The organism is Pseudoalteromonas sp. A601, from assembly GCF_002165575.1.
Taxonomy (GTDB): Bacteria; Pseudomonadota; Gammaproteobacteria; order Enterobacterales; family Alteromonadaceae; genus Pseudoalteromonas.
In genome coordinates, this window is sequence record NZ_MXQF01000026.1 from 1 (window position 1) to 57,671 (window position 57,671).

The following is a 57,671-nucleotide window of genomic DNA, read 5'->3' on the forward strand; positions in this document are numbered from 1 at the left end:
GCATTATAGGGAGAACAGATTTTTACGCAAGTGTTTTTTAAAGAAAACTTAAAATAAAGTGCTGTTCGCTTGATTTACGACCGAAACACCTTAAAACCGCTAGTTTAGTAGTCAATTCACTTCCTCTCTGGCCATTTTATAAGCTCTACTGCTATCATCAACTTTAATTGCTTTCATTTTATTAGGTGTTCTATGACTATCCGTTCTTATAAAGGAGTTACTCCTACTTTTAACCAATCTGTCTATATAGATGAATCAGCAGTATTGGTCGGTGATATCACATTGGGTGACCACAGCAGTGTTTGGCCATTGGTCGCGGCTCGGGGAGATGTAAACTATATCCGCATTGGTGAGCGTACCAATATACAAGATGGCAGCGTGTTGCATTTAACTCGCTCAGGTAAAAGCAACCCAAATGGTTACCCTCTCCTTATTGGCGACGATGTTACGGTTGGCCATAAAGTAATGTTACACGGGTGTCGTTTAGGCAATCGTATCTTAGTTGGTATGGGTGCTATTGTTATGGATAATGCTATTGTCGAAGATGATGTAATTATAGGTGGTGGCTCCCTAGTGCCGCCTAATAAACGTTTAGAATCAGGCTACCTTTATGTTGGTAGCCCTGTTAAACAAGCTCGCCCTTTAACAGAGCAAGAACTTAGCTTTTTAAAAATCTCTGCAAATAACTATGTTGAGCTAAAAGACGAATACCTAGCAGAAGATTAAATTAACGCCTTTATTTCAATTTGTCCCGCTGAGTTATACTCTTCATCTTCGATGAGTTGCTCAGCAAGTTCTTCATAATCAAAACGCAGTGATTCAAAATGTTGTTTAGCCGCTGTCATATCTGAGATTAATAAGCTTTGCGTATTCACAATGCACTCAACCATGAGTCCACTAACTTGCGCATAAAAGGTTAATAGCTGAGTTTGCTCATCAAATTCGGCTCTATCTATAAATTGAATAGCTTGATTCATTTAAACTCCCCTGCTTTTAATGCACTAACTACGGGTAATATCTCTGGCATTTTATTGCGCCATACATAAAACGCTTGTGCGGCTTGGCCAACTAACATACCACTGCCATCTAAAACTGAAATATCGGGTTTATTATCTTGCGCCCACTGCATGAATAAAGTGTTTTTAAGCGAATAGAACATATCATAAGCGCAATTACAGCCACTAAGGTGCTTTTTATCAAGCGCAGGTAGCTCACCCAGCATGCTGCTAGATGTTGAGTTTACAATTAGCGAGTAATCACTTACTGGTAAATCATCAAAACCATAACCTTTTATTTCGCCATATTGTGCAAATAATTCAGCAAGCGCTTTTGCTTTTTCGCTAGTGCGATTAACGATAATAATTTCACTAGGCTGTTGAGCTAAAAGCGGTAACACCACGCCACGGGCAGCACCACCAGCACCAACTAACAGTATTCGCTTATCCTTCATAGCAACTTTGTTTGCTAGTAAGTCATTTACAAATCCTACACCATCGGTGTTGTCACCGAGTAAGCGACCATCATCAAGTAATTTAATGGTATTTACTGCACCAACGATTTTTGCAAGTTCTGTACGCTCATCGACCAGCTCATAGGCTTGTTCTTTAAATGGCATAGTGACATTAGCTCCGAGCCCACCTTGAGCAAAAAAGTCTCTCACTGATTTTTTAAAGCCGTCAATCGGTGCTAATATTGCGCGGTAGTCAATTTGCTCGCCTAATGAGGTTGCAAATTGCGTATGTATAGCGGGTGATTTTGAGTGTTCGATTGGGTTTCCAAAAACCGCATATTTGTCCATATTCAAGCAACCTCTTTGCACAGTAAATACTGTTAATTAACGATGATAAAATTATGATTAAACGACTTTTCTCAAAATCGAAACAAGCAGAGCCACAACAAGCTCCCTCGCCAGAAAAAACACCTTACCAGATGATGGGCGGTGAAAAAGGAGCACGTGCTCTGTCTGATAGATTCTACGACATAATGGCGAGCGATGAATACGCCAAACCGTTATATGATATGCATCCTCAACCATTAGACCGTATACGCCAAGTTTTTTTTGAATTTTTGTCCGGTTGGTTAGGCGGCCCAGACTTGTTTGCAGAAAAGTACGGCCACCCAATGCTACGAAAACGCCATATGCCGTTCCCTATTGATCAGGACTTACGCGATCAATGGATGCATTGCATGAACAAAGCGTTAAATGCAGAAATTGATAATCCATTACTGCGTGAAGGGCTACGGAAATCTCTAGCACAACTTGCAAGCCATATGATTAATCAACACTAAAATAAATTATAGCAACTTTAACCTTTTAAGTTTGCGCTACATCAAAGCCCATTGCTTTTAAATAAAGATAATAATGTAATCTTGTTTAACAGAGCATATCGCGCGTGAAATCCATTCAACATAAAATTTATGCACTACTTGCGCTCACTGGGGCGCTTGTTTTGTCTGCTAGTCTTTTTAGTAGTTCCAATCAGCAACATTCTCTCGCGCAAGATACTATTGAAAGTAATATAAAATTGCTTGCTGATAATTATTTTGACTCTATCAATACCATGATGCTCACTGGCACAATGGCTAATCGTGATATTTTAGGAAGTAAATTGCGTAGCCACCCTAATATTGAAGATGCGCATATAATTCGCAGCCCTATTGTGACAAAAGCATTCGGGCCTGGGAGTCAAAATCAGGCTCCAGTCACCTCTGCGGAACATTCAGCATTAACAGGCAAAGAAGCTCTATTTATTGAGCAACACAAAGGCACTCGTTTCATGACTTACTTAAAGCCAATGTTTGCACGCAGCGACTACAAAGGCACCAATTGCTTAGGATGTCATCAAGCAAAAGAAGGTGATGTGTTAGGCGTTGTTAAAATTAGCTATTCACTAGATGATATTGATGAAAAGGTCACTCGAAACACTCTAATTAACACGCTGTTACTCTCCACCTTGTTTTTAATTGCATTCGTATTATTAGGTTTGTTATTTAGAAAGATATTCATTAAAAGACTTAAAAAAATGAATCATGTTATTCATTTAGCCACCAGCAATAATGATTTGAGTTTAACTATTGATGACAACAATAATGATGAACTTAGCTCTTTAGCCGGTAGCTTTAATCAGATGATAGGGGCATTTAAAGAAAATATTGCTCAAGTATCTCACTCATCGAAAGTACTAATTCATTGTGCAGAATCAATTTATGCATCTGCAGATGCAACAGAACACGCAATTTTAAATCAAAAACAAGGGACTGATTCGGTCGCGGCTGCGATAAATGAACTTGAAAGCTCATCAAATGAGGTAAAAAATACAACACATTTCGCCTCTGAAAAATCACAAAGCAGTAACTCACTCGCACAAGAGAGTTTACAAGTAGCAACATATACCGAGCAGAGTATTAATCAACTTGCCGAAGATGTACGCAGTGCGGCTGCGCAAGTAAGTCAATTACAAGCACAAACCATAGAAGTAGGAAATGTACTAGAGGTGATCAGTAGCATTGCTGAGCAAACTAACTTACTGGCACTTAATGCAGCAATCGAAGCTGCACGTGCAGGCGATACTGGTAGAGGGTTTGCTGTAGTGGCAGATGAGGTACGTACTTTAGCAACTCGTACACACGCTTCAACAGATGAAATTCGCCAAACAATTAATAAGCTGCAAGCTGAAGCGGCAAATACAGTCACAATGATGAGCAGTTCTTGTGAGGAAGCTGATGAACGGGCATTGCAGGTTAAAAATGTCGCCCAAGCTCTACAGGAAATATCTTCGCAGATGAACGAAATCAATCAGCTGAATGTTCAAATCGCCAATGCCACCGAGCAACAAAACTTGGCTGCCGAAGAAATTAATCAAAGCGTAGTGGCGATTAGCGATAATGCTGAATGTTCGTTAGTTGATGCTAAAGATAATCAAAAAGTCAGCGAAGAGTTATTATCACTCGCTCGATCTTTAGACGAGAAAGTACGTTCCTTCAAACTGACTAAGTAAACCTTCATAAAAATGGCGCTAATGTATTAGCGCCTTATGCCTAAATCGCTTTTAACTCCAACGACGCTCACATATTGAAGTGGCTTGGGTATAATTTGGCTCTACAGTTGCCAGTCTCGAGCAACTAACTGATCGTGTTGCGTATCTAACCAGTTTTGTGGACGCAAGTAATATTGATATAAATTCGCTTCAGCGCTATCCGGCTCGGGGCTATAATTATATTCCCAACGGGCTAAAGGTGGCATCGACATTAAAATAGATTCAGTCCTGCCTCCTGTTTGCAAGCCAAACAAGGTTCCTCTGTCCCAAACAAGGTTAAACTCAACATAACGACCTCGACGATACAATTGAAAATCACGCTGTTGTTGGGTGTATTCGTCATTTTTACGACGTTCAATAATCGGTAAATAAGCATTGAGAAAACCATTACCGACGGCTTGCATAAACTCAAAGCTCTTTTCAAACCCTTGCTCGTTCAGATCATCAAAGAATAAACCGCCCACACCCCGAGTTTCATTGCGATGCTTAATATAAAAATACTCATCACACCATTTTTTATAGTTCGGATAAACCTCATCACCAAACGGCGCACAGAGATCACTGGCAACTTGATGCCAATGCTTAACATCGTCAAACACAGGATAAAATGGAGTTAAGTCAAACCCACCACCAAACCACCAAATAGGTTGTTCGCCTTCTTTTTCTGCGATGAAAAAGCGTACATTGGCGTGGCTCGTAGGAATATGTGGGTTTTTAGGATGAATAACTAATGACACACCACAAGCGTGAAAACTGCGACCAGCAAGCTCAGGGCGATGCGCTGTCGCAGATGCTGGCATAGAAGCGCCAAAAACATGCGAGTAGTTAACACCGCCTTGTTCAATAACGTGACCATCACGAATAACACGAGTGCGGCCACCGCCGCCTTCAGCTCGCTGCCAGCTATCTTCAACAAACTTGGCGCTACCATCAGCTTGTTCTAAGCCTTGGCAAATGCTGTCTTGCAATGCCATTAAATAGGTTTTTACTTGTTCGAGTAGGTTACTGTGCATTGCTTATCCTCTAAATACTTTGCCTGTCATTACATCTTTAATGGTACTAGGTTGTGTGTTGCCGCCCAGTGGTTCATCGACATAAAATGCAACCTGCTCAGCAAACTCACTTTTAGCCATAACTATACTGGTGACCGTGTCTTGTCCAGATAAGTTAGCACTGGTTGAAACTAAAGGCTTACCTAGCTCTTGGCACAAGCGTTTTACTGTTGGGTGATTGGTTACACGTACAGCAATAGTGTCGAACTGACCCGTTAACCATTTAGGTGTATTTTTAGCTGCTGGCATAACCCAGGTAATCGCACCGGGCCAGCTAGAGAAAATATCAGCACGTTTATCCATTGGAATTTTTACATCATCAACATATTTTAATAATTGACCATAATTATCAGCAATTAAAATAAGCCCTTTTTCGACTGGACGATGTTTAATTGCTAATAAGCTTGCTACGGCTTGTTGGTTATCTGGGTCGCAACCTAAACCAAATACAGCTTCAGTTGGATAAACAATTACACCACCTTGCTTTAATGCATCAACAGCAGTTAAAGGTGAAGGGATTGGATCTGTCACACAAATCTCCAAATACAATAAAAGTTAAGCGTCTACTCGCTGACAGTGATTTTATGCGAGCAACTTTTCTGTGGGCATTGTAACACAACGCTGTTAGTCATTTGCTTTTGCATCATCACTGGCCACTGACACTCGGGGCAAGTATGTTCAATAGGTTTAAAATTAAGGGTATATTTACAGCTTGGGTAGCTATCGCAGGAATAAAATGTTTTGCCAAATTTATTACTGCGCGCAACTAACTGCCCTTTATTGCATTTAGGGCAAGTGGGTAACATTTCTTCATCTGGCTCTTTTTCATCGTGCACAATATAATGGCACTGAGGGTAACCAGTACAGCCAATAAACATGCCATAACGCCCATTCTTAACCACCAGCGGATTTCCACATTCAGGACACGGGCTGTCATCAAGTACTTTAATTTGTTGAGTATCGTGCTGTGCTAAGGGCCGAATAAAATCACACTTGGGGTAACTTGCACAACCGAGAAAAGGTCCACTTTTACTGTTACGGATCACTAGCTCAGAACCGCATTGAGGGCAAATTTCGTATTCTTTTTCGAGGGCATGCTGGTTAGCAGAGAAAAGCGAATGATCTATTTTACTCATGTGATTCCAAAGCGATTGGCTAATTTTCGCCTAATATACCCAAACTAATTAAAGATACAAGTTAATGTAATACCTCTGCTGGCTCGTCAAAAATAAGATCTTCCATTTGCGAATAAGCAAGCTCAGAGCCTGGCACATTAAAGAGCACCATCAACACAACCCATTTTAAGTCATCAAGACCAATATAAGATTTGTCTAGCGCGGATAATCGATCCATTACCATTTCTCGAGTTACATTATTGATAACCCCAATTTGCTCTACGAACATTAAAAAGCCTCGACACTCGGTACTAAGCATCTGACATTCACTATCGGTAAAAATTCGTACGGCATGATGCGGGTAGGCATTTAAATAGGGCACTTCGTCACTATGTTGCAAGTCAGCCAATTGCTCAAGCCAATCAAGGGCTTTGAATATTTCGGGTTTATTAAAGCCTGCACGCAATAACTCGTCAGTAAGCTCATTTTGCTCAACAAAAATTTCAGCTTCGCTGTGGATATAATTTTCAAACAAATACATAAGAATATCGAACATATTATGTTGCTCCTAACTTGATATAGCCGTCTAAGACTCGCTCCACTTTATCGTCTAATTCAAGATCGAGTAAACGGGTCTGTACTTTGTCAATCGGCAACTCACAGCGCCGAGCAATTACATCTACAGGTGTTACTTCAAAACCTACACTTTTGAGCACTGCACATTCGGGCTCATTTTCAATCGGCTCTTCTATATTATATAGACTGTTTTGACCAAAAAAGCTCACCTCCTCTAAAATATCACTGACATTTTCGACTAATTTAGCCCCCTGCTTTATTAAAAAATGACTCGCTTGTGATAATGGATTTTTAATAGAGCCAGGTACAGCAAACACCTCTTTATTTTGCTCAAGTGCATAGCGCACGGTAATTAATGAGCCACTTTTAATCTCGGCTTCAACAATCAGCACGCCTAACGATAGCCCCGAAATAATTCTATTTCGCCTTGGAAAGTTATTAGAGTTAGCCGCCGTCCCTGGTAAAAACTCACTAACTAGCACACCATTTTTTAATACTTGATCAGTTAATAGTTTATGGCGTTTTGGGTAATAAATATCAACCCCGGTGCCAAGTACTGCAATTGTTTTACCTGTACTTGATAATGCCCCTTTATGAGCAGCACCATCTATGCCCAATGCCAAGCCGGAGGTAACTGTTAAACCGGCTTCACATAACTGGTGGGCAAATTGCGCAGCTATCTCAAGGCCTATAGGGGTTGCATTTCGACTGCCCACAATGGCTATTTGCGGACTCAACAGTAAATCACAATTACCACGACAAAACAGTAATAGTGGGGCGCTGGCAATTTCTTTTAATAATGGCGGGTAACGTGAATCAAAATAGCTTATAGCTTGGATGTCGGCTTGATTAATTAGGGTTTCGTAGTGCTTAACTTGCGTCCAATTGGTAGCCACTATATTAGTGGCAACTTGCTGATTCAAACCTAATGCAAGTAATTGCTCATGTGATAACGTAAATAAATCTGCTAAGGGTAACTTTTGGACCAATGCCAATAAGGTTTTAACCCCCAACCCTTTGCATAAATAAAAGGCAAGCCAATGTGTTAACTTACCATATGACTGTTCCATGCTCTCTCCTTAGAGCACTCAAACCTGTATTAATTTATAACTGCAAAATCACCGACGCGGATTGGGTGCTGATTTTTTACGATTAAGGCATAGCTAACGTTGTCATATACTTTAAACACCATTAACTCACCTACTTTTTCTTTTGGCATATGCCAAACTGTAGCATCTTCATCTGCTTCTACACCAAAAAACTCACTAGTTTTTGTGATCAGCTTTTCCAAACTATTTGAGTCTTCTTTATATCTTGGTCCGTTACGACCGTCAAATACGGTTGGAGATTGACGCTCTATATCTAATATATGGCCAGCTTTAATTTGCTGCTCAGTACCTAAGTTTAGCACTACAATATCCATAGTGCTAAATTCTCGCAATTCATTTACTGCGGCAATAATGTTACCTGTAACAGGCTGCTCAGGACGCTGCATCGTAAAAAATGCAGGCAGTGCTTGCCCTTCCATTGCTGGTAATAAAAAATCCGTTGGTCTGATTTCTTGCTTTACACTTTCAATTCTAACCGATGCCGGTACAGCATTTTCTACATCACCACCACGAAATGCCCTACCAATCCCTACCAATACTGATTTATAAGCCAATACTTCATCACTATCTATGTCAGTATAAGCCTCTCCTTTTCGGTAAATGGCATAGCTTTCGTGTTGTTTTAAGTTCCCTTTAACATACACAATATGCCCTTTTGTATTCATTTTAGTATTTTCGTTCGCACCTAAAATGTATGGCTTATCTGCAATATTATCACCACTAATTGCTCGTTCATAAGTTAAATACGGTCTTAATAATTCTAATGGTAGCGTCGGTATTGCGTTTTTACCTTTAGGGGTTATACGGCCCTGCGGAGAAAGCTTTTTATAGCCACTATTAATAACCAATCGCGGATTTCCGTGCTCATCATATATTAAAGAAAGTGCATCACCGGGATAAATGAGGTGTGGGTTATTAATTTGTGGGTTCATTTGCCAAAGCTCTGGCCATAGCCAAGGTTCGCTCAAATAAATAGCAGAAATATCCCACAAAGTGTCACCCTTTTTTACAACATATTGTTTAGGCGCATCTTTTTTTATAGATAGAACGTCCGCATAAGACGAAAAAGCAGTGCTTAATGTAAGCAATGCAGCTAAAAATGGGTATTTCATTTGGCTTCCTTGTGGTGTTTTTTCATTATTATTAACCAAAACCTGTTAAAGGTGAACGCGAATGGCTAAAATAAGAGCATACAATACCCTATATTATGCACAAGTGAAAAGGTTACTATGGCTAGGTTAGAAGTTTTAAGATTTCCAGATGAGCGTTTACGTACAATAGCAAAAGACGTTGCACAAGTTGACGACCAAGTTCGCCAAATTGTCAAAGACATGCTGGAAACGATGTATGACGAAAACGGCATCGGACTAGCAGCAACACAAGTTGATATTCATCAACGTATTGTGGTGATCGATGTATCAGAAGAGCGCAACGAACCATTGGTTTTAATTAACCCTGTTATTACCAAGCAAGATGGTGCAACAGAGAGTGAAGAAGGTTGTTTATCTGTACCACACTCTTACGCAAAAGTAGATCGCGCAGAGACCGTAACAGTTAACGCACTCAATGAGCACGGTGAAGAATTTAGCTTGGATGCTGACGAGCTGTTAGCTATATGTATTCAGCATGAGCTTGATCACCTTAAAGGCAAATTGTTTATTGATTACTTATCACCATTAAAGCGCCAACGTATTCGTAAAAAGCTTGAAAAAGAAGCTAAATTTGCAGCACAGTAATAAGCACCTTAGGAAAACTCAGTGACAAAACCACTACGCATTATTTTTGCTGGTACGCCGGACTTTGCTGCGCGCCATTTACAAGCTCTTATTGATTCTGAACATCAAATTGTTGGTGTCTATAGTCAACCAGATCGTCCTGCCGGACGCGGTAAAAAACTCAAAGCCAGTGAAGTAAAAGAGCTTGCTTTAGCCAATGACTTACCTGTATTTCAGCCTGCATCATTAAAAAGTGATGATGCATTAAGTGAATTAAGCAGCTTAAATGCAGATATCATGATCGTCGTTGCTTACGGACTATTACTACCAAAAGCAATTTTAGCGGCGCCACGCCTTGGCTGTTTAAATGTGCATGGTTCAATTTTACCACGCTGGCGTGGTGCAGCGCCGATCCAGCGCGCTATTTGGGCAGGCGACGATGAAACTGGCGTCACCATAATGCAAATGGACGAAGGCTTAGATACCGGTGATATGCTGCACATTAGCCGTTGCCCTATTGATGCTGCTGAAACCAGTGCCAGTTTATATACTAAACTGGCTGAGTTAGGGCCAACCGCACTTATCGAGACGATAGCAAAGTTAGCTAATGACGAAATAACCCCACAAGTACAAGATGACGAACTAGCAAATTACGCTAAAAAACTATCAAAAGACGAAGCTAATATTGATTGGACAATGGACGCTGCACAAATTGAGCGTAATATTCGTGCCTTCAACCCTTGGCCAGTGTGTTTTACTAAAATGGGCGAGAACACAGTAAAGATTTATCAAGCCGATGTGGTTGAGCAACAAGGTACGCCGGGCACTATTTTAAACAGTGACAAACACGGTATTGTAGTCGCTTGTGGCACACACGCGCTAAAAATAACCCAATTACAGCCACAAGGTAAAAAACCAATGGCTGTTACAGACTTTTTAAACGGTCGCAGTGACTGGGTTACTCCAGGCAGCGTCTTAGGCGAAAATAATGAGTAATGTTCCAAACGTACGTGCGCTTGCCGCAGAAACTTTATATAACGTTGTAGATAAGGGCGCATCTCTAAACCAAGAGCTCCCTTTTGCAAGCCAAGGCTTATCGCCTAAAGATAAAGCCTTATTGCAACAAATTTGCTATGGCGTGTTACGTTATCTGCCGAGTTTAGAGAATTATTGCCAGCATTTAGTGGAGCAACCGCTAAAAGGTAAGCGCCGTATATTCCAGTTTTTGTTGTATGTGGGCATTTACCAACTACAACATATGCGGGTTCCACCACATGCCGCAATTAGCGAAACAGTGAATGCTTTAGCACAACTTCGAGCTCTTGGTTTAAAAGGCCTGATCAACGCTATTTTACGTAGTTTTCAACGCCAACAGAGTGAGCTTGAAGAAAAAGCCAAGCAAATTCCGGTGTGTTTATACAACCACCCAAACTGGTTTATCAAGCAAGTAAAAGAAGCCTACCCTGAACAATGGGAACAAATTTTAGAGGCCAACCAGCTGCAAGCTCCTATGTGGTTGCGTGTTAATCAAGCGCAGTACAGTACCACTCAATACAGTGAGATGCTCAGCGCAAATGATATTGAGCACACAGTAAACCCAGATTTTGTAGATGGAATTAAACTTGATAAGCCGCGCGATGTATTCTCACTGCCTGAATTTGATACTGGTGCCTGTTCAGTACAAGATGCGGCAGCTCAATTAGCTGCACGTTTATTAGATCCAAAAGATGATGAACATATACTTGATGCCTGTGCAGCGCCTGGCGGTAAAACCTGCCATATTTTAGAGCTCGCCGACGCCGATGTACTAGCCCTTGATAGCGATGCAACACGCCTTGAACGCGTAAAGCAAAACTTAACCCGTATCGGTTTAGGTGCAGACTTACAATGTGCGGACGCATCACAGCCACATACATGGTGGGATGAGCAACAATTTGACCGTATTTTATTAGATGTACCCTGCTCTGCGACCGGCGTTATCCGTCGTCATCCAGATATAAAATGGCTACGTCGTGCGTCAGATATTAACGACTTGGCTTCGCTACAAGGTGATATTTTAGATAGTATCTGGCCATTATTAAAACCAGGTGGCACATTAATTTACGCAACCTGCTCAGTATTACCACTAGAGAATCAACAGCAAGTTGCTAAGTTTTTAGCAAATAACACAGATGTTGAGCATATACCTTTGCATGATAACGACACCGCCACAAACCCTGGATTACAATTACTACCAGGCGAAAGTGATGGGTTTTATTATGCCAAGCTTGTAAAAAAACAGTCATAAGATAAATAATGAAAATAATCATACTCGGCGCCGGGCAAGTAGGCGGCACACTCGCTGAAAACTTAGTCGGTGAACAAAACGAAATAACGGTTGTTGATATAGATGGCAACCGCTTACGTGAGTTACAAGACAAGTACGACCTACAAGGTGTTACTGGCCACAGCGCACATCCCGATGTATTACGCAGGGCTGGCGCCGAAGACGCCGATATGATCATTGCAGTAACCAGCTCAGACGAAGTAAATATGGTTGCCTGCCAAGTGGCTTACAGTATTTTTAATACGCCCACTAAAATTGCCCGCATTCGTTCTGAGCAATACCTTAAGTACCGTGAAAAGCTATTCCAAAACGACGATTTACCCGTTGATCACTATATTGCGCCGGAGCAATTGGTGACTAAATATATTCGCCGTTTAATCGATTACCCCGGCGCATTACAGGTATTACAGTTTGGCGATGGCATGCTGTCATTAGTAGCTGTAAAGGCGTATTATGGCGGTTTACTCGTTGGTTATGCACTTTCAGCTCTCAAAGAACACATTCCCAACGTTGAGACACGCGTAGCGGCTATTTACCGCCAAGGTAAAGCCATAAAGCCATTAGGCACCACAGTGATTGAAGCTGACGATGAGGTATTCTTCCTTGCCGCAACTAAACACATCCGTGCAGTAATGAACGAACTGCAAAAGCTTGAGCGCTCATACAAAAAAATTATGATCGCAGGTGGTGGTAACATTGGTGCAGGACTTGCCCGCTCGCTGGAAAAAAACCACAGTGTAAAACTGCTTGAACGCAGTAAAGAACGCGCCGAGCAGTTATCTGAACTACTCGACAACACCGTGGTATTTTGTGGTGACGCTTCAGATCAAGAGCTCCTCTCTGAAGAGCACATTGAACAGGTTGATGTATTTATCGCTGTAACAAACGATGATGAAGCAAACATAATGTCTGCCATGTTAGCAAAGCGCATGGGGGCACAAAAAACCATGGTGCTAATACAGCGTGGCGCTTACGTTGATTTAGTACAAGGTGGCGAAATAGACATTGCGATATCGCCGCAGCAAGCCACAATTTCAGCATTGCTTACCCATGTACGCCGTGGTGACATTGTTAATGTTTATTCACTGCGTAAAGGTGCAGCTGAGGCTATTGAAGCGGTAGCCCATGGCGACGAACACACGTCAAAAGTTGTTGGTCGTGCAATTGCAGACATAAAACTCCCCGCAGGTACCACCATTGGCGCCATTGTACGAAACGACGATGTACTCATCGCCCACGACGATACCATCATCCATTCTGGCGACCACGTCATTATGTTCTTAATCGACAAGAAACATATCACTGTCGTTGAAAAGCTATTCCAAGTTAGCGCCATTTTCTTATAAACATTCTTTGCCTTTTGTGCATCGGCCAAAAGGCAAATAAAAATCAATCTCAAACTCATTTACTTAATCAGCTAAATCTATTACCCTTCTTGTGCCTTATTTTTAAACGGGCTTTTCTTATATGGATAACTAATTCCATATCATCAATCTATAAAAATGGACTTCTTCAGATGTTACACTCTGTATTAAAAACACCACTCTCCCTTACTTACTGCAGCGTCATTGGTATTTTATTTTCAACGCTCTCTCAATCAATTGCAGCAAAAGCACATAATGATATTGAGAAACTAACCGTTGTCGGCGAAAAGCACAGCGGCTATAAAGTTGACTCCATGAACTCTGCAACAGGCCTTGATTTATCTCATTTAAAAACGCCGCAATCTGTTGTTGCTGTAACAAGTGAGTTTATGGCTGACCAACAACTTACAAGCACTATTGACGCCATAACCAGCGTAACAGGCATTAACGCTAGGGAAGCTGATAATGGTAAGTTTTCTATATCAGCTCGCGGCATTAGTGTGACCAGTATTTTATATGACGGTATTGCCACCACTTATGATACTCGCTTTAACTATGGCGATAACCTAACTGATACGGCTATTTATGAACGGGTAGAGATTGTACGTGGCGCGACAGGCTTAATGCTAGGTGCAGGTAATCCATCTGCAGCAATTAACTTAATACGAAAGCGCCCTACTGCAACTCAGCAGATCAATATTTCAGCCTCTGTAGGCTCATGGCAAAATTATCGCGGGGTTGTTGATGCATCGAGTAGCTTAAATAATAGTGAAACAGTCCGTGCTCGTGCAGTTATTGCATACCAAGATCAGCACTCATATCAAGATAGGTTTTCTCAAGATAAAACAACCCTATACGGTATTGTTGAAGCTGATTTAACCGATAATACACTGCTAACAGTTGCTATTGATAACCAAAAAACCACGCCTAAAGGGACTATGTCTGGCGGTTTACCTATTTTTTATAGCGATGGTTCGCGTACTAACTATGATAGAGAAACATCAACAGCACCTAGCTGGTCTTCTTCAACAACAAATGCGCTAAATAGCTTTATTCGTATTGATCATGACTTTAATGCTAACTGGCAGCTTAGTGCTAGCTATATATATGGTAACAACGATTTAGAATACGATGTATTTTGGGCGACGGGCCACCCTGACGCGCAGACAAATATAGGTATGACACCAGGTTCATTAAACTTTATCGATGCCAAGAGAATTCAGCGCACCTATGAGATAGAGCTTACCGGCAGATTTAACTGGTTAGAACAAAGTCACCAAATCATGTTTGGTTACAATAGCCAAGAGCAAGATTTTGCAACGCCCTACTTCCCAGGGCAAGAAGACGCAAAAATCATCGGTGACTTTACAGCCCCGAACTATGACTACCCACAACCAACTTGGCAAACTGCAGCCGCATATGGCTCTTATGGCACAACAGAACAAAGTGCTTTGTACTTTGCTTCACAACTTAATTTAACAAATTCATTCTCATTGATTTTAGGCAGCCGGTTAAATCAGTGGCAAACCGATCAAGATAACTTTGGCAGCAAACATGATTATGAATTAGATAACGAGCTAACCAATTATTTAGGTGCTACTTTTAGTTTGGCAGATAATTGGGCGCTTTATGCTAATTACACTGACATATTTACCCCGCAAAGTCGGGTCGACAAACATGGTAATTACCTTGATCCCATTCAAGGTCAAAACTATGAGGTTGGTATCAAAGCCTCATTGATAGACGAGCGTTTAGATATCGCATTATCAGGGTTTGAAATTCATCAAGACAATGTAGGTGAATACACCGGTGAAACTATTCCTGATACTCTTCAAGCAATTTACCAACCTATCGATGGTACAGTCACCCAAGGTTTTGAGTTTGAACTTAATGGCGCCTTGAATGACGAGTGGGATGGCTACTTTGGTTACACTTACAGCGAAGGTGAAACGCCTGAAGGTGATATTCTCAATACCACCAACCCAAAAAACCAATTTAAGTTATTCACGACTTACAAATTAAACAACATTGTAGAAGATTTGAAAATTGGTGCGGGTTATCGTTGGCAAAGCCGTAGTTATGACGAGGTAAAAAATCCTGTATACGGTCAAGTTGAAGTGGAGCAATCAAGTTATGGAGTTGCAAGCCTTATGAGCAGTTATCAAATTAACTCGCAAATGTCCGTTAGTGTAAACATCGATAATTTATTTGATAAAACTTATTACAACCAAATCGGATTTTATAATCAATACCGTTATGGCAGCCCACGTAAGTTTTCACTGCAATTTAATTATAATCTGTAAACATAAAAAACAGCTTTACCTATTTTATAAGGTAAAGCTGCTTTAACGTTTATGAAGTGAAATTACCGTATTTTCTATTACCAAACAGTACTACTGTACTTTAGAAAACTCTTCTTTTGAAAGCTCACCATTTTGGTCTGTATCTAACGCTGAGAAAATCTCAACAAGCTGCGCATTCACTGAGGCTTCTTTTTGGCTAATTACGCCATCGCCATCAGTATCGAATGTATCAAAGCTTACGGCAGCAAAAGCAGCAGATGAAGAAGCAAGGGCGATAATAGCAAGTGTTGTATTAATATGTTTCATAATTTGTATCCTAATAAAATAAGGGTAAGAAATCCTTTTCAGAGATCCATTATGCGATAAAATTCACATTAAGCTTCTGAAAACTCTTGTTTTGAAAGCTCACCATTGCCATCAGTATCAAGCTCTGAAAATTGACTCATCAACTTTGCATCCACCGACGCTTCGCTTTGACTAATTACACCATTACCATCAACGTCTAGGGTGTCGAAATCTGTTGCAGCAAACGCTGCTGATGAAGATGCAAGCGCAATAAGTGCTAATGTTTTATTTAATGTTTTCATATTTATATTCCTTCACTGTTTTATAAAAAAAGGCTTGAATCCTTGCTATCCTTTGTCATAGGCTCCTTGCCTATTTAGGTTGTCTTGGGCAACTCAGAATTTACTCGCAAAAAACGTTCGGTTTGCAACCATTAAGCTTTAGCAAACTCTTCTTTCGAAAGCTCACCGTTGCCGTCTGTATCCAGCTCTGTAAACTTACTCATTAATGCAGCATCAACTGATGCTTCGCTTTGGCTTATTGCGCCATTACCATCTACGTCAAGCGTATCGAAGTCTGTAGCAGCAAATGCCGCTGATGAAGAAGCTAGTGCGATAAGTGCTAAGGTTTTATTTAATGTGTTCATAATCAATCTTCCTTCAAAGTTTATGTACGATGCGATTAAAAGCTTAACCACGTTTTCGTTTCGTTCGAGTTAAGTATTACAACTTCAATGCCAAGATTAACAAACCCTTTTAAAACATTAAGTTAAGGTGAAAAACAGCAATAATAACGACTACTCACTAAAAAATATGTTGCTGTTTAGCAACATCACTTTCCCAACAAAAATAAAAGCATTTATTTTCAATTGGTTAGATTTAATAAAAAAGAAACAATATTGAAGAGGGGATAATTAGAACAGTTTTATTAACTAAAATAGAGGTAAACGCTTGCTGAACAGCATTTTTTTGAGGAAGTGTATTAAATTTATTTAACTTCTTAACATATTGATTAAATTAAATTATTAAATTTATTTTTATAAAACCTATGAATTAATTCGTCGTATTTGTATAAATCGTAAGGTTTGTTGCAAATAAGCGAAAGCAGTGATTTAAATCACTGCGTTTTATTTTACAAAACAACTTCTGTAGTTACTTTGGTCTTTACCGAGTTTGCGATAAAACAAAGCTCATGTGCCTGGTGATGCATTTTTTCAAGCTGCTCAGCTGTTGCTTGCTCGCCAGAGAACTTAACGCACGGTTTTAACACAACCTCAGTCATGGCCATACGGTTATCATCCCCTTTTTCCATTACTCCAATAGCGTTATCGGTATAACTCTCAACCACAAACCGCTTTTTTGCAGCGATTGATAAAAAGAACAACATATGACAACTCGAAAGTGAGGCTACAAAAGCTTCTTCGGGGTCAACATTTTCAGCAACTGAGTAAGGTAATGGCACGATATGTGGCGATGACGAGGCTTCAACGTTAGCTCCACCATCAAACTGCCACTGGTGAGCTCGGCTGTATTTATTATCTACAAACGATTCGCTAGGGTTGCGTGACCAAGTCACTTTCGCACTATACTCAGACATTAAAACTCCCACCTTATATAAATTTACACATCCCGCAGCCTAATACTGCATTAGGTCTGTCACGGTAATTATAACGATTATAAAAACTCTCCCTCCCTTTAACTGAAAACAAACCTACCGTTGCACCTTTTTTTGCCGCGCCCGCTAAGTACCCTTCTATATTATCCATAATTAATGTACCTATACCTTGTCCCTGTAAGTCAGGACTGACAACCACATCTTGAACATAAAAAAATAAGCCTCCATCACCAATTACGCGACCCATACCAACCAGTCGCTGTTTTTGACGGATCACAACATGAAATAGTGAGTTATGTAAACTAACACTTGCCATCTGTTCATCTAACTCACCCCATCCTACTTTTTCCCTCAAAAAAATATATTCTTCAAGGGTCGGGGCGTTAAACTCCACTATCAATTTATCGTCTAGCATAAAATATGGCTCCTGCACTCATACACTAAAACCGGTAAGCTTAAATAGTTAAAGAAAAAGCGCTTAGCCAAATCAACTGCTCACCATATGCTAACCTTTGATAAGCCCCTGCATTTGTGCGCTGTTTAAATGCTTTAGTTAGTCTGAAAGGTGACGCAAACAAAGCAGGCTAAAAACACTCTAAAGCTAATGGATAAGTAATCACTTATCGCGATTAAAATTAGCGCGATCAATAATGACAATAGCATAACTAACCCTGCTCAAGAATGGATTTGGCAAGTTACAGTAGGTGATTCAGTATAAGGGTTTGCATCCATTGGGAAACACCCAGCGCCCCAAATTCCTGTAACAAGGACAACAGAAAGCCAGCCCACTAAAACAACTAATATAGGTGCATTTTCAAGATTAATTACATACCAACCAAAAGCGCAAAAAAGTATGCCTAAAGGGTAGTTGTTTATAAGGGGAGATAATTTTTCTGTCGCACTTCCTGCTGCGCCAAGCTCGCTGCAAAATTGTTTATTATGGCTATAACTAGGGTAGAGTTTAGCGACTGTAAAAACACCAATTACAATCCAAATACTTGCGATAATTGCAGTATATACCCAAGCCACCTCAAAATGCGAGTTTCAGTTGGAATTAAAAGCGATTTAGGCAAGGCATTGATTGCAAATAATGGTTGTTCCCTTGTTAAAATCAATAACGCAGTATAAATCGCTTTTAAACCAACCCTTTGGGCGCTTCACAGGGACTTACTCCCATCGTTGTTACTTCTTAAAAGGGATGACCATTCTTGCAAAGTAACGCCTTGATATTAAGCCCCTGTGAAACGCTGAATTCTGCATCTTGAGGTGGCTTGGGTATAAGCTAAAAGTTAAAACATAATTTACTGCCATGTGCAGTCAAACTACCATGATAATAAACTCGTTCAGTGACCTTGTATACTTTGCGTATTAAATATGAAAAAAGCAGCCTGGGGTTGGCTGCTTTAATTTAGGGTAAAATCCATTTCGAGTAAGCACAGGCTAAATTTATGCGTTATCAAACTCTTGTTTTGATAACTCACCGTTGCCATCGGTATCAAGCTCAGCAAATGTTGCTGAGGTAATGCCACCCATTGATGCTTCTTGCTGGCTAAGTGCACCACTGCCATCAATATCCAGCTCATCAAAATCTACAGCTGCAAAAGCCGCAGATGAAGATGCTAGTGCAATAAGTGCTAATGTTTTGTTTAATCTATTCATAATATAATCCTTCAATGTACTATCAAAAAAATGCGTAAATTTAGTATCACCATCCTTGTTATCCTTTGTCATGAGCTCCTTGCCCACTTAGGTTGTCTTTGGCAACTCAGGATAAACTCAGTTATGCTCTTGAATACTCTTCTTTTGATAACTCACCATTTTGGTCAGCATCACGCTGTGCAAATTGATTAAATAACTCAGCATCTTCTTTGGCTTCAACCAAACTAATCGCACCATCATCATTTACATCTAGGGTGTTAAAATCTAATGCCTCAAATGCAAATACAGATGATGAACAAGTTATCGCTATAAGTGCTATTGCTTTGCTAAATGAACTCATTACTAAGCTCCTTTCATTGCCGTTTTAAATATTTAAGAAATCCTTTTCAACATTCCATGCAAAAGAATTAAGCTTTTGAGTACTCTTCTTTTGATAGTTCGCCATTTTGGTCAGTATCAAGCTCTGCGAACTTGCTTAGTAACTCAGTATCTACTGACGCTTCACTTTGGCTGATTGCGCCACTGCCGTCGATATCCAACGTATCAAAGTCTGTCCCTGCAAATGCAGCTGATGACGAAGCTAATGCGATTAGTGCTAATGTTTTATTTAACGTGTTCATAATTATATTCCTTCAAGTTATGGCTGCGATTAACTCGCGTTTCGTTTGTTGTAATATGACTATTACAACTTCAATGCCAACATTGAAAACACATTTAATATCAAGTAATTAAGATTAATATTTGATTGTTTCGTCATTTTTGGTAGGTATTTTTGTTGCCTTTTTGCAACAGCGACAACAGGAAAATTAAATTCAAATTAAAATCAAACACTTAGAATATTCTGGGATGATACAAAATCTACGTCTATGATTTTTTCAAGTCGAAATAGGATTGTTAAATATACGAATGAAGCATAAAAAAATAAATTAATCGATATTATTAAATATCAAACAGGAACTATAACTACCTGATAATTAATATCTAATTTATTATATAGCGATAATAAAGGGGAAAGTTAAATGCCTAATTTCAAGATATTCACCCTCTTGTTGCAAAATAGCGAATATCAACAAAGACATTTTAAACCAAAGGTTCTAACACGGAGAGATCGATAAAGTGATCTTTCATAAATTTTTTCATTTCATCTTCACTTGCATGTAACTGCACACCAAACTGCACCTGAGTCGCCAAACTACGAACACTGCATATTTGCCCACTAAACTCTTTCATCCCCTTATTCTCTTTATCAAGTAAGATATTACACTGAGTATTTTTGAGACTTGATAAGTCTTCTTTGCTTTTAATTTCAAACATAACTCCAGTTGCCGAGATGTCTTTAATAACCCCTAGCCACTGGCGCTCATCACTTAGTTTAATTTCTGCAGGCAACAAGGTGGGTATGCGCGTATGTGAGCGTAAACTAAATAGTTGTACTTGTGTTGGAAAGTCTATAAAAATCAACCTTGCAGGGTGTGATGCAACTGACATAACTTGTTGGCGAAAGGCAATAACCTGTCCCCCTCCACTTTCAAGTACAGCTCGAATAATAAGCACTACACCATCTTTAAGATATTCACCTGCGTTATGTAAACGTCTGACCGATGGGTAGTTAAGTACAATAAAACGATTATTGAGAAGCCCAATAAATTCAGTTTTTACTCGCTTGCTGTCTGTGGGAGTCAGTATTTCTACATCAACAAGTGTTCCCGCAGTGATCTTACCCAGCTTTTCTAAATTGAGCTGTAACTTCGTTTTTGGCATTCCCTTTCACCACATACTAATATTAATAGAGTATTGATATTAACCTAAATAGAGATAGAACAGCGATAACCCTAAAGTCTGAACTATCCTCGCCAGAATGTTGGTGTAAACAATACTAATAGCGTAAATATTTCTAATCGACCAAACACCATAGCTATGGTTAATAGCCACTTAGCTGCATCGCTCACGGCACCATAATGGCTAGCTACCTCACCAAGTCCTGGCCCTAAGTTATTCAAGCAGGCAGCAGTTGCCGAGAAAGCGGTAATGTTATCCATACCCGTTCCCATCAAAGCTAACATTATGATGACGAATACGAGTGCGTACGCAGAGAAAAATCCCCATACAGCTTCAACAACTTTGTCTGGAAGTGCTTTACGGCCCAGTTTAATTGAGTAGATTGCCCGCGGATGTACCAGCCGATTAAGCTCGCGCACACCTTGTAAGTAAAGTAAGAACACGCGCACAACTTTCATTCCACCACCCGTAGAGCCCGCGCAACCACCAATAAAACTAGAGAAAATTAACAAGATAGGTAAAAACAATGGCCATGTAGAAAAGGTGTCTGTGGCAAACCCTGCGGTAGTACTCATAGATACAGCTTGGAATAAAGCCTGATCAAGGGTTTCATCGCCATTAGCGTAAATGTTATTCGACGACAATACTGTAAAACACACAACAACTAATGCCAATTGAATAAACAAAAATACTTTAAACTCTGGATCTCGAATATAAATTTTTAAGTTGCGACTAGAAACGGCAGCATAATGAAGCGTAAAATTTACAGCTGCGATAATTAAAAAGACCACACAGATAAAGTTAATTAGTGGACTATCAAAGTGACCTATTGATGCGTCATAAGTGGAAAAGCCGCCAATAGCTATAGTGGAAAATGCATGGCAAATAGCATCAAACCAATCCATCCCTGCAGCCCAATACGCCAGCATACATGTAATAGTTAGCGATACATAAATGTACCAAAGATGCTTAGCTGTATCAGCTATACGCGGGGTCATTTTTGAGTCTTTAACTGGGCCAGGTATTTCAGCTCTATATAACTGCATACCACCAACACCAAGCATTGGTAATATAGCAACGGCCAGTACAATAATCCCCATTCCACCAAGCCATTGAAGTTGTTGGCGATAGAATAATACCGATTTAGGTAAATATTCTATCCCTGTTAATACAGTCGCCCCAGTAGTGGTAAGGCCTGAGAATGCTTCAAATACTGCGTCAGCCAGAGAGAGATTCGGTTCTTGCAAAAAGATAAGCGGAATAGAAGCAAATGCCCCCAGCACTAACCAAAATAGCACCACAATTAAAAACCCTTCGCGTGCTTTTAAATCACCATGCTCTTGTCTATTTGGATAATATGCGATTAAGCCAATAACAACACTAAAAATAAATGCCAATACAAATGGTACACCACCACCATCTTTATATATCAATGATACAACTGCTGGCGGGACCATGGTAATACTAAACAGTACAACAAGTTGGCCAAGAATTTTTATTATGGTACGAAATTGCATTTAGCTATCGCTTATTTAGGTATTTTCATTAACTGCTGGTTATTGTCTTACTGTTTAACTTTTAACTCAACCGCGCCATGGCTCAAATCATAAATATCTTTGATTGCTTGAGCTGCCTCGCGGCTATCTATAGCAATAGTCCATTCAATATTAGCAGTAAATTGCTTTTCAATATTAAGTACTTGATATTTTGTTTTTAATAATTGTTCAATCGCACCTTGTATGCTGTAATCAGTAAAACCTGTAAGCTCTACACTGGGTACTTTCACCACAGTGTTTAATTTTGCTAAAGCGTTATTTAAAGAGCCACCGTAAGCACGCACCAAGCCACCGGTACCCAGTTTAATCCCACCAAAATAACGGGTAACTACCGCTGTAACTTCACCCAAGCCAGATCCAACTAAAACATTAAGCATAGGTTTGCCAGCAGTACCATTTGGTTCTCCATCATCTGAAAATCCATATACATGACTGCCCCCTGGGTTTCCAGCAACGTGAGCCCAACAGTTATGCCGCGCATCGGCGTACTTTTCTTCAATATTTTTTATAAATGCTTTGGCTGCAGCTAAATCTGGGGTATGTGCAATATGCACAATAAACGTACTCTTTTTTATTTCTTCTTGATGAAACACATCATCTGCAGGGTATTTGTATTCTGACATATTTTACTTAACCAAAAAAATGGGGCCAACAGGCCCCTTCTCTCGCTAGCTTACGACTTAATCTAAGTGTAAGTCGCGCGTCATATTCTCTAAGCTATCTTCGTGTACTATGATGTTATCTTCTATACGAATACCACCAAATGGTTTGAATGCTTCAACTTTTTCCCAGTTAATAAACTGTTTGTTGTCAGTTTGCGCTAAATCACCTAATAATGAATCGATAAAATATAACCCAGGCTCAATTGTAAACACTTGGTTCTTTTCAATTAAACGAGTACATCGTAAAAACGGGTGCCCTTCTGGTGGCGCTTGATGGCCGCCTTTCTCATCAGCCATAAAACCGCCCATATCATGAACCTGCAAGCCAAGGTGATGGCCAAGCCCATGCGGGAAGAAGGTTGATGTAATACCGCGTTCAACAATTTCAGCAGCTGGTAGCTTAACAATATTAAAATCACTTAATACCTGCGCCACACGTTGATGACAATCAAGGTGCAACTCACCGTACAATAAGCCTGGCTTTAAGGCGTTGCCTAAGGCAATTTGATGCTCAGTCATAACCTTGATCAAATCTGCAAATTCACCTGACTTTTTAAAGTCATAAGTACGGGTAATATCTGCGGCATAACCATTAAAGTTAGCACCAGCATCGATTAAAAATGATTTATGCTCTTTAGGTGCTACTGGGTCAAAGTGCGTATAATGCAAAATAGCGCAATTTTCGTTAAGTGCAACAATGTTGCCATACGGCATTTCGTTTTCACTTTGACGTGTTGCGATCAAATAGGCTTGTTGAATATCAAACTCAGAACCACCAGCAAAGAAAGCATCTCGCGCTGCTTTGTGGCCATCTACCGCGATACTGTTTGCTTGGCGTAAGCATTCAAGTTCATATTGTGTTTTATATGCACGATGATAGTTTAGATAATTTATAATCGGCTCAGGATTCATAACGCTAAAGCCAAGCGCTTGCGCTACTTCGAGATACTCACCGATATAAGCGTACTTTTCTTTATCATACGGTAATAACTTCTCAACCTGATCTGGCTTTAAAAGAAGTTCAATATCAAAGTAATCAGCCCAAAAATCTCGAGGTTCATCAGGTACTTTGTGCCAAAAATCAACGGGGCGATAAAAAATCAGTTTTGGCTTATCACTGCCATTCACCACAATCCAACAATGAGGATTATCGATGACCGGTAACCAAGCTTTAAAATGAGGATTAACTTTAAACGGGTAATACATGTCGTCTAAAAACTGACGTTTAGCTTGACCCGAATGAATCACTAAACCTTCTAAACCTTCACGATCAATAATAGTACGCGTACGCTGTTGCAGTGTTGCAATATGTTCGGCGTATGAAACGGCTAATTTATCCATAGTAAACCCATCTGTTAAATTTAACTTGTGCAAGAGTCTACCATAGACTCATATAACGGCCAAAGCGTACCTAAAATGGTTAACCGCCCATTTTCATGTCGAGTATCGGTTCAAGTATATTACCCTCTCGCCCTAAACGTGTGTGATACACCTGGCGATAAGCAAACACATTTTTAACGTAATTACGTGTTTCACGATATGGGATCAACTCCACCCATAACTCCGCGGGCATTGCATCATCAGGTAACCAGCGTTTTATACGATGATATCCTGCATTATACGATGCTGTAGCTAGTACTTCATTTCCATGATTTTTCTTTTTTAAGTACTCTAAATACTGAGTACCTAAACGAATATTGGTTTTTGGTTGGTTAAGCCGCGTACTAGATACAGTGCTTTTGTTTACGTATTTTGCTGTGCTAGGTAGTAACTGCATTAAACCACGTGCATTAGCATGAGAGCGTGCGTCGGGCGCAAATGAACTTTCGCGACGCGATATAGCAATGCTCCACGTCATATCAATATGATTGCGTTTGCTATAGCGTTCAAATAAGTCTTGAAAGGCAAATGGAAAACGCAGCTCAACATAATCCCATGCTTTAATTTGAGCTAAGGTATAAATAGTACTATCGTACCAATCAAGCTCTGCCGCAAGCTTTGACGCTGCGAGCTTTTCTTGTTCACTGGAGGTACGTGTAAGATAATTCCACTCTCGTCTCGCTGAGGTAAAACGCTCTAGCTCATAAAGCGCTTTGGCGCGCTTAAAACCTGGTGCTTGTGCAACTTCTGCTACTAACGCATCACTGACTTGCAAAGGTTGATTGTTTAATTGCACTGGTATATTTAATCTCGCAGCAGCTAAAAACCCATAGTAATCGCGCTCTTTCGCCACCGTTTGCCAAATTGCATTGGCACGCTGTGTATCACCGCGCTGCGCTAAACTATAAGCAAGCCAATACTGCTGGCCAAGGCTAAGGTTTTCTTTACCAGTAAAAAACGCCACAATGCCCGACCAATCTTGAGCTTTTAACATATTACCCAATTGCCACTGCATTAATTTACGATCTTGGCGCTCCTTAGGCACTTTGTTTAACCAGAACCGCGCTTGTTTATGTCCACTCGATGCTAATGACAAAGCGAAGGTGTAATACACATCTGCTTTTTGCTCATCAGAGTAATCAAACATCTTATCAAGCTTTTCCCACGCTTTTAGTGCCAAGTCTCTATCACGCCAAACTAATCGCTTCACACCATAGTGCGCAATTTCACTTTCTTTAACTGTTTTATTTTTATAACGATAAAGCCCAGCAGCGGCACTTGGATCACTGCGTACTTTTTTGTATAAGTCAGCTAAGTACTGTTCACTTTTCGGAAGTAACGTTTTTAAATACGAAAGTAAATTCCTGTCGCCACCTTGAGCGGCTAAAGTAATACGCTGCCAAACACGAGCTTGGTTAAGATAACCTTTTTTGCTCCATAAACTAAATAACGAGTCGCATTCCTTTGGTTGTGACTTACCAACCACCCACAAATCACTCACTTGGCTTAAAATTGCTTTTTCTGGCGCGCCTAAATCAAGCTGGTATTGCAAGTAAGTACAGGTAAGTTCATTGTTAGCCGTTTTACGGTAGTTATTTATGTAAGTAGCCTTGTGATCATGCTTACGCAAATATTGTAGCCAAGATTTACGCACTGGCCATTCAAGTGGTGTGTTTTGATAAATCGTTAAGTAATTTTCAATCTCTGTTTGATACTTCACATTTGGATGTCGCTGCCAATAGGTTTTCTCGACATACGGCTTAAGTGGGTGATCCAAGTTATTAATAACGTCTTGAAATTCTTTATAGTCGCTATAACGTACTTTTTTTTCAGCGTCTAAAAACGCGTCATGTTTGTCATTGGCCCCGGCAGAAAAAAAAGGGAGAAATAATGCAGCTGCCGTCCAACCTAATAAATGTTTTTTCATGATGACCTTTACGATTAAAAGTACTCAAAAATAAAAATATAAATTCAGCTAAAAACTTCACCTACACCTTAGCACCAAACCAGCTATATTTTAACCAGTAGTAACTCAGCATAGTAAATTTTTCGTTGCATTTTTAATTTAAAGCAAGCACACTGATTGAAATGCAAACTCATCGTACCAGTCTTAGTTCACACACTAGGGAGAATAATAATGTTATATAAGAGCGATTCCTTTGAAGTTGCTTTCATCAAGGATAATATCGCCGAGTTCAAATTTTGTGTTGCAGGTTCTGTAAACACTTTGTCTCAGCAAACCTTGAAAGATTGCGCTTCTGCATTAAAAGAATTAGCAGCAAATAATGATATCAAAGGCATGATTTTTACCAGTGATAAAGAGCACTTTATTATTGGCGCCGATATTTTTGAATTTTTACCAACGTTTACTAAACCAGAAGCTGAATTAGTAACATGGATCAAAGATGCCACTGATGTATTTGACGCTTTAGAAGATTTACCATTCCCAACGCTAAGCGTGATAAACGGCTTAGCACTTGGCGGCGGCTGTGAGTGGGTACTTGCTACCGATTACCGCGTTGCCAGTACTACAGCTAAAATTGGCCTTCCAGAAGTTAAACTTGGTATTATGCCTGGTTTTGGTGGCACAGTTCGTCTACCACGCATAGTTGGTGCTGATAATGCGATGCTGTGGATCACTTCTGGCACAGAGAACCGCGCTGCAGATGCCCTTAAAGTAGGCGCAGTTGATGCGGTAGTTAGTGCTGACAAACTTTTAGAGTCAAGTATTTCAACACTTGAACTAGCTATCTCTGGAAAGTTAGATTGGCAAGCGAAACGTAATATTAAGCTACAACCGCTTAAATTAAACCGCGTTGAGCAAGGCATGAGCTTTGCAATGGCTGAAGGTATGGTTATGGGTAAAACCAAAGGCCATTATCCTGCACCAGTTATGGCAATTCGTACTATTAAAGCAGCGGCAAACTGTACTCGCGATGAAGCAATGGCAATCGAAAACACGAACTTCGCCAAACTTGCACGTACTCCAGAAGCCGCAGCACAAACAGGTATTTTCCTTGCTGATCAATACATCAAAGGTAAAGCACGTAAATCAGCTAAAACCAGCGATGTAGAAATCAAGCAAGCTGCTGTATTAGGCGCAGGCATCATGGGTGGCGGTATCGCTTACCAATCTGCGTATAAAGGCACGCCTATTATAATGAAAGACATCCAACAGGATGCACTTGATTTAGGTATGGGTGAAGCATCTAAACTATTAGGTGCTAAAGTGAAGCGCGGCCACATGGCAATGGATAAAATGGTTGCCACACTAGGTAAAATCAAACCGACTCTAAATGATAGCGACTTACAAAGCGCTGATATCATTGTTGAAGCCGTTGTTGAAAACCCTAAAGTTAAGCAAGCTGTGCTATCGCAACTTGAAAAAGACATGCCAGAAGGCACCGTGCTTACATCTAATACCTCAACTATTCGTATTGATGAATTAGCAACTGCGCTAGAAAAGCCTGAAAACTTCTGTGGTATGCACTTCTTTAACCCAGTGCCTAAAATGCCACTTGTAGAAATTATTCGCGGCGAAAAAACGTCTGAGCAAACAATTAATGCAGTGGTAGATTACGCATTAAAATTGGGTAAATCACCGATTGTTGTTAACGATTGCCCAGGCTTCTTTGTTAACCGTGTTTTATTCCCTTACTTTGCAGGCTTTAGCAAGCTCGTTGTTGAAGGCGCTAACTTTGCCAAAGTAGATAAAGTAATGGAAAGCGTATTTGGTTGGCCTATGGGCCCAGCCTACTTACTAGATGTTGTAGGTATCGATACAGCTTATCATTGTACTGGCGTAATGGCTGACGGTTTCCCTGAGCGTATGTCTCGTCAAGAAAAAGATCCTGTTACCGTATTTGCCAACGAAAAACGTTTTGGTCAAAAGAACAAAGTAGGCTTCTACCAATACGCACCAGACCGCCGTGGTCGCTTGAAAAAAGCTCAAGACCCACAGGCTGTAGAGTTACTTAGCTCAATCACTGATGCAGCAAAAGAATTTGATAAACAAGAAATTATTGACCGCTGTATGGTGCCAATGATTAACGAAGTACTCCTTTGTTTACAAGAAGGCATTGTTGCTTCGCCACAAGAAGCAGATATGGCGCTTATTTACGGTATCGGTTTCCCTCCATTTAGAGGCGGCGCGTTCCGTTACTTAGATCAAACTGGTTTAGCTAACTTTGTTGCAACAGCAGACAAGTACGCTCATCTAGGTGCGATTTACCAAGTATCAGAGCAAACTCGCCAATGGGCTGAAGAAGGCCGTGTTTTCTATAAGGTGGAAGGTTAATATCATGAATAATCCAGTAATTGTAGATTGTATCCGCACACCAATGGGTCGCTCAAAGGGCGGCGTATTCAAACACAAGCGTGCGGAAGACTTAAGTGCCCATCTGATGAAGGGCTTACTAGAACGTAACCCAGCCGTTGATCCAGCATCAATTGATGATATTTATTGGGGTTGTGTACAACAAACTTTAGAGCAAGGCTTTAACGTTGCTCGTAACGCATCATTACTTGCCGGTATTCCGCATTCAGTACCAGCAACGACAGTAAACCGCTTATGTGGCTCATCTATGCAAGCATTGCATGACGCTGCTCGCGCAATTATGACTGGCGCTGGTGACACTTACCTCATTGGTGGTGTTGAGCACATGGGCCACGTACCTATGACTCATGGTAATGACTTTCACCCAGGCTTAGCAACATCAATCGCACAAGCGTCTGGTTCAATGGGTTTAACTGCAGAGTACCTTGCTACTATTCACGGCATTAGCCGTCAGCAGCAAGATGAATTTGCTTACCGTTCACACCAACGTGCACATGCTGCAACTGTTGAAGGCCGTTTCCGCCGTGAAATTCTCGCAATGGAAGGTCACGATGCAGATGGCTCATTAATTCTTGTTGAAGACGACGAAGTAATTCGCCCAGAAACAACAGTAGAAGGCCTATCGCAGCTACGTCCAGTATTTAACCCTGCTACGGGCTCTGTTACTGCTGGTACTTCTTCAGCACTTTCTGACGGCGCATCAGCAATGCTAGTAATGAGCGAAGAAAAAGCCAAAGCATTGGGCCTACCAATTCGTGCTCGTGTTAAAGCAATGGCGGTTGCAGGTTGCGATCCATCAATCATGGGTTACGGCCCAGTACCAGCAAGTAAAAAAGCACTTGCACAAGCGGGTATCACTATTGATGACATCGACGTTGCTGAACTTAACGAAGCATTCGCAGCACAATCATTACCCGTATTAAAAGACTTAGGTCTTGCAGATGTGGTTGATGAAAAAGTGAATCTAAATGGCGGCGCAATTGCACTTGGACACCCGCTTGGTTGTTCAGGTTCGCGTATTAGCACGTCACTTATTCACTTAATGGAAGACAAAAACGCAAAATATGGTTTAGCTACTATGTGTATTGGTTTAGGCCAAGGCATCGCAACTGTATTTGAACGTGTACAAGACTAATTAGCTTATACACGTAACCAACTCTTGGTGATAAAAAGCCGCGCAGATTTATAAATCTGCGCGGCTTTTTTATATGCTGTGCTTTGTAGCTTAAAAAGCATAACTGAAGTGACTTTATTTATTGCAGCGAGGTCGTTAAACTAGCAGCCTTAAATTAATCGTTAAGCGCCACTTGATAAGGTTCACCGCCATGAGTTTTGATAACCCCGATCACCAATTAGACGCCATCGGCCTTCGCTGCCCAGAGCCTGTGATGATGATCCGTAGTGCGGTACGTAAAATGACAGAAGGCGAAACCTTACTGATCATCGCAGACGATCCCTCAACCACCCGCGACATCCCCAGCTTCTGCACGTTCATGGATCACACGCTAATAGCTAAAGAAGTTGATGCCGTACCGTATAGGTATTTGGTGAAGAAAGGGCTTTGAAACGAGACTCTAGGTGCTAGGTGCTAGGTGCTAGGTGCTAATCAGAATAGTTTGTGTCATATTTTTTTAATAGCTTATAAGTTTCATTTAATTCTGTTTTAACTTCTATGTTATCAGCTAAATTAAATAACGAAGCTTGATTCAATTTTGCCAGCAAAAACGATGTAGTGAAATAGAGAAACTCTTTACTTATAGTTTTTCTTACATTACTACTTTCATCTTGAACTAATTGCATATATGAATCAAATCCAGAATGTGAGTACCCGCATAGATATGAATATTGAAGCTTTATAAACTTAGGTAATGAGGTATCCTCTAATCTTTGTGATATCGATTTTGCTCCCCAACCATTATCTAGGATCTTATTTAAATGCTCTTTCTTTTTGCCTAACTCAGAACCTTTTTCTGAATTAATTTTTTAATGATTTTAATTTTATTTTTTTCACTTTTAATCTTTTCTCTTAGTTCATTACTATTAATTCCATCATGATTCAGTTTTTGCCTACTTTTAAAACCAGAATATTTATAAACTAAGAATCTAAACTCTCGCTCATTCAGAATATCCTTACCTTCAAACCAAAATAGCGACGTTAGAGTTGCATATATTTCAATTATACTTCTCAATAATACTTTTGCAGAAGCATGGTCAACCTGAGTACTATTCTCTATAGCTTCAAATGATGTTCCATCTAGAATTACCGAAATGCTTTGACAATGATTAAGTAACTTTTTTATTGAAAGGTATTGTAGACTTCCTTCCTCAGAGCTTTGATAATATGAGTTGAATGTTTCTTGAAATAAAAACACAGCTTCATTAAGAACTCTTTGAAACTCACTTTTTGTTGCATACTCAAATTGCATAATAAGCTACCTTATGATTAAAGGCTCAAGCCTAGAGCCTAAAACCTACTCCCTAGAACCTTTACTTTTTAATTATCGTCACTTTTGGTTCATCGTAATTACGATAATCGATGCTAACAATGTAGCTGCCTTTAATTGCTGGGGTGAAGCTGAAGTAATTATAGATGGTATTACAGTCGGCAATGGCGGCTTGGCCAAGTACTAATGACTGCCCTGCTGGTGCGGCTTCACTGTAACCACAATTGTAGCCTTCGCTAAAGTCGGCATCGGCAATTTTAAATTCGTATACTTTACCAGGTGTTGAAAACTTAACATTGGCTTGGTAAATCGCGGGGGCAACTTGTTCAAACTGATATTGCGGCTCTGCGTCCCATAAGGTGAAATCGCCTCGTAAGTACATGGTTTTATCTAGCTCTTTACTAGGTAATACGTCATCAATGCTAGGGAGTTGGACCTGACTCGAACATGCGGTTAATAAGCTAACTACCGCAAGCGTTAAAATACGTTTCATAGGTTAACCTCTAAGACAAAAAAGCCAGCATAGCTGCTGGCTTTTTAAGCTACGCTGAACTTACTTCTGCAGTACAGAAATATCAGCAATATCCAAAAATAAGCCACTTAATTGACTTAACAGTGCTAAACGATTTTGCTTAACGGCTTCATCGTCTGCCATTACCATCACGTTATCAAAGAAATTATCAACACTTTCGCGGATACCCGCCAATTGCACTAATGCTTCTTGATAATCACCTGCGGCGTATAAAGGTGCAAGATCAGTTGCGAATTTAGCAACCTGTGAAGCGAGAACTTTTTCAGCATCATCGCTTAATAAGCTCTCATCGACCTTGCCTTGGCTCGTAATATCATTCTTAGCAAGAATGTTGCTTACGCGCTTATTAGCCGCTGCAAGTGCTTCTGCGGCATCTAAAGTGCGGAAGTGACTTACCGCTTTAACACGGCGGTCAAAATCAACAGGCTTAGTCGGGCGACGTGCCAGTACCGCTTGAATTACATCTACTTGAATGCCTTCATCTTGATACCAAGCACGGAAGCGGCCAAGCATAAATTCAAACACATCTGTCGATACATTTAAGTTAGTTAGCTTTTCGCCAAATAAGCTTTGTGATTTAGCAACTAAGTCTAGGATATCTAATGGCAGCTCTTTCTCTACCATGATACGTAACGCACCAATTGCAGCACGACGAAGTGCAAACGGGTCTTTATCGCCTTTTGGTGCTTGGCCAATTCCGAAGATACCCACTAGCGTGTCAAACTTATCAGCAATGGCAACCGCACAGCTGATTAAGTTTGTTGGTAAACTGTCGCCTGCAAAGCGCGGCATGTACTGCTCATTTTGCGCAATGGCTACGTCTTCGGCTTCACCGTCATGACGTGCGTAATGCATGCCCATAACACCTTGTACGTCAGTAAATTCCATTACCATTTCGGTCATTAAGTCTGTTTTACTTAGTAAGCCGGCGCGCTCTGCGAGCGCTTTATCTGTACCGAGTTGTTCAGCAATATAACCAGCAAGTGCAGCAATACGCTCAGACTTATCTTTTAGCGTGCCCAGTTGTTTTTGGAACAATACGCTATCTAAAGATTCTAAACGGCTTTCGAGGGTTTTCTTTTTATCTGTTTCAAAAAAGAACTGCGCATCCGCTAAACGTGGGCGTACAACTTTTTCGTTACCCGCGATAACAACACTTGGGTTTTTACTTTCAATGTTTGAAACAAATAAAAACTTATTAAGCAGCTTGCCATCTTGATCTAGTAACGGGAAGTATTTTTGGTCGTCTTTCATGGTGTAGATCAGCGCTTCTGCTGGTACATCTAAAAACGCCTCTTCAAATGTTGCGGTCAGGGTAACTGGCCACTCTACTAAAGAAGTTACTTCTTCTAGTAAATCTTCATCCATCGCAACCACAGCATTAACGGCTTTTGCTGCAGCTTCAATTTGGCTGCGAATTTGTGCTTTACGTTCCTCGTAATCGGCAACAACGTGTGCAGATTTAAGTACGTCAAAAACTTCATCAGCATGGTTAATGCTAATTTTTTCTGGATGATGAAAGCGGTGTCCTTGCAGCTGGTTATTAATTGCTTTGCCAAGTACTTCGCCTTCAATTAGCTTATCGCCAAATAAAATAGTGGCAGTATGCACCGGGCGAATAAATTGTGTTTTATTCGCGCCCCAACGCATTGGCTTTGGAATTGGCAGTTTCGCTAACGCCTTATTTACTACGTCGTTTAATAAAGCGGTGGTTTCTTTACCTGCTACTTTGGCAATATGTAATAACCATGCGCCTTTATCTGTTTCAAGATTTTGTGCGTCTTTAACATCAATACCGCAACCGCGTGCCCAACCCATAGCCGCTTTAGTTGGGTTACCTTCGCTGTCAAATGCAGCTTTTGTCGCTGGGCCACGTTTTTCAACTTCTTTATCTTGTTGTTGTGCTTCAAGCGCTGTCACTTGTAAACCTAAACGACGTGGTGATGCATACCATTTTACACCTTGATGAGCTAACTCTAGCCCCTCAAGTTCTGCTGTTAGGTTTTCAGCAAATGCTTCTGCAAGTTTACGCAGCGCTTTTGGTGGCAATTCTTCGGTGCCAATTTCTACTAATAAATTTTGTGCTGACATGGTTAATCCTTACAAAGCGGGAAGCCAAGGGCTTCGCGTGCATCATAATAACTTTGTGCACATGCTTTAGATAATGCACGAACACGTAATATATAACGTTGGCGTTCTGTCACAGAAATCGCGTGACGAGCATCCAGTAAGTTAAATGCGTGCGATGCTTTCATTACTTGCTCGTAGGCAGGTAATGGTAAGCCAGCTTCAATTAGCTTTTCGCTCTCAGCTTCACATTTATCAAACTGTGCAAACAAGTCTGCAACGTTTGCGTGTTCAAAGTTATAAGTTGATTGCTCGACTTCGTTTTGATGGAATACATCACCATAGGTAACGCGTCCCATTGGACCATCTGCCCATACCAGATCGTAAATACTGTCTACGCCCTGAATATACATAGCTAAACGCTCAAGGCCATAAGTAATTTCACCAGTGACTGGTGAACACTCTAAGCCACCGACTTGTTGGAAGTAGGTAAACTGTGTTACTTCCATGCCGTTTAACCAAATCTCCCAACCTAGGCCCCACGCACCTAATGTAGGTGATTCCCAGTTGTCTTCTACGAAGCGCACTTCATCAGTTAACGTATCAATGCCTACAGCTGCTAAAGAGCCTAAGTAAAGCTCTTGGATGTTCTCTGGTGATGGCTTTAATACTACTTGAAATTGGTAGTAATGTTGTAAGCGGTTAGGGTTTTCACCATAACGGCCATCAGTAGGACGGCGACACGGTTGTACGTAGGCGCTAGACATTGGCTCAGGGCCAATAGACTTTAAGAATGTTTGAGGGTGAAATGTACCCGCGCCAACTTCCATATCGAGTGGCTGAATAATGACACAACCTTGCTGTGCCCAGTAATCCTGTAAAGCCAGGATCAAACCTTGAAAGGTTTTAACGTCATATTTTTGCATATTTGGCTTTTAGTATCTGCTGTGATGTAGCGTGAATATTACCCTCAGTATACCTTGTGCGTAGTCATGTTTTAAGCAGTTTGTGCAATTGCAGCCAATAAAAAAGGAGCCATAAGGCTCCTTTTTTATTCTCAACGAGAATTAAACATCTAGATTAACTACGCGTAGTGCGTTTGTTTCGATAAACTCACGACGCGGCTCTACTTGGTCACCCATCAATGTTGCGAATAGTTGGTCAGCGCCAACAGCATCTTCAATGGTTACTTGCAGCATACGACGAGCATCAGGGTCCATTGTAGTTTCCCACAGTTGACTTGGGTTCATTTCGCCGAGTCCTTTATAACGTTGGATATAGATCCCACGCTTAGACTCTGCAATCAACCAATCCAATGCATCCACAAAGTTATCAACAGCTTTCGTTTTTTCACCACGTTGGATATATGCACCTTCAGAGATGATATTTGCAATATTTTTACCTGTTACAGCAATACGTTGGTAATCTCTTGAGGTAATAAAGTCATAATGTAATACGTGTGCTTTATCCACACCATGCTGACGAATATTCACAACAGGGTAATATAAATTACGCTCAGTATCGTACTCAGTACCGGCATGGAAAATTGTTGCATCTTCGTCACGCTCAATTAAGTCATCAACAAGCTCTTTGGTCCACGCAATTACTTTTTCTTCATCAGCAAGATGCTCAGCTTTAAGCTCGCTTTGGTAAATCAAACGATTCATAACCGTGTTCGGGTATTTACGCTTTAAACGCTCAATCACTTTAACTGTATTTTGGTAATCGTGAACAATACTTTCAAGTGCTTCACCTTCAAGCGCTGATGCATCAGCACTGGTGTAGAGTGCTGCACCATTTAGCGCTAACGATGTTAGATAATCAACTAATGCTGGATCATCTTTAATATATCGCTCTTGCTTACCTTTTTTCACTTTATAAAGTGGAGGCTGAGCAATGTAGATATAACCGCGCTCGACAATTTCAGGCATTTGACGGTAGAAAAATGTTAGTAACAATGTACGAATGTGAGAACCATCGACGTCGGCATCGGTCATGATAATGATACGATGATAGCGTAATTTTTCAGGGTTGTATTCGTCACGGCCAATACCACAACCTAGTGCTGTGATTAGCGTTGCTACTTCTTGCGAAGATAACATTTTATCAAAACGTGCTTTTTCAACGTTTAAGATCTTACCTTTAAGCGGAAGAATCGCCTGATTCTTACGGTTACGACCCTGCTTGGCTGAACCGCCAGCTGAGTCACCCTCCACTATATATAGTTCAGATTGTGCTGGGTCTTTCTCTTGGCAGTCAGCAAGTTTACCTGGTAAACCTGCTAAATCCATAGCGCCTTTACGACGGGTCATTTCACGTGCTTTACGTGCAGCTTCACGTGCGCGTGCCGCATCAATAATTTTACCAACAACGATTTTTGCATCCATTGGGTTTTCTAATAAAAACTCAGTGAATTTTTCAGCCATTGCTTGCTCAACCGCAGACTTAACTTCACTCGATACTAGCTTATCTTTTGTTTGCGATGAGAATTTTGGATCAGGAACTTTAACACTAACAACTGCAGTTAAGCCTTCACGAGCATCATCACCCGTTGCATTACTGGTTGTTTTAGCTTTCTTGTTAAAGCCTTCTTTTTCCATATAATTATTAAGCGTACGAGTTAGCGCAGATCTAAAGCCCGCTAAGTGAGTACCACCATCACGCTGTGGAATGTTATTTGTGAAACAGTATATGTTTTCTTGGAACGCATCATTCCACTGCATAGATACTTCAACGCTAATACCATCTTCTTCACGTTCGTGAGTAAAATGGAAAACACCTTTATGTACTGGGTTTTTATTACGATTTAGATATTCAACAAACGCTTGAATACCCCCTTCGTATTTGAAGTGATCTGATTTATTTTCTTCTCGCTCATCCGTTAAGATGATGCTCACACCTGAATTCAAGAATGATAATTCGCGTAAACGTTTAGCTAAAATATCATAATGGAAATCTAAGTTAGTGAACGTCTCAGCACTTGGCCAAAAGCGTAACTCAGTACCTGAGCTATCAGAGTCACCAATAACAGCTAATGGTGCATCTGGTACACCCATGGTGTAAGTCTGCTCGTGTAATTTGCCTTCACGGCGAATAGTTAGTTTTAGTTTTTCTGACAATGCATTTACAACAGAAACACCAACACCGTGTAAGCCACCTGATACTTTATAAGAGTTATCATCAAACTTACCACCGGCATGAAGTACTGTCATAATAACTTCAGCAGCAGATACACCTTCTTCTTCATGGATTGAAGTTGGAATACCACGACCGTTATCTCGAACAGAGACTGAACCGTCTAAATGAATTGTGACAAAGATGTCATCACAGTGGCCAGCTAAGGCTTCATCAATAGAGTTATCAACGACCTCAAACACCATATGGTGTAAGCCTGTGCCATCATCGGTGTCCCCTATATACATTCCAGGACGCTTTCTTACTGCGTCTAATCCTTTTAGTACTTTAATACTCGACGAATCGTAATTCTCAGACATGGTTAATCCCACTTATCTTGTTATTAGGTTGCCATGTTTCACGTGGAACATTTGTAGTTCTCGTTGCATGGGTTCCACCACAGCAGAAATACTTTCAGACTCAATTGCAGAGATAAATATTTGAGAATTACAGTGCGACAATAATTGGCCGACCTTCTCTTTTGTATCTTCTCCAAGTTCTGAAGGTAAATCATCTATTAGCAATATAGATTGCTTTTCAGTCTCTGATTCAATCAAACTATTTTGCGTTACTTTTAACGCATAAAGCAATAGCTTCAATTGACCGCGGGAAAATGTATTTTCAACACTATTACCAGAGACACTAAAATTAAAATCGGCCTTATGTGGGCCTTTACTTGTAAAACCTTGGCGGCTATCGCGTTCAAAGTTTTGTTCAAGGGCGTCGCTTAAAGACTCAGTCTCTTTCCAGCCAGCTTGATAGTTTATTTCTAAATCGCTAATAAGCGTTAAGTCTGCACACATTTTATCAAAAAACTGCTGCTTAAACCTACTTATATACGCAATTCTTAAAGTATTTATTTGTTCTGCCAGTCTAACAAATTCTTTATCCCAAAACCTAATTTGGTCAAAATAATTTCTTGGCTTACTTTTCAATAATGCATTACGTTGTTTTAATACTTTATTGAATGATTGCCATAAATAAAAAAAGTCTTGTTCCACGTGGAACAATCCCAAATCTAAAAATTTACGGCGCTCTTTTGGGCCACCAAAAAATAAAGAGTAGCTTTCAGGTGTAATAACCTGAACAGGCATGAGTTGTGCGAGCTCAGAGACTCTGCGGCTAGTTTTGCCTTGAATCTTAAGCTCGGTATCACCATTTAAGCTTTTGCTGATACCGATAGGTATAGACAAGTTATAAAGCGATTTTCTACCATGAATTGTAAACTTACTTTGCTGGTGCTTTATAATGCTTTTATGTTTAGGTGTACGAAATGATTTGCCATGAGAAAGGTAATAAATAGCCTCTAAAAGGCTGGTTTTTCCACTGCCATTTTCACCGTAAATTACATTGATACCGTTTACTGGCTCTAATGTAAGCGCCTCAACATTTCTAAAATCATTGAGGCTTAAATGACTTAAACTCATAGAACCTTATAAGCGCATTGGCATAACAACGTACATGGCTTCTTCGTCACCTGCACCTTCAATTAATGCACTGCTGTTTGAATCTGCAAGGGTAAATAAAACATCTTCAGTTTTTAGTGTGTTCAATACATCAAGTACATAAGAAACGTTAAAACCAATCTCTAAGTCATCGCCTTGATAATTTACCTCAACCACTTCTTCTGCTTGCTCTTGCTCTGGGTTGTTTGCAGTTATTTTTAGTAAACCTTCAGAAAGGTTTAGCCTAACGCCTCTAAACTTTTCATTTGATAAAATAGATACACGTTGAAACGCACTGCGCAACCATTCACGATTAGCAGTAATTACTTTATCACCACCGCGCGGTAATACTCGGCGATAGTCAGGAAAACGACCATCGACCAATTTACTGGTAAATGTAAACTCAGTATCGATAATTCGAATATGGTTAGCACCAAACTGAATAGTTACCAGCTCTTCGTCGGCAACCATTAGGCGCATAATTTCTTGCACACCTTTACGCGGTATAATTAACTGGCGCTGGGTATTTAATGATTGCGGTAGTTCTTTCTGTGCAATAGCTAAACGGTGGCCATCTGTTGCCACTGTTTTAATATCAGCATTATCAACTTCAAACGACATACCATTTAAGTAATAACGCACGTCTTGATTAGCCATAGAAAAATGTGTGCTTTCTAAAAGCTTACGCAACTCTAATCGCGTTAACTGAAATTCAACTTCGCCATCCCACTGCTCTAAATTAGGAAAATCTTCAGCAGCAAGCGTTGTTAATGAAAATCGGCTTTTACCACTCGTTAAAAGCAACTGATGGTCTTGGCTAGATAATGTTAATTCACAACCATCTGGCAAACTTTTACAAATATCGAGCAATTTTTTTGCTGGTAACGTTAGCTTTGTATCTTCAACATCGTCACCAACAAATACGTTAGCGACTAGCTCAATTTCAAGATCAGTACCTGTCATGGCCAACTGACCATCTACGACCTCTAACAACACGTTAGATAAAATCGGCAAAGTGTGTTTGCGTTCTATAGCACCCGACACTTGCACTAAAGGTTTTAAAAATTGATCTCTTGGTATGGTTATTTGCATAGTAAAGTCAGCCTTAAGATGACAATGTTCTTATTAGGTTTTGATAATCTTCTTTCACTTCGTGACTTTCATCACGTAGCGATTTAACTTTGCGGCACGCGTGCAATACAGTGGTGTGATCACGTCCACCAAACGCGTCACCAATCTCAGGTAAACTGTGATTAGTGAGTTCTTTTGACAATGCCATAGCAACTTGGCGCGGCCTTGCTATAGAGCGGCTACGGCGTTTTGAAAGTAAATCTGATACACGAATACGATAATACTCAGCAACAGTGCGCTGAATATTATCAATAGTGACCAGCTTATCTTGCAAGGCAAGTAAGTCACGGAGTGCTTCTTTAACAAAGTCGATTGAAATTGGGCGGCCGGTAAAATTAGCGTTGGCAATTACACGGTTAAGTGCACCTTCTAACTCACGTACATTTGAACGCAGTTTTTTTGCAATGAAAAACGCGACTTCATGAGGTAAGTTAATTTTACTCTGCTGCGCTTTTTTCATCAAAATAGCAACCCGCGTTTCAAGCTCAGGCGGCTCAATCGCAATGGTTAAACCCCAGCCAAAGCGTGATTTAAGGCGGTCTTCAACCCCTTCAATCTCTTTTGGATAACGGTCAGAGGTTAAAATAATTTGTTGGTTACCTTCAAGTAAAGCATTGAAAGTATGGAAGAATTCTTCTTGAGAACGCTCTTTGTTAGCAAAAAATTGAATGTCATCAATCATTAATGCATCAACACTACGATAATAACGCTTAAACTCTTCTATGGCGTTATTTTGCAGCGCTTTTACCATATCTTGTACAAAACGCTCTGAATGCATATACACGATTTTAGCATCTGGCTTATTCGCCATGATGCCATTACCTACGGCATGTAATAAGTGCGTTTTACCTAAGCCGGTTCCGCCATATATAAATACAGGGTTAAAAGCAGCACCTGGGTTATCTGCAACTTGTGTTGCCGCCGCTTTTGCTAACTGGTTAGATTTACCCTCTACAAAACTATCAAAGGTATAGTTTTCTTTGATGTTTGATTTATATCCAGACTTAGGCGCAGGTTCAACAGCTTGCTTAACCGCTTTAGGCGCTTGTTTAGCAGCAGGTTGATTTACAGGGGTTGTACTTTCTACTACAGGCGCAGCCATTTGTGTATTAAGAATCGGCTTACTACCAACGTCAAAACGCAACTCTGGCGCTTCGTCTTTACAGATCTCAACCAATAACTCATTAATACGATTAAGGTACTTCTCTCTTACCCAATCAAGCACAAAACGGTTAGGCGCATAAATAGTCAGGGTATCTTCGGTACTTTCTGCTTGTAGTGGTCTTACCCACATACTGAACTGCTGCGAAGGCAGTTCATCTTGCAATACATATAAACAACTTTGCCAAACCGACAGATACACAGTTAAACTCCCAAAGATTTAGTTTTTATTCCCGGTCACATTAAAACAACCAAAAATCATACTTTAATTACTATTATTTAGGCAATTTATTAACCCAAGACCGAGTATTATGAAGGTACTTTATCCACAAGTACAAGATTGATTTTTTTTAAAAATATGATCTCAGCCATAAAAAACAGTAACAAACTGATTTTAAACAAATAATATTTTTAATACTAATGAGTGATCATAACAAAAAAGACACTAGATCGCGATTAAAATGTATGATCTAATTTACTTACCCCAAGCTTTTATGCACTTTTTATACAGAGGCTGTGGAAAACTCTATATTAATGATGATCCTATAAGATCTCACAATAGGATCCTTGATAATTAAAGTGTTTGCGCTGTAATTATGATTGACTTTTGTTGTCTTCCTCTATAATATCTCGCGCTCGCAATGGCACCTGTGCCAGGATCGCGACCTGCATAGGATGTTTTAACCTTTAACCGATCGGATGGAATTGTTATGAAAAGAACTTTTCAACCTAGCGTTTTAAAACGCAAACGTGCTCACGGTTTCCGTGCTCGCATGGCAACTGTAAATGGCCGTAAAGTATTAGCTCGTCGCCGCGCTAAAGGCCGTAAAGTTCTTTCTGCTTAATATAAGTGGAAGACTTTAACTTTGGCAGGGAGTTACGTCTGTTAACTCCCTCGCATTACTCTCGCATATTTAATGAACCCGCTCGGGCTGCAACTCCTTTTTTTACCTTATTAGCAAAACCTAATGACCAAGCAAAACCTCGCTTAGGCCTTACTGTTGCTAAAAAACGAGTTAAAAAAGCCTGCCAACGTAACCGTATTAAACGTCTTGCTCGCGAAAGTTTTCGTTTAAATCAGCACACCATTGATAATATCGATATTGTGTTAATGGTTAAAAGTGGTATTGATGAACAATCAAACGAAGAGCTCACTAAACAATTAACGAAGTTGTGGCGCAAAATTAATGAACGCTGCAAACCTGGCGCACCTAAGCCTCCACCATTTAAAAAACGCCCTAACAAATCGGCTAAATCCAATAAACAAAGCCAATAGCAATAGAATTATAGGGTTAATTAAGGTATCTTTAGCTCACCTTTTAATCATGCATTTAAAATTCCGTTTCGGGTGTTTAAATTCATGGTATCAACCCACTAAATCTACACAGAGGATAGAACATCATGAGGTTACTTAAACCACTTGTTGCTTTTCCAAAGTTCTGTTTAGTGTTTTTAATTCGCGGTTATCAAAAGTGGATTAGCCCACTGTTAGGCCCGCATTGTCGTTTTAATCCCACTTGCTCAAGTTATGCTATTCAAGCAATTAATTTGCACGGATCAGTAAAAGGCAGTTGGTTAGCGCTCAAACGCATATTAAAATGTCACCCTTTACATTCAGGCGGAGACGACCCCGTACCTGAAAAAACAACCCATATTAACCACCAACACGAGAAATAAGAGCTGTTATGGAATCGCAACGCACGTTTTTATTCATCGGTTTGATGCTTGTATCGTTTTTATTGTTTCAAGAATGGAATAACGACTACAACGCACCTAAAGCCGATCCTAGTGCCAACACACAAACACTACAATCTAACTCACCTGATTCTGATGATTATGTACCTTCATCTACAGATGGTGACTTACCAACTGCAGCAACCAGTGCAAAACGTTCAGTAATCGAAGTTACAACAGACGTATTCACTGTAAAAATTGATACCCGCGGTGGTGATATTGTTGAATCAGACCTACTCCAATATGAAGAAGTAAAAGGTGAAGAAACACCATTTATGCTTTTAGGTGAGTTTGATGGCAATCAATACTTCTCACAAAGTGGCTTAATTGGTTTAAACGGCCCTGACGCTTCAAAAGAAGGTCGCCCAGTTTACAGCACTGAACAAAAAAGCTTTACCCTTGAGGGTGATGAGCTTCGTGTTCCTTTAACGTTTACTGATAGTAAAGGTGTTACGTTTACTAAAACCTATGTATTCAAAAAAGGTCAGTACGATGTTGCTCTAGAATACAACGTAAACAACGCCACAGCTGAGCCGATTCAAGTACAGCTTTACACACAAATTAAGCGTACAGTTCAAGAAAAAGGCAACTTAGTTGACCAAAACTACTTAGGTGCTGCTTACGGCTCTAGCGAAGAAAAATATGAAAAGTATAGCTTTTCAGACATGGCTGATAAAAACCTCAGCATTAATACACAAGGTGGTTATGTTGCCTTTATTCAGCACTACTTTGTAAGTGCTTGGGTACCTGCGCAAGAACAACAAAACACCCTTTACAGTTTAATCGCATCAGGTAATGCTGCCATCATAGGTACTAAAGGTGAGCCAGTAAATATACAAGCTAACCAACAAACTACCATTGGTGCTACCTACTACATGGGCCCGAAGGAGTCTGATACATTAGAAGCGATTCACCCTAACCTAGATTTAACTGTAGACTACGGTTGGTTATGGTTTATCTCACAACCATTATTTGTATTACTAAAATGGTTATACGGTATTTTAGGTAACTGGGGTCTAGCGATTATCGCTATTACAGTTATTATAAAATCACTAATGTACCCACTTACTAAAGCACAATACACCTCAATGGCGAAGATGCGTGCGCTGCAGCCTAAAATGGCTGCACTTAAAGAAAAGTATGGTGATGACCGTCAAAAATTCGGTCAAGCAACGATGGAAATGTACCGCAAAGAAAAAGTTAACCCTATGGGTGGCTGCTTCCCTATTTTGCTACAGATGCCAATCTTCTTAGGTTTGTTCTATGTATTCTTAGAATCAACAGAACTACGTCATGCTGAGTTTATATTTTGGTTAACTGACTTATCAGCGAAAGACCCCTACTTCATTCTGCCAATATTATTTGGTGCAAGTATGTTTATAACCCAAAAGCTACAACCAATGACAGTGACTGATCCGATGCAGCAAAAGATGATGACTTACATGCCTGTAATCTTCTCTGTGTTCTTCTTATGGTTCCAGTCTGGTTTAGTACTTTATTGGTTAGTGTCTAACCTTATTTCAATCGCGCAAATGCTCTATATTTACCGCGGGATGGAAAAACAAGGAATAAAAGTAAGGGGCTAACAAACCTTATTACTGAAAAAGGCGACTTAGGTCGCCTTTTTTATTGCCTGTTTTTCAACACAGCTATTCGCTACAAATAAATCCATAGGTTACAATACGCACATATCGTTATTCATTTAGTTGGCAAATTATTAGCATGATCAATCAAGATACAATTGCAGCCCAAGCAACCGCGCCAGGACGTGGTGGTGTAGGTATTATTCGCGTTTCAGGTAGCTTAGCAAAGAGTGTTGCTGAGCAAATTATTGGTCGTTGCCCTAAAGTACGCTATGCCGACTATGTGCCATTTAAAAGCCTTGCAGGTAAACAGCTTGATCAAGGTATTGCTATTTTCTTTGCGGGCCCTAATTCATTTACCGGTGAAGATGTACTTGAGTTACAAGGTCACGGCGGCCCGGTAGTGCTAGATATGCTATTAAAGGAAATAAGCCAAATAAACGGTGTACGACTTGCCAAGCCGGGTGAATTTTCAGAACGCGCCTTCATGAACGATAAAATGGATTTAACCCAAGCTGAGGCCATTGCTGATTTAATAAATGCAACCAGTGAACAAGCAGCTAAAAGCGCCTTACAATCACTTCAGGGTGAATTTTCAAAGCATATTGAGACGCTCGTAGAAAAAGTAATTCACCTGCGTATGTATGTTGAAGCGGCGATTGATTTTCCTGATGAAGAAATCGACTTTCTATCAGACGGTAAAGTCTCAGGTGATTTAAATGCCATAATAGAGCAGCTTTACAATGTCACCAATCAAGCCAAACAAGGTAGTATTATGCGTGAAGGAATGCGTGTTGTTATTGCTGGTCGCCCTAATGCAGGTAAATCAAGCTTACTTAATGCCTTAGCTGGTAGAGAAGCCGCCATTGTCACTGAGATTGCCGGCACAACGCGTGACGTACTGAGAGAACATATCCACATTGATGGTATGCCACTACATATTATTGACACCGCCGGCCTACGTGAAAGCCCAGACCGAGTCGAACAAATCGGTATTGAACGTGCCTGGGATGAAATAAATCAAGCTGACCGGGTGTTGTTTATGCTCGACGGTACAGACACCACAGACACCGACCCACACGCTATTTGGCCGGAGTTTATGGCTAAGCTTCCAGACGGTATGGGGGTGACGGTGATCCGAAATAAGGCTGATTTATCAGGCGATGAAGTAGGTATGAGTGAAAACCAGCAATATCCTGTGATAAGTCTCAGTGCTAAAAATGCTGATGGTATAGAGTTAGTTCGTACTCACTTAAAGGCATGTATTGGGTTTGATGGCGCAACGGAAGGCGGTTTTATGGCACGCCGTCGTCATTTAGATGCGTTAGACAATGCCGCCCATCATTTGCATACAGGTAAAGACCAATTAGAGATGCATATTGCTGGTGAAATCCTGGCAGAAGAGCTGCGTTTGACGCAGCATTACCTCAATGAGATTACTGGCGAATTTACTTCTGATGACCTGCTCGGAAAAATATTTAGCTCATTCTGTATCGGTAAATAACAAGGTAAACCAACACCTAAATTAAGTTAAGAACCTAATTTATTGATAAATTTAATAGCTTTTTTATCTTTCAATAGTTTCCTTTAGTTTCATAATATGGGCCTCGATTGGCCCATCGACCTCTTTGTCGTAACCATTACTGGTCCACCAAATAGGAAGTTATTAAGGTTCGAAAGTAAAAAAGAGCTGATGAGCCCCCTACCAAGTCTATTTTAATAAAGAAGATTAGATTAGGGAAACAGATAAATATAGGCTTATTTACTTTCCCGCTTGCGGGGTTCCGATTTATGGCTTTACGGGGTTTGAAAGGAGTGGTTTGGTTCAATAAATGAGAGGAAATTGTTTAAAAATAATAGAAGCGACTTGGTGAGTTTGCTATGTTATTGACATACTTAAACTTTGCTCTTTGAATAGAATAATATATGGATGTTCCAAAAAAAATAAGAGATAGCAGTGCGATAGCTTCATGGAGTGGTTTTATATATCAAGGAAAAGTTGCTCTTTATCATTGTATTAACTTACTCAACGATGAAAGTTATAGACCATGTAACTTAAAGGTAGAGTCTCTTGATGATTTTGTTATTTATAGTCAGGAAGATAAGGCTTTAAGTCTTCATCAGGTAAAAGCTAGAGTAGATAGTAAACGCTCTGCATATAATTCAGCAATTCTACAGGCAGCTGAGATTGCAGCATATGGAATTGATGAAAATACTAAACGCTGGTTTCATGTTGCTCGTGAACTAGATGACTTTTCTCCATTTAATCCATCCAACACTACGCAAAGCAAAGTTGAGTTTTATCGCTATAATGATGGCAACCAATATCTTCAGCTGGACCAAGTTAATGAAAAGCTTGAGAAAGTAATGCTGGACTATTTAGCAAAAGCTAAACTAAACAGCTCTCCATTACTAATACAGTATAAGCTTGCCTTGCTCTATACGTTACTTGATACAAAAGTTATATCAGCTCATTCCAAGATTCACAATGAGGGTGAAATAAAGTTTAACGCAGCTAATAAAACTCCAATTTTATTTACTGAGATTGAAGAATGTTTAAAAGCAGAAGTCCTAGGTGATACCGATGAACGCATGGTTTTGAACAGATTTAAACGCAACTTACTCGAAAGAACTGATCTCCTTATAGAAAGTAATGAAACTTCATCACAAATATCACTTATTGATATATTAGCTTGCCGAAACGCTATTGCCCACATGGATCTGTCAAAGCTGAAGAGGCTCTATTATGCTAAAAAGCCAAATATAGCCTCTGTTACCATTGAAGGATTTAGCCATGATAGTGTAGAAAACTATATGGATATAATTGCACTTATTAGGAAATTAGTAGTTGCCCCTGATCTTCCCCATTATTACCAACAATTATTTGGCACATATCTACCAACAGCTATTCAATTAAAAAAAATCAGTGAAAAGCTATCTTTATCAGAAATACAAAACAATGTTGAAGCATTACGAGAAAACTCAATAATTCAGGATATTTTGTACGAATATAACAATTTAATTGTTGAAATGAAGCATCCCCCTTTCCCACTCAGTGAAGCTTCGAAAATAACGGGAAAGTTTATAGATGTTTCTGAGGACGATGAAGAAAAGAACCGACTCACTAAAATTCATAACGTAAGGTTTATCTCCACGGAAGATGCTCAAGAGGAACTAAATGATTAAACATATTATTCAACAAGTAGCTGAAAAGTCACCTTGTCAATTTCAACAGTTGGAGTCTCCATTTGAAGACTTAGATTTTTATGAAGCAAAAGACCCTCGCTTCCAGCGCTTCCTTGTTGTTCTAGAAGTCAATCAGCTATGCTCTCCATCTGAGCTAAATGCTCATGTACAAAATAAAACCCCTGAAAGCCTTCTAACAAAACCATCTTTTGCTAAGAATACTGACTTGGTTATCTTATTCAAGTTGGACGAGCTTACAGAGCTTCCGCAGCAGGAGCATAGTATTTTTGATATTGAAGAAAATGCCTATAGCCTCAAGAAACATGTTTTATATTATACAACAAAGGAACTAGACCAACTAAAGCAATACTTTGATAGAGGTGAATACATAGATTCATTAATATCAAGCTCTGAAGCTTTTAAAAACTATAAAGAAAATCCAAACGAGGAAACTGCATTTAGCTTAACCTGCCGTCTTTTTGTCAAACTTCCTTTTTTGGCTGCTCCAATACAAGAGTCAACTTTAGAAGACGCAAATAAAATTGCAGATCAGCTGCTAAGCGAGAAGCAACTTTTAACCTTCTTCCAATCAATAGAGTTACAAATTGCTAAAGGTAGTGAATATAAAAAAGTCATGGAGGCACTGATCGATGAACAAATGGCGAATTAATCGACTAAAAATAAATGGCTTTAAAGTATTCTCTTCCTTCGAAGAGCATTATGAAAGTGATCTAATCATCTATGATGGACCAAATGGATTTGGTAAAACATCTCTATTTGATGCAAAACAGCTACTTTTCCGAGGGAAGCTACCTAGAATTGCAGCTCGATTAAAACCAGTTACCCCTAATAAACATAGCTTTAAAAGTAATCTTTATAGGCATAATGGTTATACTGGTGATATCTGTATTGTGGCTGAGCTAACTAATGGCAGCGAATCAATAAGTATTATGCGTAAAGCTGAAGCTAATGAAATGAAGTCCAAAAAAAACAAGCCTAGTGAGTTCTCTATTTTTAAGTTATATCAACTAGTAAACTTCAATGACTGGGCTTCAGCAGAAGAAATTAAAGATGAGAATGCGTTCTGGCAACAACACTTAGGGAGTAACTTTCAAAATAATTTCGACGTATTAAACTACCTTCAGCAAGATAGCAAAGCATTGGTCATTCCAGATGGTTGCTGCGAAGATACAACTCGAACCAAGCAAATTGAACACCTTATCAATTTAGATGAACTTGAAGCTAGAAGGGAAAATATCAGTAATCTAAAAGTTGCTCGAAAATCAGCTTACGAACAAGAACTACAAAAAAAAGACTTATTAGATGAAGAAATTACTCTACTAAAGCAGCAGCTATCTGCATCAGGAGAAGCAGCAGAATATTGCCGACTGACTACTATGGAGCCAACTCCAACCTGGGATTCAGAGGCCCCTCTAACAATTGAGCGCGTAGCTGATTACCCAAGTCAACTTGCCCAGGTGAATCTTCTTAAAACACTTATCGAGCACTCTAGCGAGATCGAGTTGCGAGAAAGAAACGGGAAGAAAAGAGCTTTCTTACAGACAGAAGAGTTTGCTTTAGCCATACGCCTTGTTCCGCATTTTCATAAACTACAAAAGTTAAAAAACTTACGTGAACAAAGAAAACCATTGAATCAAGCAATAACCATTGCCAAAAAAAGCGCAACTGAACTAAAAGAAATTGACTTGCCACCACTCAAACAATCGTTGGCAGATCAGTTCGATGACTTTTGTGAGCTAGTTAAGAGTAAAGAACAACTGCAAACCTACCAAGGTAAAATAGAGGAAACAAAGAACAAAACTCTAGAGTTAATAAATCGATTAAAAGCAGCTATTAATCAAGATGAGGCTCACTGTCCTCTGTGTGGTTTTGATTACAATGAACAAAAATTACTCATTGATGCAATAGATATCCAAACAAAAAAAATTGAAAGAGAGCTTGATATAAATGGGCAAAAAGTAGCTAGCTATACGCAAAAAATTAGTATAGCCCTACAAACACTACTTCCAAAACTTGAACAACAACTAGTTAAAATAGATACAGAGTTCAACCCAGTGCTACTTCGTGAATTGGAGTTGAATGAGCACCTATCACCGCGTCTAATCAAAATCGCAGAACGTATTCAAAACCTAAATATTACACTCCCAACTGAATACTTAGAAACCCCACAGGAAAAAACAGAACAAGTTGAGATTGTGCGTCAACAAATACAATCGTCATTTGAAGCTGAAAGCGACTTACTTTCAGAGCAGGTTTTAGCTTTCTATCATAGTACTTTTCGTAACTCTGAAGAGCTTAAGGTTATAACTCAGGATTTAATTGAAAAGAAATTAGCTTATCTACATAACGAGCACAACAAACTCATCAGTAAAACACATGAAAAAAAACTAATAGCTTTCAACCAATCCAAAGCAAGGTTAGAGGCTATTAGCAAGGTAGAGAATAAGTTAAAAGAAACTGAAAAACAGCTCAATTTAGCTCGTAATACATATATAAACAAAACACTTGGAGAGATTGAGCTACTGTTTCACATATACAGTGGACGTTTATTACAAAACATGCAGACTGGATTAGGTATTTTTTTAGAGCGAACTGAGGGAACTCAAAAAGATACTCCTTTGCAGTTTAAAACAGTAAAGGGGAATGAACACGATGCTGTTCTCTCTATGAGCAGCGGGCAAATCAGCGCCTTAGCACTAGCTTTATTTCTTGCTCTTAACAAAAAATATGCAGAAACAGCCTTTGTTTTCATTGATGATCCTACGCAGTGTATGGATGAAATCAATATAGCATCTCTCAGTGATTTATTAAGAGTAGAATTTCGAGATAGACAAGTAATAATGTCAACCCATGAACAAGACATAGCTAACTATTTGATATACCGCTACGGTAAAGCAGGATTATCACATAAAAAAATAAATCTTTTGAAGAAACATAGAGATGAATATATTAATAACTTTTAAGGCGGATTCCCTGCGAGTCGCCCGTCGAGGCCACTGCTCATGATGCCTCGACATCCAATCCGCCTTAAAAAGTTGCAGGGCCAGAAGAGGTTTGAGCGCATAAAAAAGGTGTTGCAACCTCTGATCACTGTGATAATTTTAATTATGAACTAGCTCGAAATGAGTATAAAGATAAAGGGCCTATTTCACTGCCCGCAACACGTTCCTGAGGAGCTGCATTCGCAGCATTATGGGTCATACGACCAATCAACCCCCTATAAACAACACAAATATAAACCACAGTAGTTCGCGCTGTATTTCAACAGAAATCACACGGCTCAGCTTTGTTGCTTTAGATCAGTTAGTCTTTTTTGTTACGACAATATGCTCGGATACGCACCGTTTTGTGATTTTCTCTATACTTTCAAATCAAATTTTAAACTCAAAAGGGAGGTAAAATGTACAAATGAGAGTATCGTTTTTAACAACTGGTAAGCTGGTGGAAAAGTATTACAGGAGAAGATTACACTAGCTCGTGCAAAGAAAATGGTGAACAAGGTTCGTGTCAGTACCTTTAAGTCAACATGGATTAGCACAATTTTTACTAATACATGCGAAACTGTTATCTGAAAATTAGAAAAACTTACATTCAAAAAGCTAAAAATTGACTATTAATAGTGCTTTAGATCTCGATCTGTAAAATTTGTTATCCACAATTGCTGCTGATCGAGCCTTATTTAGCTGAACGAGGAATAAATAACTAATTAATTTTAGCTCTGCCCCTCTGATTTGTTCAATAAAACCACAAAAATGCACTTAATTTGTAATTTTAAGTCGATTACTAATAAATTTACAGTTTTATTAAAATCCATAGCCTAACAAAATGATCGTTATCAACAAGCTTTCTATCCACAATCAAATATAGAACGTCAAAGCACTTAAAAAATCGCAATTAAGATTAACGACGGAATTAAAGATCAAAAGCTTAGGCCTTATAACTGGCAATAACATAATTAAAGGACATAGCTTTCTTACTATTTATCAACAGCTTGATCATAAGATTACAATTAGGAATATATTATTTTATATAACAAAATCATAAACTTAATGCATCACCAATTTTATTGTATAATTTTACACCATAAAAACTTATACAAAGATCGATTATCTACTTTACTGCACAATAAACTTGTTTATCATAACCATCAAATCTAGCAGGAAAGCGATCAAGAAAAACATGTATTCAGTAAACATTATTATCGGTAGTCAAATGGGATCTGCAGAATATGTAGGTGAACAACTAGCCGAGCAGTTAATATCGCAAGGGATCACCACTGAAGTACATGATCAACCTGACTTTTCACAAATAGATCAAGAAAACACTATTTGGCTATTATGCACCTCAACATATGGTGCGGGTGACTACCCTGAAAACCTATTACCCTTTATTAATGATCTTAACCAAGTTGATGATCTAAAAGGACTAAAATTTAGTGTTATTGGCCTCGGTGATACCAGTTACGATACCTACAACCTAGCTGGTCGTAATTTAGAACAACTACTTATAAGTAAAGGAGCTGAGTGTACAGCACCAAGGTTAGAACTGAATATTTTGGATGAAGAGCTACCAGAAGACACAGCTTTAGCCTGGTTACCTGAGTGGATCGAAATAAACAATCTTAAAACACAGTGATCTAATGCAACTCCACCAGCTAAAGTTATACACAATTTATCTATAATTTAGATCGAATTGTGGATAAGCTATGATCTAATTGCGTTTTAAAGGGGTGTTATCCATTGGATAAGATCCGAAGTTAAACCCCCTGTGTATAAATAGCCTTTTTGATCAGAGCTTATATCTATCTTGATCCGATCATATAAACACCTTTAGATCAGATCTAACGTTATGTTTTTAATTATAAACTAAACCTTATCAACAGAAATGGCGATCACTAGTAGTAATAGAAATAAAAGATCTCTTTAAAAGATCCTTTATATTATTAGAGATCACTTACTTAGATCTTGGCGAGAGTTTAATCATTTATCTTCTGTCAATTTATAGGTAGAATACGTTCCCCTTGGTAGTTTGCTGGTTGATTTAAGTAGGATCCTGAAATGATTTTTCACGAAAATTTTGATGTTATTGTTGTTGGTGGTGGCCACGCTGGTACAGAAGCTGCGCTTGCTGCTGCACGAATGGGTATGAACACCCTGCTGCTAACTCACAACATGGATACTCTTGGTCAAATGTCATGTAACCCAGCAATTGGTGGTATTGGCAAAGGTCACCTAGTTAAAGAAATTGATGCTCTAGGTGGTGCAATGGCGCAAGCTATTGATAAAGGTGGGATCCAATTTCGTACATTAAATTCTTCTAAAGGCCCTGCTGTTCGTGCAACTCGAGCACAAGCTGATCGCGCTCTTTATAAAGCCGCTATCCAAGACATCCTGCAAAATCAAGATAATTTAAAGATCTTTCAGCAATCGTGTGATGATCTCATTGTCGAAAATAATCAAGTTAAAGGCGTAGTGACCCAAATGGGATTACGCTTTAGCGCGCCATCTGTTGTATTGACCGTTGGTACTTTCCTAGGTGGTCAAATTCATATTGGCCTTGAGAACTTTAAAGGCGGCAGAGCGGGTGATCCACCTTCAATCGCATTAGCCGATCGCTTACGTGAGCTACCATTTCGTGTTGATCGTTTAAAAACGGGTACTCCACCACGTATTGATGCTCGTACCGTTGACTTTAGCAAAATGCAAGAGCAACCAGGGGATGCGCCTACACCGGTATTTTCATTTTTAGGAAAGCAATCAGATCATCCACAACAGATCCCATGCTATATCACCTATACCAATGAAAAAACGCATGATGTGATCCGTAATAATTTACATCGTTCACCTATGTATTCAGGTGTGATTGAAGGCATAGGTCCGCGTTACTGCCCTTCTATTGAAGATAAAATTGTCCGTTTTGCAGATAAAGACAAGCACCAAATCTTTGTTGAGCCTGAAGGCCTTACTTCTTACGAGCTTTATCCAAACGGTATTTCAACAAGCTTGCCTTTTGATGTACAACTAGAGATTGTGCAGTCCATTGCCGGTTTTGAAGATGCTCATATTTGTCGTCCGGGCTATGCTATTGAATATGACTTTTTTGATCCTCGTGATTTAAAGAAATCGCTCGAAACTAAATTTATTGATGGTTTATTCTTTGCTGGCCAAATCAATGGCACCACAGGGTATGAAGAAGCGGGTGCGCAAGGATTAATAGCGGGCATGAATGCGGCATTACAAGTTCAAGGTAAAGAACCTTGGACACCACGTCGTGACGAAGCCTATGTAGGTGTACTTATTGATGACTTAACAACACTCGGTACTAAAGAACCATACCGTATGTTTACTAGTCGTGCTGAATACCGTTTATTACTACGTGAAGATAATGCTGATATTCGTTTGACTGCAAAAGGTCGTGAATTAGGTTTGGTTAATGACGAGCGTTGGCAGTCATTTAATGAAAAAATGGATGTGATCGCCAAAGAATCACAACGTATAAAAGAAACCTGGATCCACAAAGATCACGTTGTTATTGATCAAGTAAACAGTTTACTTAAAACACCTTTAGTGCGTGAAGCAAGTTTAGAAGATCTTCTTCGTCGTCCTGAAATTCGTTATAACGATCTTATGGCTATTGATGGCCTTGGATCTGAGTTTGATAATGCACTGGCACTTGAGCAAGTTGAGATCCATACTAAATATGCAGGTTATATTGCACGCCAGCAAGATGAGATCAACAAACAACTGCGTCATGAAGAAACTGTATTACCAAAAGATTATGATTATTCGACTGTTTCGGGGTTATCGAATGAAGTTGTTGCTAAGTTAACTGAGGCGCGTCCGGATACCATTGGCCAAGCATCGCGTATTTCTGGTATCACCCCTGCTGCTATTTCGCTATTATTAGTGTATCTAAAGAAGCAAGGCTTGTTACGTAAAATTGCGTAATAATTAAGGAATACTGTGTTACAGCAACAATTGACCTCTTTGTTAGCGCAAACTGATATTGCGCTAACCGAAAAACAACAGCAACAACTTGTTCAATATGTTGAGCTACTTAACAAATGGAACAAAGCATATAACTTAACCTCAGTGCGAATGCCTGAAGAAATGATGATAAAACACATCATGGATAGCTTAGTTGTTGCACCTCACCTACCCGGTCATCATTATATTGATGTTGGAACGGGCCCTGGCTTACCTGGTATTGTATTAGCAATTGCGTTACCTGATACTCAGTTTGTGTTATTAGATAGCTTAGGCAAACGCGTACGTTTTTTAATGCAAGTTAAACATGAGTTAGGCCTTAAAAATGTAACCCCAGTTCAGTCTAGAGTTGAAGAATATCAACCAAGTGTTAGATTAGATGGTGTTTTAAGCCGCGCATTTGCTTCATTACAAGATATGGTTGACTGGTGTTCGCACTTGATTGATCATTCAGGTAAATTTATAGCATTAAAAGGTGTTTTTCCTAGTGACGAGCTAGAATCATTACCTGCTGGCATTAAATTTGAGCAAAAAATAGCATTGGAAGTTCCAGAGTTAGATGCACAAAGACATTTAATTATTCTTTCTAAAGACTAGGGATCAGAGCACTGTGGCAAAAGTCATCGCAATAGCAAATCAAAAAGGCGGCGTGGGTAAAACCACTACAGCTGTAAATTTAGCAGCTTCAATGGCGGCAACAAAACGTAAAGTGCTATTAATCGATTTAGATCCGCAAGGTAACGCAACCATGGGTAGCGGTATCGATAAATACAGTGATGTTGCCACTATCTATGACTTATTAATCGAAGATAAGCCGATTGATGATGTTGTCTGTAAAGAAACATCAGGCGAGTATCATTTAATCGCCGCGAATGGTGATGTGACTGCGGCTGAAGTTAAATTAATGGAATTGTTTGCTCGTGAAGTCCGTTTGCGAAATGCACTTGAAAAAATATCAGATCAATACGAGTTTATTTTTATAGACTGTCCACCTTCATTAAACATGTTAACTGTTAATGCAATGGCCGCTGCTGACTCTATTTTAGTGCCTATGCAGTGTGAGTATTATGCTCTTGAAGGTTTAACAGCTTTAATGGATACCATCACCCAATTAGCAAAACTGGTAAACCCTAAATTACAAATTGAAGGTATTTTGCGCACTATGTATGATCCGCGAAACCGTCTAGCTAATGATGTATCTGAGCAATTAAAACAACACTTTGGTGATAAAGTATACCGTACAGTGATCCCTCGTAATGTGCGTTTAGCTGAAGCCCCTAGTTTTGGTGCACCAGCCATGTATTATGACCGGGCATCAAGTGGCGCTAAAGCCTATTTAGCACTTGCCGGTGAAATGTTACGCAGAAAAGAAAAAACATCTCCTATTGTCGCCTAACTTTGAGGTAAAAAAATAACATGTCTGCTAAAAAACGCGGTTTAGGCCGAGGACTCGATGCTTTACTTAGTTCATCAAAACCAGCACCAAACCAAACAGAAAGTGTTCAAGATAGTGCGCCTACGGTGGATACAGCTGCCTTAGAACAGCCAAAAAGTGAATTACAAAAGTTAGCTATTGAGTTTTTACATTCGGGTAAATACCAGCCGCGTAAAGATATGTCAGAAGAAGCGCTGGAAGAATTAGCAAGCTCGATTCGATCGCAAGGTATTATTCAACCAATTGTTGTTCGCCCTATTGCACAAAATAGTTACGAAATTATCGCTGGTGAGCGACGCTGGCGTGCAGCGCAACTTGCTAAGCTTGATGTTGTTCCGTGTATTATTAAAGACGTACCAGATGAAGCGGCGGTTGCAATTGCACTTATTGAGAATATTCAGCGAGAAGATTTAAATGCCATGGAAGAGGCCATTGCATTAAACCGCTTACTTAACGAATTTGAATTAACTCATCAACAAGTAGCTGATGCTGTAGGTAAATCACGTACAACAGTGACCAACTTACTGCGTTTAAATAATTTAAATGACGATGTTAAAATATTGTTAGAACATGGTGATATAGAAATGGGCCATGCACGTTGTTTATTAGCCCTAGAAGGTGAACCTCAATCAGACGCTGCTCGATTGGCTGTTGCTAAAGCATTAACGGTACGCGAAACTGAAAAATTAGTCCGTTCAATTTTAGAACCTGCGGCTAAAAAAGAAATTGTAGAAAAAGATCCAGATGTCAAACAGTTAGAACAGAAATTAGCAGATAATTTAGGCGCAAAAGTGGAAATTAACTACAACAAAAAAGGTAAGGGTAACTTGGTTATTTCTTACACTAACCTTGATGAATTAGACGGGATTTTAAACCGTATAAACCAAGACTATTCCCAACATTAATTAATATCATGTCCAAAATGAGACAATTGCCTCATTTTTGCACCACAATACACCGACTCAAGTTGCAAAACTGGTAGGATTCAGTATAATTTCGCCAGTTTTCATACCCTGACAAATAGAACGCTAATAAGGTTAACTAAACGTGACTAATAAGTTAGCAGCGCCTTATCAATTGGCTGCATTTAAATTAATCTGTTTGCAAGGTAGTGTAGCATTGGTTGCTGCCATAATTGTTTTCATCGGTTGGGGAGTAGATGCCGGTCTCTCAGCATTAGCTGGAGGTGCTGTAGCAGTACTTCCCCACTGTGTATTTTCCATCTATGCATTCAGGTATATGGGTGCAAGTAAGGTAAATCAAGCGTATTCCTCGCTAAAACGAGGCAACGGACTAAAATTTTTGCTGACAATCATATTGTTTGCACTAGTACTTAAGCATTTTTCGGTAATTTTATTACCTTTTTTTAGTATCTATGTACTGGCGTTATTAACTGGATTGTTCGCACCCGTTTTTTTTAAACATTAACTTTTGGGATATAACATGGCTGCAGAAGAAGTTACTCTATCTAGCCATATTCAGCACCACTTAACCAATGCTAAGATGTGCTCGACCGATGCTGGTCTTGCCTTCAATAAAGCATGTACGGACAGTGGTTTCTGGACATGGCATGTAGATACCCTCGCATGGTCTATCGGTTTAGGTCTTATATTTTTATGGATCTTCCGTAGTGCCGCTAAAAAATCAACACTGGGTGTACCAGGTAAATTTCAATGTTTTATTGAAATGATCGTAGAGTTCGTTGGCGATAACGTACGCGATACCTTCCACGGTAAGAGCAAGCTTATTGCACCATTAGCATTAACAATATTCGTGTGGATATTCTTAATGAACTTAATGGATTTAATACCAGTTGATTTCCTACCTGCATTTGCTGGTGTTGTTGGCGAAACTGCATTTGGTATGGATTCACACGACGTATACATGAAAATCGTACCTACTAC

56 protein-coding genes and 2 pseudogenes (1 of these 58 running past the window's edge) are annotated in these 57,671 nt (G+C 39.7%); 26 read left to right on the forward strand and 32 right to left on the reverse strand.

What is annotated here, in order from left to right; all coding sequences use genetic code 11:
- Nucleotides 1–192: 192 nt before the first annotated feature.
- A complete protein-coding gene (locus B5G52_RS17120; protein WP_087533867.1) occupies nt 193–726 on the forward strand; it encodes a gamma carbonic anhydrase family protein in 534 nt (177 codons plus the stop codon).
- On the opposite strand, the gene B5G52_RS17125 is transcribed toward B5G52_RS17120, so the two are convergent.
- On the reverse strand, nt 723–977 hold the full coding sequence (locus B5G52_RS17125; protein ID WP_087533868.1) for a DUF1488 domain-containing protein: 255 nt from the start codon (nt 975–977) through the stop codon (nt 723–725). The two genes, B5G52_RS17120 and B5G52_RS17125, sit on opposite strands and share 4 nt — an antisense overlap.
- Nucleotides 974–1,798, reverse strand: a complete 825-nt coding sequence (aroE, locus tag B5G52_RS17130) for a shikimate dehydrogenase (RefSeq protein ID WP_087533869.1) — start codon at nt 1,796–1,798, stop codon at nt 974–976. The genes B5G52_RS17125 and aroE overlap by 4 nt, the downstream gene beginning before the upstream one ends.
- Nucleotides 1,799–1,851: 53 nt before the next feature.
- Between aroE and B5G52_RS17135 the strand changes: the two genes are divergently transcribed.
- Nucleotides 1,852–2,289 (forward strand): group II truncated hemoglobin, encoded by a 438-nt coding sequence (locus B5G52_RS17135; RefSeq protein ID WP_087533870.1) that lies wholly within the window; start codon nt 1,852–1,854, stop codon nt 2,287–2,289.
- A 104-nt stretch (nt 2,290–2,393) separates the two neighbouring features.
- Nucleotides 2,394–3,998 (forward strand): methyl-accepting chemotaxis protein, encoded by a 1,605-nt coding sequence (locus tag B5G52_RS17140; protein WP_087533871.1) that lies wholly within the window; start codon nt 2,394–2,396, stop codon nt 3,996–3,998.
- A gap of 101 nt (nt 3,999–4,099) precedes the next feature.
- Here B5G52_RS17140 and hemF read toward each other — a convergent pair whose 3' ends face one another.
- From hemF to B5G52_RS17170, 6 genes are all read right to left on the reverse strand, one after another.
- Nucleotides 4,100–5,050 carry an oxygen-dependent coproporphyrinogen oxidase gene (gene hemF / locus B5G52_RS17145; protein WP_087533872.1) on the reverse strand — a complete coding sequence of 317 codons (951 nt, stop codon included), beginning with the start codon at nt 5,048–5,050 and terminating at the stop codon, nt 4,100–4,102.
- A 3-nt stretch (nt 5,051–5,053) separates the two neighbouring features.
- Nucleotides 5,054–5,620, reverse strand: a complete 567-nt coding sequence (locus B5G52_RS17150) for an L-threonylcarbamoyladenylate synthase (protein ID WP_087533873.1) — start codon at nt 5,618–5,620, stop codon at nt 5,054–5,056.
- 32 nt (nt 5,621–5,652) lie between these two features.
- Entirely contained in the window at nt 5,653–6,225 is a 573-nt protein-coding gene (locus B5G52_RS17155; protein ID WP_087533874.1) for a type I DNA topoisomerase, read from the reverse strand.
- 61 nt (nt 6,226–6,286) lie between these two features.
- Nucleotides 6,287–6,760, reverse strand: coding sequence for a DUF494 family protein (locus B5G52_RS17160; protein ID WP_087533875.1), 474 nt, complete (start codon nt 6,758–6,760; stop codon nt 6,287–6,289).
- Nucleotide 6,761: 1 nt separating this feature from the next.
- Nucleotides 6,762–7,850, reverse strand: coding sequence for a DNA-processing protein DprA (dprA, locus tag B5G52_RS17165; protein WP_087533876.1), 1,089 nt, complete (start codon nt 7,848–7,850; stop codon nt 6,762–6,764).
- A gap of 29 nt (nt 7,851–7,879) precedes the next feature.
- On the reverse strand, nt 7,880–9,001 hold the full coding sequence (locus B5G52_RS17170; RefSeq protein WP_087533877.1) for a LysM peptidoglycan-binding domain-containing protein: 1,122 nt from the start codon (nt 8,999–9,001) through the stop codon (nt 7,880–7,882).
- Nucleotides 9,002–9,118: 117 nt separating this feature from the next.
- Between B5G52_RS17170 and def the strand changes: the two genes are divergently transcribed.
- The 5 genes from def to B5G52_RS17195 all read left to right on the forward strand — a co-directional run bounded on the left by def (nt 9,119) and on the right by B5G52_RS17195 (nt 15,597).
- Nucleotides 9,119–9,625, forward strand: coding sequence for a peptide deformylase (gene def, locus B5G52_RS17175; protein ID WP_087533878.1), 507 nt, complete (start codon nt 9,119–9,121; stop codon nt 9,623–9,625).
- Between the two features lie 21 nt (nt 9,626–9,646).
- Nucleotides 9,647–10,600: a methionyl-tRNA formyltransferase gene (fmt, locus tag B5G52_RS17180; RefSeq protein WP_087533879.1), complete on the forward strand. Its 954-nt coding sequence runs from the start codon at nt 9,647–9,649 to the stop codon at nt 10,598–10,600.
- Nucleotides 10,593–11,891, forward strand: coding sequence for a 16S rRNA (cytosine(967)-C(5))-methyltransferase RsmB (gene rsmB / locus B5G52_RS17185; protein ID WP_087533880.1), 1,299 nt, complete (start codon nt 10,593–10,595; stop codon nt 11,889–11,891). Before fmt ends, rsmB begins: the two co-directional genes overlap by 8 nt.
- An 8-nt stretch (nt 11,892–11,899) precedes the next feature.
- Nucleotides 11,900–13,276 (forward strand): Trk system potassium transporter TrkA, encoded by a 1,377-nt coding sequence (gene trkA, locus B5G52_RS17190; protein ID WP_087533881.1) that lies wholly within the window; start codon nt 11,900–11,902, stop codon nt 13,274–13,276.
- Between the two features lie 170 nt (nt 13,277–13,446).
- On the forward strand, nt 13,447–15,597 hold the full coding sequence (locus B5G52_RS17195; protein ID WP_254911238.1) for a TonB-dependent siderophore receptor: 2,151 nt from the start codon (nt 13,447–13,449) through the stop codon (nt 15,595–15,597).
- A gap of 90 nt (nt 15,598–15,687) precedes the next feature.
- Here the strand turns inward: B5G52_RS17195 and B5G52_RS17200 are convergent, their stop codons facing one another.
- From B5G52_RS17200 to B5G52_RS17265, 14 genes and pseudogenes are all read right to left on the reverse strand, one after another.
- Complete coding sequence (locus B5G52_RS17200) at nt 15,688–15,903, reverse strand: EF-hand domain-containing protein (protein ID WP_087533882.1); 216 nt, start codon at nt 15,901–15,903, stop codon at nt 15,688–15,690.
- A gap of 68 nt (nt 15,904–15,971) precedes the next feature.
- Complete coding sequence (locus B5G52_RS17205; protein ID WP_087533883.1) at nt 15,972–16,184, reverse strand: calmodulin; 213 nt, start codon at nt 16,182–16,184, stop codon at nt 15,972–15,974.
- A gap of 131 nt (nt 16,185–16,315) precedes the next feature.
- Nucleotides 16,316–16,528 carry an EF-hand domain-containing protein gene (locus B5G52_RS17210; protein ID WP_087533884.1) on the reverse strand — a complete coding sequence of 71 codons (213 nt, stop codon included), beginning with the start codon at nt 16,526–16,528 and terminating at the stop codon, nt 16,316–16,318.
- A 485-nt stretch (nt 16,529–17,013) separates the two neighbouring features.
- On the reverse strand, nt 17,014–17,478 hold the full coding sequence (locus B5G52_RS17215; protein WP_087533885.1) for an OsmC family protein: 465 nt from the start codon (nt 17,476–17,478) through the stop codon (nt 17,014–17,016).
- A gap of 13 nt (nt 17,479–17,491) precedes the next feature.
- Entirely contained in the window at nt 17,492–17,911 is a 420-nt protein-coding gene (locus B5G52_RS17220; RefSeq protein WP_087533886.1) for a GNAT family N-acetyltransferase, read from the reverse strand.
- Nucleotides 17,912–17,951: 40 nt separating this feature from the next.
- A pseudogene (locus B5G52_RS17225) lies at nt 17,952–18,525 on the reverse strand (DUF998 domain-containing protein).
- A gap of 417 nt (nt 18,526–18,942) precedes the next feature.
- On the reverse strand, nt 18,943–19,155 hold the full coding sequence (locus tag B5G52_RS17230; protein ID WP_087533924.1) for a calmodulin: 213 nt from the start codon (nt 19,153–19,155) through the stop codon (nt 18,943–18,945).
- 121 nt (nt 19,156–19,276) lie between these two features.
- On the reverse strand, nt 19,277–19,495 hold the full coding sequence (locus B5G52_RS17235; protein ID WP_087533887.1) for a calmodulin: 219 nt from the start codon (nt 19,493–19,495) through the stop codon (nt 19,277–19,279).
- Nucleotides 19,496–19,562: 67 nt separating this feature from the next.
- Nucleotides 19,563–19,775, reverse strand: coding sequence for a calmodulin (locus B5G52_RS17240; protein WP_087533888.1), 213 nt, complete (start codon nt 19,773–19,775; stop codon nt 19,563–19,565).
- Nucleotides 19,776–20,235: 460 nt separating this feature from the next.
- Nucleotides 20,236–20,916, reverse strand: a complete 681-nt coding sequence (locus tag B5G52_RS17245; RefSeq protein ID WP_087533889.1) for a flagellar brake protein — start codon at nt 20,914–20,916, stop codon at nt 20,236–20,238.
- An 83-nt stretch (nt 20,917–20,999) separates the two neighbouring features.
- The gene (locus B5G52_RS17250) at nt 21,000–22,451 is read right to left on the reverse strand and encodes a TrkH family potassium uptake protein (protein WP_087533890.1); all 1,452 of its coding nucleotides are present in this window, start codon (nt 22,449–22,451) and stop codon (nt 21,000–21,002) included.
- Nucleotides 22,452–22,498: 47 nt separating this feature from the next.
- Nucleotides 22,499–23,113, reverse strand: a complete 615-nt coding sequence (locus tag B5G52_RS17255) for a YigZ family protein (RefSeq protein WP_087533891.1) — start codon at nt 23,111–23,113, stop codon at nt 22,499–22,501.
- A 57-nt stretch (nt 23,114–23,170) separates the two neighbouring features.
- A complete protein-coding gene (gene pepQ, locus B5G52_RS17260) occupies nt 23,171–24,493 on the reverse strand; it encodes a Xaa-Pro dipeptidase (protein WP_087533892.1) in 1,323 nt (440 codons plus the stop codon).
- 79 nt (nt 24,494–24,572) lie between these two features.
- Nucleotides 24,573–26,459 carry a transglycosylase SLT domain-containing protein gene (locus tag B5G52_RS17265; RefSeq protein WP_087533893.1) on the reverse strand — a complete coding sequence of 629 codons (1,887 nt, stop codon included), beginning with the start codon at nt 26,457–26,459 and terminating at the stop codon, nt 24,573–24,575.
- Nucleotides 26,460–26,669: 210 nt separating this feature from the next.
- On the opposite strand from B5G52_RS17265, the gene fadB reads away from it, so the two are divergent.
- The 3 genes from fadB to tusA all read left to right on the forward strand — a co-directional run bounded on the left by fadB (nt 26,670) and on the right by tusA (nt 30,433).
- Nucleotides 26,670–28,829: a fatty acid oxidation complex subunit alpha FadB gene (gene fadB, locus B5G52_RS17270; RefSeq protein ID WP_087533894.1), complete on the forward strand. Its 2,160-nt coding sequence runs from the start codon at nt 26,670–26,672 to the stop codon at nt 28,827–28,829.
- Between the two features lie 4 nt (nt 28,830–28,833).
- The gene (gene fadA / locus B5G52_RS17275; protein WP_087533895.1) at nt 28,834–30,003 is read left to right on the forward strand and encodes an acetyl-CoA C-acyltransferase FadA; all 1,170 of its coding nucleotides are present in this window, start codon (nt 28,834–28,836) and stop codon (nt 30,001–30,003) included.
- Nucleotides 30,004–30,193: 190 nt separating this feature from the next.
- Nucleotides 30,194–30,433: a sulfurtransferase TusA gene (tusA, locus tag B5G52_RS17280; protein WP_087533896.1), complete on the forward strand. Its 240-nt coding sequence runs from the start codon at nt 30,194–30,196 to the stop codon at nt 30,431–30,433.
- A 37-nt stretch (nt 30,434–30,470) separates the two neighbouring features.
- On the opposite strand, the gene B5G52_RS17285 is transcribed toward tusA, so the two are convergent.
- The 10 genes and pseudogenes from B5G52_RS17285 to dnaA all read right to left on the reverse strand — a co-directional run bounded on the left by B5G52_RS17285 (nt 30,471) and on the right by dnaA (nt 41,024).
- Nucleotides 30,471–30,668: a hypothetical protein gene (locus B5G52_RS17285; protein ID WP_087533897.1), complete on the reverse strand. Its 198-nt coding sequence runs from the start codon at nt 30,666–30,668 to the stop codon at nt 30,471–30,473.
- Between the two features lie 36 nt (nt 30,669–30,704).
- Nucleotides 30,705–30,848, reverse strand: a pseudogene (locus B5G52_RS22560) (hypothetical protein); the annotation flags it as partial.
- The gene (locus B5G52_RS17290; protein ID WP_087533898.1) at nt 30,821–31,294 is read right to left on the reverse strand and encodes a hypothetical protein; all 474 of its coding nucleotides are present in this window, start codon (nt 31,292–31,294) and stop codon (nt 30,821–30,823) included. The gene B5G52_RS17290 and the pseudogene B5G52_RS22560, both read right to left, overlap by 28 nt.
- A 61-nt stretch (nt 31,295–31,355) precedes the next feature.
- Nucleotides 31,356–31,805: a hypothetical protein gene (locus B5G52_RS17295; RefSeq protein ID WP_087533899.1), complete on the reverse strand. Its 450-nt coding sequence runs from the start codon at nt 31,803–31,805 to the stop codon at nt 31,356–31,358.
- A 60-nt stretch (nt 31,806–31,865) separates the two neighbouring features.
- Nucleotides 31,866–33,935 carry a glycine--tRNA ligase subunit beta gene (gene glyS / locus B5G52_RS17300; protein WP_087533900.1) on the reverse strand — a complete coding sequence of 690 codons (2,070 nt, stop codon included), beginning with the start codon at nt 33,933–33,935 and terminating at the stop codon, nt 31,866–31,868.
- 2 nt (nt 33,936–33,937) lie between these two features.
- Nucleotides 33,938–34,837, reverse strand: a complete 900-nt coding sequence (gene glyQ, locus B5G52_RS17305) for a glycine--tRNA ligase subunit alpha (RefSeq protein WP_087533901.1) — start codon at nt 34,835–34,837, stop codon at nt 33,938–33,940.
- A 141-nt stretch (nt 34,838–34,978) separates the two neighbouring features.
- Nucleotides 34,979–37,405: a DNA topoisomerase (ATP-hydrolyzing) subunit B gene (gene gyrB, locus B5G52_RS17310; RefSeq protein ID WP_087533902.1), complete on the reverse strand. Its 2,427-nt coding sequence runs from the start codon at nt 37,403–37,405 to the stop codon at nt 34,979–34,981.
- A gap of 12 nt (nt 37,406–37,417) precedes the next feature.
- Nucleotides 37,418–38,512 (reverse strand): DNA replication/repair protein RecF, encoded by a 1,095-nt coding sequence (gene recF / locus B5G52_RS17315; RefSeq protein WP_087533903.1) that lies wholly within the window; start codon nt 38,510–38,512, stop codon nt 37,418–37,420.
- Between the two features lie 6 nt (nt 38,513–38,518).
- On the reverse strand, nt 38,519–39,622 hold the full coding sequence (gene dnaN, locus B5G52_RS17320; protein WP_087533904.1) for a DNA polymerase III subunit beta: 1,104 nt from the start codon (nt 39,620–39,622) through the stop codon (nt 38,519–38,521).
- 13 nt (nt 39,623–39,635) lie between these two features.
- Entirely contained in the window at nt 39,636–41,024 is a 1,389-nt protein-coding gene (dnaA, locus tag B5G52_RS17325) for a chromosomal replication initiator protein DnaA (protein WP_087533905.1), read from the reverse strand.
- A gap of 508 nt (nt 41,025–41,532) precedes the next feature.
- On the opposite strand from dnaA, the gene rpmH reads away from it, so the two are divergent.
- The 15 genes from rpmH to atpB all read left to right on the forward strand — a co-directional run.
- A complete protein-coding gene (rpmH, locus tag B5G52_RS17330) occupies nt 41,533–41,667 on the forward strand; it encodes a 50S ribosomal protein L34 (protein ID WP_004335215.1) in 135 nt (44 codons plus the stop codon).
- Between the two features lie 5 nt (nt 41,668–41,672).
- Complete coding sequence (gene rnpA / locus B5G52_RS17335) at nt 41,673–42,098, forward strand: ribonuclease P protein component (RefSeq protein WP_016710423.1); 426 nt, start codon at nt 41,673–41,675, stop codon at nt 42,096–42,098.
- 125 nt (nt 42,099–42,223) lie between these two features.
- Nucleotides 42,224–42,499: a membrane protein insertion efficiency factor YidD gene (gene yidD / locus B5G52_RS17340; protein ID WP_087533906.1), complete on the forward strand. Its 276-nt coding sequence runs from the start codon at nt 42,224–42,226 to the stop codon at nt 42,497–42,499.
- Nucleotides 42,500–42,507: 8 nt separating this feature from the next.
- On the forward strand, nt 42,508–44,142 hold the full coding sequence (yidC, locus tag B5G52_RS17345) for a membrane protein insertase YidC (RefSeq protein WP_087533907.1): 1,635 nt from the start codon (nt 42,508–42,510) through the stop codon (nt 44,140–44,142).
- A 136-nt stretch (nt 44,143–44,278) separates the two neighbouring features.
- On the forward strand, nt 44,279–45,643 hold the full coding sequence (mnmE, locus tag B5G52_RS17350) for a tRNA uridine-5-carboxymethylaminomethyl(34) synthesis GTPase MnmE (protein WP_087533908.1): 1,365 nt from the start codon (nt 44,279–44,281) through the stop codon (nt 45,641–45,643).
- Between the two features lie 422 nt (nt 45,644–46,065).
- Nucleotides 46,066–47,325, forward strand: a complete 1,260-nt coding sequence (locus tag B5G52_RS17355; protein ID WP_087533909.1) for an ABC-three component system protein — start codon at nt 46,066–46,068, stop codon at nt 47,323–47,325.
- A complete protein-coding gene (locus tag B5G52_RS17360) occupies nt 47,318–47,995 on the forward strand; it encodes an ABC-three component system middle component 1 (RefSeq protein ID WP_087533910.1) in 678 nt (225 codons plus the stop codon). The genes B5G52_RS17355 and B5G52_RS17360 overlap by 8 nt, the downstream gene beginning before the upstream one ends.
- Nucleotides 47,976–50,309: an AAA family ATPase gene (locus B5G52_RS17365; protein ID WP_087533911.1), complete on the forward strand. Its 2,334-nt coding sequence runs from the start codon at nt 47,976–47,978 to the stop codon at nt 50,307–50,309. Before B5G52_RS17360 ends, B5G52_RS17365 begins: the two co-directional genes overlap by 20 nt.
- A gap of 1,216 nt (nt 50,310–51,525) precedes the next feature.
- On the forward strand, nt 51,526–51,981 hold the full coding sequence (locus B5G52_RS17375) for a flavodoxin domain-containing protein (protein ID WP_087533912.1): 456 nt from the start codon (nt 51,526–51,528) through the stop codon (nt 51,979–51,981).
- 422 nt (nt 51,982–52,403) lie between these two features.
- Nucleotides 52,404–54,293, forward strand: coding sequence for a tRNA uridine-5-carboxymethylaminomethyl(34) synthesis enzyme MnmG (gene mnmG, locus B5G52_RS17380; RefSeq protein WP_087533913.1), 1,890 nt, complete (start codon nt 52,404–52,406; stop codon nt 54,291–54,293).
- Nucleotides 54,294–54,308: 15 nt separating this feature from the next.
- A complete protein-coding gene (rsmG, locus tag B5G52_RS17385) occupies nt 54,309–54,929 on the forward strand; it encodes a 16S rRNA (guanine(527)-N(7))-methyltransferase RsmG (RefSeq protein ID WP_087533914.1) in 621 nt (206 codons plus the stop codon).
- Between the two features lie 13 nt (nt 54,930–54,942).
- Entirely contained in the window at nt 54,943–55,728 is a 786-nt protein-coding gene (locus B5G52_RS17390) for a ParA family protein (RefSeq protein ID WP_087533915.1), read from the forward strand.
- Between the two features lie 20 nt (nt 55,729–55,748).
- Complete coding sequence (locus tag B5G52_RS17395) at nt 55,749–56,672, forward strand: ParB/RepB/Spo0J family partition protein (protein ID WP_087533916.1); 924 nt, start codon at nt 55,749–55,751, stop codon at nt 56,670–56,672.
- A gap of 142 nt (nt 56,673–56,814) precedes the next feature.
- Nucleotides 56,815–57,195 carry an ATP synthase subunit I gene (locus B5G52_RS17400; RefSeq protein WP_087533917.1) on the forward strand — a complete coding sequence of 127 codons (381 nt, stop codon included), beginning with the start codon at nt 56,815–56,817 and terminating at the stop codon, nt 57,193–57,195.
- Between the two features lie 15 nt (nt 57,196–57,210).
- Nucleotides 57,211–57,671 carry the 5' portion of a F0F1 ATP synthase subunit A gene (atpB, locus tag B5G52_RS17405; protein WP_087533918.1) on the forward strand. 397 nt of this gene lie beyond the right edge of the window, so the window shows 461 of its 858 coding nt (coding positions 1–461); it begins with the start codon at nt 57,211–57,213; the stop codon falls past the right edge of the window.

Excerpts from the sequence above, each read along its gene's own strand:
- B5G52_RS17120 (WP_087533867.1), top strand. The coding sequence starts at position 193 with ATGACTATCCGTTCTTATAAAGGAGTTACTCCTACTTTTAACCAATCT.
- B5G52_RS17125 (WP_087533868.1), bottom strand. The coding sequence starts at position 977 with ATGAATCAAGCTATTCAATTTATAGATAGAGCCGAATTTGATGAGCAA.
- aroE (WP_087533869.1), bottom strand. The coding sequence starts at position 1,798 with ATGGACAAATATGCGGTTTTTGGAAACCCAATCGAACACTCAAAATCA.
- B5G52_RS17135 (WP_087533870.1), top strand. The coding sequence starts at position 1,852 with ATGATTAAACGACTTTTCTCAAAATCGAAACAAGCAGAGCCACAACAA.
- hemF (WP_087533872.1), bottom strand. The coding sequence starts at position 5,050 with ATGCACAGTAACCTACTCGAACAAGTAAAAACCTATTTAATGGCATTG.
- B5G52_RS17155 (WP_087533874.1), bottom strand. The coding sequence starts at position 6,225 with ATGAGTAAAATAGATCATTCGCTTTTCTCTGCTAACCAGCATGCCCTC.
- B5G52_RS17160 (WP_087533875.1), bottom strand. The coding sequence starts at position 6,760 with ATGTTCGATATTCTTATGTATTTGTTTGAAAATTATATCCACAGCGAA.
- dprA (WP_087533876.1), bottom strand. The coding sequence starts at position 7,850 with ATGGAACAGTCATATGGTAAGTTAACACATTGGCTTGCCTTTTATTTA.
- B5G52_RS17170 (WP_087533877.1), bottom strand. The coding sequence starts at position 9,001 with ATGAAATACCCATTTTTAGCTGCATTGCTTACATTAAGCACTGCTTTT.
- def (WP_087533878.1), top strand. The coding sequence starts at position 9,119 with ATGGCTAGGTTAGAAGTTTTAAGATTTCCAGATGAGCGTTTACGTACA.
- rsmB (WP_087533880.1), top strand. The coding sequence starts at position 10,593 with ATGAGTAATGTTCCAAACGTACGTGCGCTTGCCGCAGAAACTTTATAT.
- trkA (WP_087533881.1), top strand. The coding sequence starts at position 11,900 with ATGAAAATAATCATACTCGGCGCCGGGCAAGTAGGCGGCACACTCGCT.
- B5G52_RS17195 (WP_254911238.1), top strand. The coding sequence starts at position 13,447 with ATGTTACACTCTGTATTAAAAACACCACTCTCCCTTACTTACTGCAGC.
- B5G52_RS17200 (WP_087533882.1), bottom strand. The coding sequence starts at position 15,903 with ATGAAACATATTAATACAACACTTGCTATTATCGCCCTTGCTTCTTCA.
- B5G52_RS17205 (WP_087533883.1), bottom strand. The coding sequence starts at position 16,184 with ATGAAAACATTAAATAAAACATTAGCACTTATTGCGCTTGCATCTTCA.
- B5G52_RS17210 (WP_087533884.1), bottom strand. The coding sequence starts at position 16,528 with ATGAACACATTAAATAAAACCTTAGCACTTATCGCACTAGCTTCTTCA.
- B5G52_RS17215 (WP_087533885.1), bottom strand. The coding sequence starts at position 17,478 with ATGTCTGAGTATAGTGCGAAAGTGACTTGGTCACGCAACCCTAGCGAA.
- B5G52_RS17220 (WP_087533886.1), bottom strand. The coding sequence starts at position 17,911 with ATGCTAGACGATAAATTGATAGTGGAGTTTAACGCCCCGACCCTTGAA.
- B5G52_RS17230 (WP_087533924.1), bottom strand. The coding sequence starts at position 19,155 with ATGAATAGATTAAACAAAACATTAGCACTTATTGCACTAGCATCTTCA.
- B5G52_RS17235 (WP_087533887.1), bottom strand. The coding sequence starts at position 19,495 with ATGAGTTCATTTAGCAAAGCAATAGCACTTATAGCGATAACTTGTTCA.
- B5G52_RS17240 (WP_087533888.1), bottom strand. The coding sequence starts at position 19,775 with ATGAACACGTTAAATAAAACATTAGCACTAATCGCATTAGCTTCGTCA.
- B5G52_RS17245 (WP_087533889.1), bottom strand. The coding sequence starts at position 20,916 with ATGCCAAAAACGAAGTTACAGCTCAATTTAGAAAAGCTGGGTAAGATC.
- B5G52_RS17250 (WP_087533890.1), bottom strand. The coding sequence starts at position 22,451 with ATGCAATTTCGTACCATAATAAAAATTCTTGGCCAACTTGTTGTACTG.
- B5G52_RS17255 (WP_087533891.1), bottom strand. The coding sequence starts at position 23,113 with ATGTCAGAATACAAATACCCTGCAGATGATGTGTTTCATCAAGAAGAA.
- pepQ (WP_087533892.1), bottom strand. The coding sequence starts at position 24,493 with ATGGATAAATTAGCCGTTTCATACGCCGAACATATTGCAACACTGCAA.
- B5G52_RS17265 (WP_087533893.1), bottom strand. The coding sequence starts at position 26,459 with ATGAAAAAACATTTATTAGGTTGGACGGCAGCTGCATTATTTCTCCCT.
- fadB (WP_087533894.1), top strand. The coding sequence starts at position 26,670 with ATGTTATATAAGAGCGATTCCTTTGAAGTTGCTTTCATCAAGGATAAT.
- fadA (WP_087533895.1), top strand. The coding sequence starts at position 28,834 with ATGAATAATCCAGTAATTGTAGATTGTATCCGCACACCAATGGGTCGC.
- tusA (WP_087533896.1), top strand. The coding sequence starts at position 30,194 with ATGAGTTTTGATAACCCCGATCACCAATTAGACGCCATCGGCCTTCGC.
- B5G52_RS17285 (WP_087533897.1), bottom strand. The coding sequence starts at position 30,668 with ATGCAATTAGTTCAAGATGAAAGTAGTAATGTAAGAAAAACTATAAGT.
- B5G52_RS17290 (WP_087533898.1), bottom strand. The coding sequence starts at position 31,294 with ATGCAATTTGAGTATGCAACAAAAAGTGAGTTTCAAAGAGTTCTTAAT.
- B5G52_RS17295 (WP_087533899.1), bottom strand. The coding sequence starts at position 31,805 with ATGAAACGTATTTTAACGCTTGCGGTAGTTAGCTTATTAACCGCATGT.
- glyS (WP_087533900.1), bottom strand. The coding sequence starts at position 33,935 with ATGTCAGCACAAAATTTATTAGTAGAAATTGGCACCGAAGAATTGCCA.
- glyQ (WP_087533901.1), bottom strand. The coding sequence starts at position 34,837 with ATGCAAAAATATGACGTTAAAACCTTTCAAGGTTTGATCCTGGCTTTA.
- gyrB (WP_087533902.1), bottom strand. The coding sequence starts at position 37,405 with ATGTCTGAGAATTACGATTCGTCGAGTATTAAAGTACTAAAAGGATTA.
- recF (WP_087533903.1), bottom strand. The coding sequence starts at position 38,512 with ATGAGTTTAAGTCATTTAAGCCTCAATGATTTTAGAAATGTTGAGGCG.
- dnaN (WP_087533904.1), bottom strand. The coding sequence starts at position 39,622 with ATGCAAATAACCATACCAAGAGATCAATTTTTAAAACCTTTAGTGCAA.
- rpmH (WP_004335215.1), top strand. The coding sequence starts at position 41,533 with ATGAAAAGAACTTTTCAACCTAGCGTTTTAAAACGCAAACGTGCTCAC.
- yidD (WP_087533906.1), top strand. The coding sequence starts at position 42,224 with ATGAGGTTACTTAAACCACTTGTTGCTTTTCCAAAGTTCTGTTTAGTG.
- yidC (WP_087533907.1), top strand. The coding sequence starts at position 42,508 with ATGGAATCGCAACGCACGTTTTTATTCATCGGTTTGATGCTTGTATCG.
- mnmE (WP_087533908.1), top strand. The coding sequence starts at position 44,279 with ATGATCAATCAAGATACAATTGCAGCCCAAGCAACCGCGCCAGGACGT.
- B5G52_RS17355 (WP_087533909.1), top strand. The coding sequence starts at position 46,066 with ATGGATGTTCCAAAAAAAATAAGAGATAGCAGTGCGATAGCTTCATGG.
- B5G52_RS17360 (WP_087533910.1), top strand. The coding sequence starts at position 47,318 with ATGATTAAACATATTATTCAACAAGTAGCTGAAAAGTCACCTTGTCAA.
- B5G52_RS17365 (WP_087533911.1), top strand. The coding sequence starts at position 47,976 with ATGAACAAATGGCGAATTAATCGACTAAAAATAAATGGCTTTAAAGTA.
- B5G52_RS17375 (WP_087533912.1), top strand. The coding sequence starts at position 51,526 with ATGTATTCAGTAAACATTATTATCGGTAGTCAAATGGGATCTGCAGAA.
- mnmG (WP_087533913.1), top strand. The coding sequence starts at position 52,404 with ATGATTTTTCACGAAAATTTTGATGTTATTGTTGTTGGTGGTGGCCAC.
- B5G52_RS17395 (WP_087533916.1), top strand. The coding sequence starts at position 55,749 with ATGTCTGCTAAAAAACGCGGTTTAGGCCGAGGACTCGATGCTTTACTT.